Source organism: Pseudomonas nitroreducens, assembly GCF_024170165.1.
Classification (GTDB): Bacteria; Pseudomonadota; Gammaproteobacteria; order Pseudomonadales; family Pseudomonadaceae; genus Pseudomonas; species Pseudomonas nitroreducens_C.
This window is the reverse complement of sequence record NZ_JALJXP010000002.1, coordinates 447,985-501,723: the sequence shown is the minus strand read 5'-3', so window position 1 is coordinate 501,723 and position 53,739 is coordinate 447,985. Positions and strand designations below refer to the sequence as shown.

General features: G+C 66.2%; 59 protein-coding genes (2 of these 59 cut by a window edge). 33 read left to right on the top strand and 26 right to left on the bottom strand.

Going from position 1 to position 53,739, the window contains the following annotated elements:
* The 3 genes from J2T47_RS06655 to J2T47_RS06645 form a co-directional block, all read left to right on the top strand.
* Positions 1-979, top strand: the end of a protein-coding gene (locus J2T47_RS06655) for a molybdopterin oxidoreductase family protein (RefSeq protein ID WP_253443615.1). Its footprint begins 1,115 nt before the window's first position; only the last 979 of its 2,094 coding nucleotides appear in the window; the start codon falls outside the window, past its left edge; its stop codon occupies positions 977-979.
* 132 nt (positions 980-1,111) lie between these two features.
* Complete coding sequence (gene grxD, locus J2T47_RS06650) at positions 1,112-1,438, top strand: Grx4 family monothiol glutaredoxin (protein ID WP_017521010.1); 327 nt, start codon at positions 1,112-1,114, stop codon at positions 1,436-1,438.
* A gap of 63 nt (positions 1,439-1,501) precedes the next feature.
* Positions 1,502-2,665: an MFS transporter gene (locus J2T47_RS06645; RefSeq protein ID WP_253443613.1), complete on the top strand. Its 1,164-nt coding sequence runs from the start codon at positions 1,502-1,504 to the stop codon at positions 2,663-2,665.
* 62 nt (positions 2,666-2,727) lie between these two features.
* Here the strand turns inward: J2T47_RS06645 and bfrB are convergent, their stop codons facing one another.
* On the bottom strand, positions 2,728-3,204 hold the full coding sequence (gene bfrB, locus J2T47_RS06640) for a bacterioferritin BfrB (protein WP_017521012.1): 477 nt from the start codon (positions 3,202-3,204) through the stop codon (positions 2,728-2,730).
* A 219-nt stretch (positions 3,205-3,423) separates the two neighbouring features.
* Positions 3,424-3,639 (bottom strand): bacterioferritin-associated ferredoxin, encoded by a 216-nt coding sequence (locus tag J2T47_RS06635; RefSeq protein WP_253443611.1) that lies wholly within the window; start codon positions 3,637-3,639, stop codon positions 3,424-3,426.
* Positions 3,640-3,906: 267 nt separating this feature from the next.
* Here J2T47_RS06635 and J2T47_RS06630 point away from each other — a divergent pair, with 267 nt between their 5' ends.
* A complete protein-coding gene (locus J2T47_RS06630) occupies positions 3,907-4,509 on the top strand; it encodes a peroxiredoxin (protein ID WP_081517709.1) in 603 nt (200 codons plus the stop codon).
* Between the two features lie 60 nt (positions 4,510-4,569).
* On the opposite strand, the gene rnt is transcribed toward J2T47_RS06630, so the two are convergent.
* Both rnt and pyrC read right to left on the bottom strand, forming a co-directional pair.
* Positions 4,570-5,250 carry a ribonuclease T gene (gene rnt / locus J2T47_RS06625; protein ID WP_037011317.1) on the bottom strand — a complete coding sequence of 227 codons (681 nt, stop codon included), beginning with the start codon at positions 5,248-5,250 and terminating at the stop codon, positions 4,570-4,572.
* Positions 5,247-6,293, bottom strand: coding sequence for a dihydroorotase (gene pyrC, locus J2T47_RS06620; protein ID WP_138212518.1), 1,047 nt, complete (start codon positions 6,291-6,293; stop codon positions 5,247-5,249). The genes rnt and pyrC overlap by 4 nt, the downstream gene beginning before the upstream one ends.
* Positions 6,294-6,431: 138 nt before the next feature.
* Here pyrC and J2T47_RS06615 point away from each other — a divergent pair, with 138 nt between their 5' ends.
* From J2T47_RS06615 to ppnN, 4 genes are all read left to right on the top strand, one after another.
* On the top strand, positions 6,432-7,439 hold the full coding sequence (locus J2T47_RS06615; RefSeq protein ID WP_253443609.1) for a flagellar protein MotY: 1,008 nt from the start codon (positions 6,432-6,434) through the stop codon (positions 7,437-7,439).
* Positions 7,440-7,571: 132 nt separating this feature from the next.
* Positions 7,572-8,789, top strand: coding sequence for an argininosuccinate synthase (locus tag J2T47_RS06610; protein ID WP_253443607.1), 1,218 nt, complete (start codon positions 7,572-7,574; stop codon positions 8,787-8,789).
* A gap of 95 nt (positions 8,790-8,884) precedes the next feature.
* Positions 8,885-9,277 carry a lactoylglutathione lyase gene (gene gloA, locus J2T47_RS06605; RefSeq protein ID WP_253443605.1) on the top strand — a complete coding sequence of 131 codons (393 nt, stop codon included), beginning with the start codon at positions 8,885-8,887 and terminating at the stop codon, positions 9,275-9,277.
* A 298-nt stretch (positions 9,278-9,575) separates the two neighbouring features.
* Complete coding sequence (gene ppnN / locus J2T47_RS06600; protein ID WP_253443603.1) at positions 9,576-10,967, top strand: nucleotide 5'-monophosphate nucleosidase PpnN; 1,392 nt, start codon at positions 9,576-9,578, stop codon at positions 10,965-10,967.
* 122 nt (positions 10,968-11,089) lie between these two features.
* Here the strand turns inward: ppnN and J2T47_RS06595 are convergent, their stop codons facing one another.
* From J2T47_RS06595 to J2T47_RS06550, 10 genes are all read right to left on the bottom strand, one after another.
* Positions 11,090-11,272: a PA3496 family putative envelope integrity protein gene (locus J2T47_RS06595; protein ID WP_253443601.1), complete on the bottom strand. Its 183-nt coding sequence runs from the start codon at positions 11,270-11,272 to the stop codon at positions 11,090-11,092.
* Between the two features lie 107 nt (positions 11,273-11,379).
* Positions 11,380-12,018, bottom strand: a complete 639-nt coding sequence (nth, locus tag J2T47_RS06590; RefSeq protein ID WP_253443599.1) for an endonuclease III — start codon at positions 12,016-12,018, stop codon at positions 11,380-11,382.
* Positions 12,015-12,728 (bottom strand): electron transport complex subunit E, encoded by a 714-nt coding sequence (locus tag J2T47_RS06585; RefSeq protein WP_253443598.1) that lies wholly within the window; start codon positions 12,726-12,728, stop codon positions 12,015-12,017. The genes nth and J2T47_RS06585 overlap by 4 nt, the downstream gene beginning before the upstream one ends.
* Positions 12,721-13,356, bottom strand: a complete 636-nt coding sequence (gene rsxG, locus J2T47_RS06580; RefSeq protein ID WP_253443596.1) for an electron transport complex subunit RsxG — start codon at positions 13,354-13,356, stop codon at positions 12,721-12,723. Before rsxG ends, J2T47_RS06585 begins: the two co-directional genes overlap by 8 nt.
* A complete protein-coding gene (locus tag J2T47_RS06575; protein ID WP_253443593.1) occupies positions 13,353-14,393 on the bottom strand; it encodes an RnfABCDGE type electron transport complex subunit D in 1,041 nt (346 codons plus the stop codon). Before J2T47_RS06575 ends, rsxG begins: the two co-directional genes overlap by 4 nt.
* Positions 14,393-16,714: an electron transport complex subunit RsxC gene (rsxC, locus tag J2T47_RS06570; protein WP_253443592.1), complete on the bottom strand. Its 2,322-nt coding sequence runs from the start codon at positions 16,712-16,714 to the stop codon at positions 14,393-14,395. Before rsxC ends, J2T47_RS06575 begins: the two co-directional genes overlap by 1 nt.
* Positions 16,711-17,265 carry an electron transport complex subunit RsxB gene (rsxB, locus tag J2T47_RS06565; RefSeq protein ID WP_253443590.1) on the bottom strand — a complete coding sequence of 185 codons (555 nt, stop codon included), beginning with the start codon at positions 17,263-17,265 and terminating at the stop codon, positions 16,711-16,713. The genes rsxC and rsxB overlap by 4 nt, the downstream gene beginning before the upstream one ends.
* The gene (rsxA, locus tag J2T47_RS06560) at positions 17,262-17,846 is read right to left on the bottom strand and encodes an electron transport complex subunit RsxA (protein ID WP_253443588.1); all 585 of its coding nucleotides are present in this window, start codon (positions 17,844-17,846) and stop codon (positions 17,262-17,264) included. The genes rsxB and rsxA overlap by 4 nt, the downstream gene beginning before the upstream one ends.
* A 37-nt stretch (positions 17,847-17,883) precedes the next feature.
* Complete coding sequence (locus J2T47_RS06555) at positions 17,884-18,195, bottom strand: CcdB family protein (protein ID WP_253443586.1); 312 nt, start codon at positions 18,193-18,195, stop codon at positions 17,884-17,886.
* A complete protein-coding gene (locus J2T47_RS06550) occupies positions 18,195-18,440 on the bottom strand; it encodes a type II toxin-antitoxin system CcdA family antitoxin (RefSeq protein ID WP_253443584.1) in 246 nt (81 codons plus the stop codon). Before J2T47_RS06550 ends, J2T47_RS06555 begins: the two co-directional genes overlap by 1 nt.
* Before the next feature lie 148 nt (positions 18,441-18,588).
* Between J2T47_RS06550 and J2T47_RS06545 the strand changes: the two genes are divergently transcribed.
* A complete protein-coding gene (locus J2T47_RS06545) occupies positions 18,589-19,119 on the top strand; it encodes a hypothetical protein (protein WP_253443582.1) in 531 nt (176 codons plus the stop codon).
* Positions 19,120-19,148: 29 nt separating this feature from the next.
* Here the strand turns inward: J2T47_RS06545 and J2T47_RS06540 are convergent, their stop codons facing one another.
* Both J2T47_RS06540 and metG read right to left on the bottom strand, forming a co-directional pair.
* A complete protein-coding gene (locus J2T47_RS06540) occupies positions 19,149-19,946 on the bottom strand; it encodes a DUF4349 domain-containing protein (RefSeq protein WP_437180959.1) in 798 nt (265 codons plus the stop codon).
* 31 nt (positions 19,947-19,977) lie between these two features.
* Entirely contained in the window at positions 19,978-22,011 is a 2,034-nt protein-coding gene (gene metG, locus J2T47_RS06535) for a methionine--tRNA ligase (protein WP_253443578.1), read from the bottom strand.
* A 289-nt stretch (positions 22,012-22,300) separates the two neighbouring features.
* Between metG and apbC the strand changes: the two genes are divergently transcribed.
* Together apbC and J2T47_RS06525 are read left to right on the top strand one after the other, a co-directional pair.
* Positions 22,301-23,392: an iron-sulfur cluster carrier protein ApbC gene (gene apbC / locus J2T47_RS06530; RefSeq protein ID WP_253443570.1), complete on the top strand. Its 1,092-nt coding sequence runs from the start codon at positions 22,301-22,303 to the stop codon at positions 23,390-23,392.
* Between the two features lie 15 nt (positions 23,393-23,407).
* Positions 23,408-24,022, top strand: coding sequence for a hypothetical protein (locus J2T47_RS06525; RefSeq protein ID WP_253443568.1), 615 nt, complete (start codon positions 23,408-23,410; stop codon positions 24,020-24,022).
* Between the two features lie 4 nt (positions 24,023-24,026).
* Here the strand turns inward: J2T47_RS06525 and J2T47_RS06520 are convergent, their stop codons facing one another.
* Positions 24,027-24,524 (bottom strand): rod shape-determining protein, encoded by a 498-nt coding sequence (locus tag J2T47_RS06520; RefSeq protein WP_253443565.1) that lies wholly within the window; start codon positions 24,522-24,524, stop codon positions 24,027-24,029.
* 143 nt (positions 24,525-24,667) lie between these two features.
* Here J2T47_RS06520 and dcd point away from each other — a divergent pair, with 143 nt between their 5' ends.
* Together dcd and J2T47_RS06510 are read left to right on the top strand one after the other, a co-directional pair.
* Positions 24,668-25,234 (top strand): dCTP deaminase, encoded by a 567-nt coding sequence (dcd, locus tag J2T47_RS06515; protein WP_017521037.1) that lies wholly within the window; start codon positions 24,668-24,670, stop codon positions 25,232-25,234.
* 23 nt (positions 25,235-25,257) lie between these two features.
* Positions 25,258-25,848: a hypothetical protein gene (locus tag J2T47_RS06510; RefSeq protein WP_253443563.1), complete on the top strand. Its 591-nt coding sequence runs from the start codon at positions 25,258-25,260 to the stop codon at positions 25,846-25,848.
* On the opposite strand, the gene J2T47_RS06505 is transcribed toward J2T47_RS06510, so the two are convergent.
* The 4 genes from J2T47_RS06505 to J2T47_RS06490 all read right to left on the bottom strand — a co-directional run bounded on the left by J2T47_RS06505 (position 25,822) and on the right by J2T47_RS06490 (position 29,981).
* On the bottom strand, positions 25,822-26,379 hold the full coding sequence (locus J2T47_RS06505; protein WP_253443561.1) for an AAA family ATPase: 558 nt from the start codon (positions 26,377-26,379) through the stop codon (positions 25,822-25,824). The two genes, J2T47_RS06510 and J2T47_RS06505, sit on opposite strands and share 27 nt — an antisense overlap.
* A 197-nt stretch (positions 26,380-26,576) precedes the next feature.
* Positions 26,577-29,117, bottom strand: a complete 2,541-nt coding sequence (locus J2T47_RS06500; RefSeq protein ID WP_253443559.1) for a penicillin acylase family protein — start codon at positions 29,115-29,117, stop codon at positions 26,577-26,579.
* Between the two features lie 169 nt (positions 29,118-29,286).
* The gene (locus J2T47_RS06495; protein ID WP_045209858.1) at positions 29,287-29,487 is read right to left on the bottom strand and encodes an SEC-C metal-binding domain-containing protein; all 201 of its coding nucleotides are present in this window, start codon (positions 29,485-29,487) and stop codon (positions 29,287-29,289) included.
* An 8-nt stretch (positions 29,488-29,495) separates the two neighbouring features.
* Positions 29,496-29,981 carry an LEA type 2 family protein gene (locus J2T47_RS06490; protein ID WP_045209859.1) on the bottom strand — a complete coding sequence of 162 codons (486 nt, stop codon included), beginning with the start codon at positions 29,979-29,981 and terminating at the stop codon, positions 29,496-29,498.
* A 122-nt stretch (positions 29,982-30,103) separates the two neighbouring features.
* Between J2T47_RS06490 and J2T47_RS06485 the strand changes: the two genes are divergently transcribed.
* Positions 30,104-30,652, top strand: coding sequence for a hypothetical protein (locus J2T47_RS06485; RefSeq protein ID WP_253443557.1), 549 nt, complete (start codon positions 30,104-30,106; stop codon positions 30,650-30,652).
* Here J2T47_RS06485 and J2T47_RS06480 read toward each other — a convergent pair whose 3' ends face one another.
* The 3 genes from J2T47_RS06480 to J2T47_RS06470 form a co-directional block, all read right to left on the bottom strand.
* Positions 30,653-31,279: a trimeric intracellular cation channel family protein gene (locus J2T47_RS06480; protein ID WP_017521043.1), complete on the bottom strand. Its 627-nt coding sequence runs from the start codon at positions 31,277-31,279 to the stop codon at positions 30,653-30,655.
* Between the two features lie 123 nt (positions 31,280-31,402).
* Entirely contained in the window at positions 31,403-31,876 is a 474-nt protein-coding gene (locus J2T47_RS06475; RefSeq protein WP_253443555.1) for a YchJ family protein, read from the bottom strand.
* Between the two features lie 2 nt (positions 31,877-31,878).
* Positions 31,879-32,367 carry a DUF6231 family protein gene (locus J2T47_RS06470; protein ID WP_081517734.1) on the bottom strand — a complete coding sequence of 163 codons (489 nt, stop codon included), beginning with the start codon at positions 32,365-32,367 and terminating at the stop codon, positions 31,879-31,881.
* 140 nt (positions 32,368-32,507) lie between these two features.
* Between J2T47_RS06470 and J2T47_RS06465 the strand changes: the two genes are divergently transcribed.
* The 3 genes from J2T47_RS06465 (at position 32,508) to J2T47_RS06455 (ending at position 34,320) form a co-directional block, all read left to right on the top strand.
* Positions 32,508-33,140: an OmpA family protein gene (locus tag J2T47_RS06465; protein WP_081517735.1), complete on the top strand. Its 633-nt coding sequence runs from the start codon at positions 32,508-32,510 to the stop codon at positions 33,138-33,140.
* A 120-nt stretch (positions 33,141-33,260) separates the two neighbouring features.
* Complete coding sequence (locus J2T47_RS06460) at positions 33,261-33,563, top strand: DUF1145 domain-containing protein (protein WP_045209864.1); 303 nt, start codon at positions 33,261-33,263, stop codon at positions 33,561-33,563.
* A complete protein-coding gene (locus J2T47_RS06455) occupies positions 33,556-34,320 on the top strand; it encodes a collagen-like protein (protein WP_253443553.1) in 765 nt (254 codons plus the stop codon). The genes J2T47_RS06460 and J2T47_RS06455 overlap by 8 nt, the downstream gene beginning before the upstream one ends.
* 69 nt (positions 34,321-34,389) lie before the next feature.
* Here J2T47_RS06455 and J2T47_RS06450 read toward each other — a convergent pair whose 3' ends face one another.
* Entirely contained in the window at positions 34,390-34,854 is a 465-nt protein-coding gene (locus tag J2T47_RS06450; protein WP_253443550.1) for a CopD family protein, read from the bottom strand.
* A gap of 122 nt (positions 34,855-34,976) precedes the next feature.
* Between J2T47_RS06450 and dinG the strand changes: the two genes are divergently transcribed.
* The 6 genes from dinG (at position 34,977) to J2T47_RS06420 (ending at position 43,857) form a co-directional block, all read left to right on the top strand.
* Positions 34,977-37,121, top strand: a complete 2,145-nt coding sequence (gene dinG, locus J2T47_RS06445; protein WP_253443548.1) for an ATP-dependent DNA helicase DinG — start codon at positions 34,977-34,979, stop codon at positions 37,119-37,121.
* Positions 37,122-37,200: 79 nt separating this feature from the next.
* A complete protein-coding gene (locus tag J2T47_RS06440) occupies positions 37,201-39,480 on the top strand; it encodes a beta-galactosidase (protein WP_253443546.1) in 2,280 nt (759 codons plus the stop codon).
* Between the two features lie 116 nt (positions 39,481-39,596).
* Entirely contained in the window at positions 39,597-40,742 is a 1,146-nt protein-coding gene (locus J2T47_RS06435) for a serine hydrolase domain-containing protein (protein ID WP_253443544.1), read from the top strand.
* 244 nt (positions 40,743-40,986) lie between these two features.
* Entirely contained in the window at positions 40,987-41,799 is an 813-nt protein-coding gene (locus J2T47_RS06430) for an OmpA family protein (protein WP_253443542.1), read from the top strand.
* Positions 41,800-41,907: 108 nt separating this feature from the next.
* Entirely contained in the window at positions 41,908-42,555 is a 648-nt protein-coding gene (gene pdxH / locus J2T47_RS06425; RefSeq protein ID WP_253443540.1) for a pyridoxamine 5'-phosphate oxidase, read from the top strand.
* 162 nt (positions 42,556-42,717) lie between these two features.
* Positions 42,718-43,857, top strand: coding sequence for a glycerate kinase (locus tag J2T47_RS06420; RefSeq protein WP_253443538.1), 1,140 nt, complete (start codon positions 42,718-42,720; stop codon positions 43,855-43,857).
* Here J2T47_RS06420 and J2T47_RS06415 read toward each other — a convergent pair.
* Positions 43,842-44,078, bottom strand: coding sequence for a hypothetical protein (locus tag J2T47_RS06415; protein WP_253443536.1), 237 nt, complete (start codon positions 44,076-44,078; stop codon positions 43,842-43,844). The genes J2T47_RS06420 and J2T47_RS06415 overlap by 16 nt on opposite strands.
* A gap of 206 nt (positions 44,079-44,284) precedes the next feature.
* Here J2T47_RS06415 and J2T47_RS06410 point away from each other — a divergent pair, with 206 nt between their 5' ends.
* The 10 genes from J2T47_RS06410 to J2T47_RS06365 all read left to right on the top strand — a co-directional run.
* Positions 44,285-44,749: a glycine zipper 2TM domain-containing protein gene (locus J2T47_RS06410; RefSeq protein WP_045209875.1), complete on the top strand. Its 465-nt coding sequence runs from the start codon at positions 44,285-44,287 to the stop codon at positions 44,747-44,749.
* Between the two features lie 257 nt (positions 44,750-45,006).
* Positions 45,007-47,823 (top strand): monovalent cation/H+ antiporter subunit A, encoded by a 2,817-nt coding sequence (locus J2T47_RS06405; protein ID WP_253443534.1) that lies wholly within the window; start codon positions 45,007-45,009, stop codon positions 47,821-47,823.
* Entirely contained in the window at positions 47,823-48,155 is a 333-nt protein-coding gene (locus J2T47_RS06400) for a Na+/H+ antiporter subunit C (protein ID WP_045209877.1), read from the top strand. The genes J2T47_RS06405 and J2T47_RS06400 overlap by 1 nt, the downstream gene beginning before the upstream one ends.
* Complete coding sequence (locus J2T47_RS06395) at positions 48,152-49,648, top strand: monovalent cation/H+ antiporter subunit D (protein ID WP_253443533.1); 1,497 nt, start codon at positions 48,152-48,154, stop codon at positions 49,646-49,648. The genes J2T47_RS06400 and J2T47_RS06395 overlap by 4 nt, the downstream gene beginning before the upstream one ends.
* Positions 49,645-50,145, top strand: coding sequence for a Na+/H+ antiporter subunit E (locus J2T47_RS06390; protein WP_253443531.1), 501 nt, complete (start codon positions 49,645-49,647; stop codon positions 50,143-50,145). The genes J2T47_RS06395 and J2T47_RS06390 overlap by 4 nt, the downstream gene beginning before the upstream one ends.
* Complete coding sequence (locus J2T47_RS06385) at positions 50,130-50,399, top strand: K+/H+ antiporter subunit F (RefSeq protein WP_138520768.1); 270 nt, start codon at positions 50,130-50,132, stop codon at positions 50,397-50,399. The genes J2T47_RS06390 and J2T47_RS06385 overlap by 16 nt, the downstream gene beginning before the upstream one ends.
* Complete coding sequence (locus J2T47_RS06380) at positions 50,396-50,731, top strand: Na+/H+ antiporter subunit G (RefSeq protein ID WP_253443529.1); 336 nt, start codon at positions 50,396-50,398, stop codon at positions 50,729-50,731. The genes J2T47_RS06385 and J2T47_RS06380 overlap by 4 nt, the downstream gene beginning before the upstream one ends.
* Before the next feature lie 641 nt (positions 50,732-51,372).
* The gene (locus tag J2T47_RS06375; protein ID WP_253443527.1) at positions 51,373-52,278 is read left to right on the top strand and encodes a DMT family transporter; all 906 of its coding nucleotides are present in this window, start codon (positions 51,373-51,375) and stop codon (positions 52,276-52,278) included.
* 38 nt (positions 52,279-52,316) lie between these two features.
* Entirely contained in the window at positions 52,317-53,417 is a 1,101-nt protein-coding gene (locus tag J2T47_RS06370) for a PLP-dependent cysteine synthase family protein (protein ID WP_253443525.1), read from the top strand.
* Positions 53,418-53,433: 16 nt separating this feature from the next.
* Positions 53,434-53,739, top strand: the start of a protein-coding gene (locus J2T47_RS06365) for an aspartate/glutamate racemase family protein (RefSeq protein ID WP_253443523.1). 384 nt of this gene lie beyond the right edge of the window; only the first 306 of its 690 coding nucleotides appear in the window; the start codon lies at positions 53,434-53,436; the stop codon falls past the right edge of the window.

Below are 53,739 nucleotides of genomic sequence, written 5' to 3'. Positions count from 1 at the left end.
GCTGACCGAAGGGGAAGGGCAGGTGCGCGCGCTGGTGACGGTGGCCGGTAACCCGGTGCTGTCCACGCCCAATGGCCGTCGCCTGGAGCAGGCGCTGGATGGCCTGGAGTTCATGCTCAGCGTGGACCTGTACATCAACGAGACCACCCGCTACGCCGACCTGATCCTGCCGCCCACCGCGCCGCTGGAACATGATCACTACGACACCACCTTCAACGTCTTCGCGGTGCGCAACGTCACCCGCTTCAACGAGGCGATCCTGTCGAAACCCGAAGGCACGCTGCACGACTGGGAAATCTTCGTTGGCCTGGCCAAGGCCTACGCTGCGCGCCAGGGCACCGAGCTCAAACCGACCCTGGCGCCGGAGCAGATGATCGAGATGGGCCTGCGCTTCGGCCCCTACGGCGACGCCAGCGAGCACAAGCTCAACCTGGCGCGCCTGCGCGAGCACCCGCACGGGCTGGACCTGGGCCCGCTGCAACCGAACCTGGCGCCGCGGCTGAAGACCGCGAGCCGCAGCATCGAGGCCGCGCCGGAGATATTCCTCAACGACCTGCGCCGCTTCGCCGATACCCAGTCGCCCGCCATCGATCAATTGCTGCTGATCGGCCGTCGCCACGTGCGCAGCAACAACTCGTGGATGCACAATTATCACCGCCTGGTGAAGGGCAAGCCGCGCCACCAGTTGCTGATGCACCCGCAGGACCTGGCCACGCGCGGGCTGGTGGACGGGCAGAAAGTGCGGGTGCGCTCGCGGGTCGGCAGCATCGAGATCGAGGTGGCTGCCAGCGATGAAGTCATGGCCGGTGTGGTCAGCCTGCCCCACGGCTGGGGCCACGGGCGGCCGGGCGTGCAGCTGTCCATCGCCCGCGAGCAGGGCGGCGCCAGCGCCAATGACCTGACCGACGAGCGCCATCTGGATGCGCTCTCCGGCAACACCGCGCTCAACGGCGTGCCGGTGGAGGTCGAGGCGGCCTGACAAGCTGACGCACGTCACCTGCAAAGCCGAGCGTTGCACTCGGCTTTGCAGTACAATGCGCGGTACCGTGCCGGCCTGTGCCCCCAGAGGCGACTGCCGGGTCAGTGTCTGATAGTTAAGCCGAGGAAGTTCATGGATATCATCGATACCATCAAAGAGCAGATCTCCAGCAACCCTGTTCTGCTGTACATGAAGGGTTCGCCGAACGCTCCCCAGTGCGGTTTCTCGTCCCGCGCCGCGCAGGTGCTGATGGCTTGCGGCGAAAAATTCGCCTATGTCGACATCCTGCAGAACCCGGAAATCCGCGCCAACCTGCCCAAGTACGCCAACTGGCCGACCTTCCCGCAACTGTGGGTCGGTGGTGAACTGGTCGGCGGCAGCGACATCCTGGCCGAGATGTTCGAGAAGGGTGAGCTGCAACCGCTGATCAAGGACGCCGTGAGCAAGGCCAACGCCTGAGTCTTTCGTGCTGTCGCACAAAGCCCCGCCTTGGCGGGGCTTTGTTTTTGGGAAGAAATAAGAATGACTGAACAGACGCGGGCCAACGCCGCGCGCTGGGCGTGCGGATACTGCTTCGCCATGGGCGGGATGGTCCATGGCAGCGTGATGGGGCGGGTGCCGGCCCTCAAGAGCATGACCGGGGTGGACGAGCAGCAACTGGGCCAGGCGTTGCTGGGCGCAGGCTTCGGTGCGCTGCTGGCGTTCGCCTTCGCCGGCGCGCTGGTGCGCCGCTACGGCAGCCGTGCGATCACGGTGATTTCCGGGCTGGCGCTGATGGCGACCTTCCCGCTGCTGGGGCTGGCGCAGGACGTCTGGGTGCTTGCGGCGGGCTTCCTCGCCGTCGGCCTGACCTTCGCGACCATGGACGTGGCGATGAACACCCAGGCGGTGGAGGTCGAGCGGCGCCTGGGCCGCCCGTGCATCTCCAGCCTGCATGGCATGTACAGCCTGGGCGGTCTGGTCGGTGCCGTCGGCGCGGCGGCCTTCGCCGATCTCGCGCCGATCTGGCACTTCAGCCTGCTGGCGCTGATCGCCGTGGCGATCCTGCCGTTGTTTGCCCGTCATCTGTTCGAGGGCCGTCCGCAGCCCATGGAGGAGGAGGCGCCAGCCCAACGTGGCTGGCGCCTGCCGCCACCGGCGCTGATTGGGCTGGGGTTGTTGACCCTCTGTGCGTTCGTCTCCGAAGGGGCGGTCGCCGACTGGGGCGCCTTGCTGCTGCATCAGGTACTGGGCGCCTCCGAACGTCTGGCTGCACTGGGCTTCGCGGCATTCTCCGCGACCATGGTACTGGGCCGGTTGTTCGGTGACCGTCTGCGCGTGCGTTTCGCCGATGAGGCGCTGGTGCGCAACCTGGCACTGCTGGCCATCGCGGGCATGTTCCTGGCGCTGTTCAGCCCATGGGTTTACGGCGCGATTGCCGGTTTCGCCCTGGTGGGCGCAGGACTGTCGGTGGTGGTGCCGATCCTGATCGGCGCGGCAGGCAACCGGCCGGGCGTCGAGCCTTCGCGCGGCGTGGCGGCGGTGGCGTCGTTCGGCTATGGCGGCTTGCTGCTGGGCCCGCCGCTGATCGGTTTCCTCGCCGAGCACGTGGGCTTGCGCCTGTCGTTGCTGGTAGTGGTGGGGCTGTGCGCGGGGCTGGTGCTGAAGGCGTCACTGGTACGCCGCCCGCCGAAGGCGAACGCCTAGAAGGGAAGGGCACCGGCGTCCACAACTGCGCCGGTGCCTTTTTTCTATCAGTCGACTTTCTGTCAGTCGTCTTCGTGCATGTGCGACTGCAGGTAGTTTTCCAGGCCGACTTTCTGGATCAGGCCCAGCTGGGTTTCCAGGTAGTCGATGTGCTCTTCCTCGGACTCGAGGATGTCCTTGAGCAGGTCGCGGCTGACGTAGTCATGCACGCTTTCGCAATGCACGATGGCGTCGCGCAGGTCCTTGCAGGCCTTGAGCTCCAGGTTCAGGTCGCACTGCAGCATTTCCTGGGTGTTCTCGCCGATCAGCAGCTTGCCCAGATCCTGCAGGTTGGGCAGGCCTTCGAGGAACAGGATGCGTTCGATGAGCTTGTCGGCGTGCTTCATCTCATCGATGGACTCGTGGTACTCGTGCGCGCCGAGGCGCTTCAGGCCCCAGTCGTTCCACATGCGCGAGTGCAGGAAGTACTGGTTGATGGCGATCAGCTCGTTGCCGAGGATCTTGTTCAGATGCTGGATGACTTTCTTGTCGCCTTTCATGCCGGGGTCCTGCCGTGTGGAGTGGGAGAGATGAAATTCTCGCGCCCTTATAACCATCTGTCAAACATAAGTCCTTGAATTTGCTATAAAAAGGAATATGAATGCGAATGTTTTCATTCCGCAACTTGGCGCTAAACCACTGAATTTCGGGCATAAAAAAACCGGGCCAGGGCCCGGTTTCTTTGGGATTCTTGCTGAATAGACCAGCGGTCTTTTTTCTCAACCCGCCGCGTAGGCCAGGTTGTAGTTCATCGTCTGGGCGCTCTGCAGCTCGCCGAGGGTCTCGCGGACCACCTGTTTGGCCAGGCAGGCGCACTTGCCGCACTGGGTGCCAACGCCGGTGCACTCACGCACTTCACGGTAGTTGCAGGCGCCGTCGTAGATCGCATCGCGGATCTGGGTATCGGTAACACCGTTGCAGAGGCAGACGTACATGGTTGCACTACAGTCGCTGTGGGGTTGTTGGAAGCGATACTAATAATAATGAGAATGATTGTCAAAAGTTGCCGGAGTCTCATCCCGGCATCCCGATAAATGGTCAACCCGGTCACGGAGTCAGTGCCGAAGGTGCGTGGATGAAGGCCTTGCGCACCGGGTGTATGATGGCCGCCCCACTCGAGCGACAACCCCTCAAGCCCGGCAGTTTCGAACGGGCAGCGGGCTTTTCGCTCTCTAGCGCCTCACCATTTCCGGAGACAAGGAATGAGCGTACTCGTAGGTAAGAAAGCTCCCGATTTCAACGTGGCCGCCGTGCTGGGCACCGGCGAGATCGTCGACAGCTTCGTGCTGTCCGAAGCCATCAAGGGCAAGTACGGACTGGTGTTCTTCTACCCGCTGGACTTCACCTTCGTCTGCCCGTCCGAGCTGATCGCCCTGGACCACCGCATCCCGGACTTCCAGGCGCGCAACGTGGAAGTGATCGGCGTCTCCATCGACTCCCACTTCACCCACAACGCCTGGCGCAACACCCCGGTGGACAAGGGCGGCATCGGCCCGGTCAAGTACACCCTGGCCGCTGATATCACCCACGAGATCGCCAAGGCCTATGACGTCGAGTCCGAGGGCGGCGTGGCTTTCCGTGGCGCCTTCCTGATCGACCAGAACGGCGTGGTGCGTTCGCAGATCGTCAACGACCTGCCGCTGGGCCGCAACATGGACGAACTGCTGCGTCTGGTCGACGCCCTGCAGTTCACCGAGGAGCATGGCGAAGTCTGCCCGGCCAACTGGAAGAAGGGCGACAAGGGCATGACCGCCTCGCCCGAAGGCGTTGCCGCCTACCTGGCCGAGAATGCCGGCAAGCTGTAAGGCTGCTGGTGCATGAAAAAGCCCCGCAATCGCGGGGCTTTTTCATTCAGGACAGCGCGATCAGTGATCGTCTTCCATCCAGCCGCCGAATTCCTTCCAGCGGTTGACGATGCCGCAGAACAGCTCGGCGGTCTTCTCGGTGTCGTAGCGCGCCGAGTGGGCCTCGCGGTTGTCGAACTCGATGCCGGCGGTCTGGCAGGCCTTCGCCAGGACGGTCTGGCCGTAGGCGAGGCCTGCGAGGGTGGCGGTGTCGAAGCTGGAGAACGGGTGGAACGGGTTGCGCTTCACGCCGCTGCGGTTGACCGCGGCGTTGAGGAAGCCCAGGTCGAAGCTGCTGTTATGGCCGACCAGGATCGCCCGCTTGCAGCCGTTGGACTTCAGCGATTTGCGGATGCCACGGAAGATCTCGGTCAGCGCCTGCTCTTCCGGCACGGCCATGCGCAGCGGGTGGTCCAGCTTGATGCCGGTGAACTCCAGTGCCGCCTGTTCGATGTTGGCGCCTTCAAAGGGCTCCACACGGAAGAAGTAGGTGTGCTCGGGGAACAGGTAGCCGCTTTCGTCCATGCCGATGGTCACGGCGGCGATTTCCAGCAGGGCGTCGGTGCCGGCGTTGAAGCCACCGGTCTCGACGTCCACCACGACCGGCAGGTAGCCACGGAAGCGGCGCGCCATCGGGTGGCGCGGGCCAGGCGGGAAGGAGCCGTCGAGTTCTTCTTCGAAGATTTCGTTCTCGTCACTCATGCCTCGGTCTCCAGCAGGCGCCAGCGCAGTTTTTCACCGGCGCGCAGCGGGACCACGTCGAAGTCGCCGAACGGCAGCGAGGCCGGGGCTTCCCATTCTTCGCGGACCAGGGTGATGCGGTCGCTGTTGCGCGGCAGGCCGTAGAAGTCCGGGCCGTGGAGGCTGGCGAAGCCTTCCAGCTTGTCCAGCGCCTTGCGCTGTTCGAAGGCTTCGGCATACAGCTCGATGGCGGCGTAGGCGGTGTAGCAGCCGGCGCAACCGCAGGCGGCTTCCTTGGCGTGGCGCGCGTGGGGCGCCGAGTCGGTGCCGAGGAAGAACTTCGGGCTGCCACTGGTGGCGGCATCCAGCAGGGCTTCCTGATGGGTGTTGCGCTTGAGGATCGGCAGGCAATAGAAGTGCGGACGGATGCCGCCAACCAGCATGTGGTTGCGGTTATAGAGCAGGTGGTGCGCAGTGATGGTGGCGCCGACATTGGCCGGGGCGGCCTTGACGAAGGCGGCGGCATCGCCGGTGGTGATGTGCTCGAAGACCACCTTGAGGGTCGGGAAGCGCTCGACCACGCGGGTCAGGTGCTCGTCGATGAAGCGCTTCTCGCGGTCGAACACGTCGACCTCGGCGCGGGTCACCTCGCCGTGCACGAGCAGCGGCAGGCCGACTTCGGCCATGGCTTCGAGCACGTGGAAGATGTTGTCGACGCTGGTGACGCCGGAATCGGAGTTGGTGGTGGCGCCGGCCGGGTACAGCTTGGCGGCGTGCACGAAGCCGGAGGCCTTGGCGGCGCGGACTTCCTCGGCGCTGGTGCGGTCGGTGAGGTACAGCACCATCAGCGGCTCGAAGCGGCTGCCGGCCGGGCGGGCGGCCAGGATGCGCTGGCGGTAGGCGTCGGCTTCGGCGGCGTTGCGTACCGGCGGGACCAGGTTCGGCATGATGATGGCGCGGCCGAAGGTGCGGGCGGCGTCGCCGACGGTTTGCGCGAGAGCGGCGCCGTCGCGCAGGTGGATGTGCCAGTCGTCGGGGCGCAGGAGTGTCAGGCGGTCGGACATGCGGATTCCAGGGGTGCGGTTGCAGCGGGAAGAGGGTGAAATGCTACCGGAAAAGGCCGCCGCCGGCACTCGCTATCAAGTTTTGCCGAGGCCGACCGATAGAATCTGGGACGCCTCTTTATCTGTATGGAAGCCATCGTGCGCCAGCCCTCCCTTCTCCTGCTCGCTCTCTGTGCCAGCCTTCCGGCCTGGGGGCTGACCTTCCAGACGCGCATGGAAAGTGCGCAATGGACGGTGGCGGGCGATCAGTTCGAGTGCCGGCTGTCGCAGAGCGTGGCCGGTTTCGGCCTGGGTGAATTCGTCTGGCGCGCCGGCGAGCAGCCGACCTTCCGCCTCAAACCGCAGACCGGCTGGCTGGGTAGTGGTACGGCGACGCTGCTGGCGGCCGCGCCACCGTGGCGGCCGGGGCAGGGCGATCTGAACCTTGGCTCGGTGCGAGTCGGTTCGGGCGATGTGCCGTTCAGCAGCACCCAGCAGCAGGCCGGGCGCCTGCTCGGCGGGCTGCTGGAAGGCCGCGCGCCGGAGGTTCGCCACCGCACGCGCACCGGCGAGACCCTGCTGGTGCGGCTGATGCCGACGCGTTTCGCCGACGGGTATACGCAGTTCCAGGATTGTTCGACGAAGATGCTCCCGGTGAACTTCGACCAGGTGCGCCAGAGCCAGGTCGGCTTCCCGGACGGTGGTACCGAGGTCGACCCGCTGGGCCGCGCCAAGCTGGACATCATCCTGCAGTACATGAAGGCCGATCCGACGGTGAACCGCATCGAACTGGACGGCCACTCCGACAACAGCGGCAACCGCCTGGCCAATCGCGAGGCTTCGCGCCGCCGCGCCATCGCCGTGATGGAGTACCTCAAGGCCAATGGCGTGGCCGAGTCGCAGATCACCGTGCGCTTCTATGGCGAGCGCTATCCGCTGGTGAAGAACAATTCCGCCGCCAACCGCGCGAAGAACCGCCGGGTGACGGTGAACCTGTCCCGCGAGGCGGTGGTGGAACAGCCTCCCGCCGAAGCGCCCGCTCCTGCCGCCAGTGCTCCCAGCGCGCCGGCGCCCACTGCCAGTGCGCCCGCTCAGGCTGCGCCGACAGCGCCTGCCGCCAACGCTGCCAATCCCCCCGCCACGCCACCCGTGACACCCAAGGGCTGACCCGCGGCGTCGGGTCGCACCGACGATAGTATTTGTCGCTTTGTCGTCTAAAGCTGTCGCCCCTCTGTAAATTATTCCGAGCGGACAGTAGAATCGGTCCCTTTCGTGACAACCCCCGTGGAGTTGAGTGGCATGGCGGACGTGAAGAAGGTAGTCCTGGCGTATTCCGGTGGCCTGGACACCTCGGTAATTCTGAAGTGGCTGCAGGATACCTATAACTGCGAAGTGGTGACCTTCACCGCCGACCTGGGTCAGGGCGAAGAGGTTGAACCGGCCCGCGCCAAGGCCAAGCAGATGGGCGTGAAAGAGGTCTTCATCGAGGACCTGCGAGAAGAGTTCGTCCGCGACTTCGTCTTCCCGATGTTCCGTGCCAACACCGTTTACGAAGGCGAGTACCTGCTGGGTACTTCCATCGCCCGCCCGCTGATCGCCAAGCGCCTGATCGAGATCGCCAACGCCACCGGCGCTGATGCCATCTCCCACGGCGCCACCGGCAAGGGGAACGACCAGGTACGTTTCGAGCTGGGCGCCTACGCGCTGAAACCGGGCGTGAAGGTGATTGCACCCTGGCGTGAGTGGGACCTGCTGTCCCGCGAGAAGCTGATGGACTACGCCGAAGCGCACAACATCCCGATCGAGCGCCACGGCAAGAAGAAATCGCCGTACTCCATGGATGCCAACCTGCTGCACATCTCCTATGAAGGCGGTGTGCTGGAAGACACCTGGACCGAGCACGAAGAAGACATGTGGAAGTGGACCGTCTCCCCGGAGAAGGCCCCTGACACCGCCACCTACCTCGAGCTGACCTACCGCAAGGGCGACATCGTCGCCATCGACGGCAAGGACATGACTCCGGCCCAGGTCCTGACCGAGCTGAACCGCATCGGCGGCGCCAACGGCATCGGCCGTCTGGACATCGTCGAGAACCGTTACGTCGGCATGAAGTCCCGTGGCTGCTACGAGACCCCCGGCGGCACCATCATGCTCAAGGCGCACCGCGCCATCGAGTCGATCACCCTGGACCGCGAAGTCGCTCACCTGAAGGACGAGCTGATGCCGCGCTACGCCAAGCTGATCTACACCGGCTACTGGTGGAGCCCGGAGCGCGAAATGCTCCAGCAGATGATCGATGCCTCCCAGGAGCACGTGAACGGCGTCGTGCGCCTGAAGCTGTACAAGGGCAACGTCATCGTGGTCGGCCGCAAGTCCGACGACTCGCTGTTCGACGCCAACATCGCGACCTTCGAGGAAGACGGCGGCGCCTACAACCAGGCCGATGCCGCTGGCTTCATCAAGCTCAACGCGCTGCGCATGCGTATCGCCGCGAACAAGGGCCGCAAGCTGTTCTGATAAGCTTGCGTCTCCCGTGACAAGCAGACCCCGGCCACGAGCCGGGGTTTGTGTTTATAAGCCCGCCAACCGGGCACCTGATGAGGAAAGAACCGATGAGACTGCTGCACACCATGCTGCGCGTCGGCGACATGGACAAATCCATCGCCTTCTACACCGAAGTCCTGGGCATGACCCTGCTGCGCCGCAAGGACTACCCGGACGGCCAGTTCACCCTGGCTTTCGTCGGCTACGGCAACGAGGACGACAACAGCGTCATCGAGCTGACCTACAACTGGGACGTGGACCAGTACGAGCTGGGCACCGGCTACGGTCACATCGCCCTGGAAGTGGCCGACGTCTACAAGGCCTGCGAGGACATCCGCTCCCGCGGCGGCAAGATCACCCGCGAGCCGGGCCCGATGAAGCACGGCACCAGCATCCTGGCCTTCGTCGAAGACCCGGACGGCTACAAGATCGAGCTGCTGAGCCCGCAGCGCAAGGACTGATCCTTCGGCTGCCGCCGATGAGTCCCCGGAAAACCCCGCCCATGTGGCGGGGTTTTTCTTTTCCGCGGCGTCATCAGAAAGTCATCTCAGCGTTCATACTCAAGGGGCATCGACGTCGGACGCGTCGATTGCGGAAGCAGTTTCCGCCATTCGCTTGTCACAGTCAGAAGGAGCGCGCTGCGGGCCGGAGAATCCCCGCCGCGACGCCCCCGGCAATGACGGCCGAATGGACGGCCGCATCGATTTATCGGAAAGCCCCGCGCCAAGGCGCCCGGCTTCCATCGTCAAGGAATACAGCATGTCCCCAAGACCGGTAAACAACGCCTCGGTCAGCCCCAAGGGCAGCCTCGAAACCCTCTCCCAGCGTGAAGTCCACCAGCTCAGCGAAGCCGGCTCGGGCAGCACCTACAAGCTTTTCCGCCAGTGTGCCCTGGCCATCCTCAACACCGGCACACAGATCGACAACGCCAAGCACATCCTCGACGCCTACCGCGACTTCGAGCTGGAAATCCACCAGCAGGACCGCGGCGTGCGCCTGGAACTGTTCAATGCGCCGGCCGACGCCTTCGTCGACGGCGAGATGATCGCCAGCACCCGCGAGATGCTCTTCAGCGCCCTGCGCGACATCGTCTACACCCAGAATGCGCTGAACAGCCGGCGCTTCGGCCTGGACAGTTCGGCCGGCATCACCGACTACGTCTTCCACCTGCTGCGCAACGCCCGTGCCCTGCACGCTGGCGTCGAGCCGAAGATCGTCGTCTGCTGGGGCGGCCACTCCATCAGCACCAACGAGTACAAGTACACCAAGAAGGTCGGCCACGAGCTCGGCCTGCGCAGCCTCGACGTCTGCACCGGCTGCGGCCCGGGCGTGATGAAGGGCCCGATGAAGGGCGCCACCATCGGCCACGCCAAGCAGCGCATCACCGATGGCCGCTACCTGGGCCTGACCGAGCCGGGGATCATCGCCGCCGAGGCGCCGAACCCGATCGTCAACGAGCTGGTGATCCTGCCGGATATCGAGAAGCGCCTGGAGGCCTTCGTCCGCATCGGTCACGGCATCATCGTGTTCCCCGGCGGCGTCGGCACGGCGGAGGAGTTCCTCTACCTGCTGGGCATCCTCATGCACCCGGAGAACCAGGACATGCCTTTCCCCCTGGTGCTCACCGGCCCGCGCAGCGCGGCGGCCTACATCGAGCAGTTGCACGCCTTCGTCGGCGCGACCCTGGGCGCGGCAGCGCAGCAGCGCTACCGCATCATCATCGACGACCCGGCGGAAGTGGCGCGGGAAATGAGCCAGGGGCTGAAGCGGGTCAAGCAGTTCCGTCGCGAGCGCAACGACGCCTACCACTTCAACTGGCTGCTGAAGATCGACGAGGGTTTCCAGCGACCGTTCGAGCCGAGCCACGAGAACATGGCGAGCCTGGACCTGGGCCGCGACGTGCCGCCCCACGAGCTGGCGGCGAACCTGCGCCGGGCGTTCTCCGGCATCGTCGCCGGCAACGTGAAGGCTCATGGCATCCGCATGATCGAGGAGTTCGGGCCCTACGAGATCCATGGCGACGCGGCGATCATGGAACCGCTGGATGCGTTGCTGCAGGCCTTCGTCGAGCAGCACCGGATGAAGTTGCCGGGCGGCGCGGCTTACGAGCCGTGCTATCGGGTGGTGCAGCGCGCTGGCGTCGCAGTGTGATCCTGTAGGAGCGGGCCATGCCCGCGATCGCGCGCATGGCGCGCTCCTACAAGGAGCCAAAAACAAAAAGCCCCGCCAGAATGCGGGGCTTTTTCATGCAGGTATTTCGCTTAGGAGCAGGCTTACAGATCGAAATCGTAGTCGGACAGTTGGCGCTGCAGGCGACGTTCTTCCAGGTAGTTGTCGATGATGCGGCGCTTGGTCAGGTTGGTCTTGGCGACCTCTGCCGTGGCTTCGGCGCCGTCTTCGCTGTCGTCTGTGCTGACATCGTCCTCGAGTTCGAGGTCTTCTTTGTCGTTTGCCATTCGGTGCACTCCACAACACGGGGTGTGTTGGCGCCCCTTATATCGACAAAGGCGTAAGCGGTAAAAAAGATTTTTTCAATCAGCCTGAAGGAATTTTCCCATAACGCTCAATCGTCCGAAGTCTTGTGCTTGAACTCGCACAGGTCCTCGATCCGGCAGCTGCCGCACTGCGGCTTGCGCGCCTTGCAGACGTAGCGCCCATGCAGGATCAGCCAGTGGTGCGCATCCAGCAGGTATTCCCTGGGCACGAACTTGAGCAGTTTGCGCTCCACCTCCAGCACATTGCGCCCCGGCGCGATGTTGGTGCGGTTGGAGACGCGGAAGATGTGGGTGTCCACCGCCATCGCCGGCTGTCGGAAAGCCGTGTTGAGGACCACGTTGGCGGTCTTGCGGCCCACGCCCGGCAGGGCTTCGAGGTCTTCGCGGTTCTCCGGCACCTGGCCGCCGTGCTTCTCGATGAGGAGGCGGCAGGTCTCGATGGTGTTCTTCGCCTTGCTGTTATACAGGCCGATGGTCTTGATGTACTCCGACAGGCCTTCCACGCCCAGGGCGTAGATCGCCTCCGGGGTGTTGGCCACCGGGTAGAGCCTGGCAGTGGCCTTGTTCACCCCGACGTCGGTGGCCTGGGCGGAGAGCAGCACCGCGATCAGCAGCTCGAAGGGCGTGCTGTAGGCCAGTTCGGTTTCGGGGTTGGGATTGTCTTCCTTGAGTCGGCGGAAAATCTCCGCGCGCTTGGCGGCATTCATTCGATCACTCCGGTCACGCGGACGCGTTGGCGCTCGGTCGCGGGTGCGTCGCCCGCTGGCACCTTGGCGCGGTCCGCCAGGCTTTCATCAATACGGTTCTTCAGTGCAATCAGCAGGCCCAGCACCAGGAAGGCGCCGGGTGGCAGCACGGCCAGCAGCAGGCCCTGGTAGCCGGGGATCTGCAGTTTCCAACTGGCGGCGCCGGGGCCCAACAGCAGGTCCATGCCGGCCAGCAGCGTGCCATGGCCGAGCAGTTCGCGCAGGGTGCCGATGGCCAGCAGGACCAGGGCGAAACCCAGTCCCATCATCAGGCCATCGAAGGCCGAGCGCGCGACATTGTTGGTGCTGGCGAAGGCTTGCGCGCGGCCGAGGATCACGCAGTTGGTGGTGATCAGCGGCACGAAGATGCCCAGCACTTCGTACAGCTCGTAGCGCCAGGCCTGCATCAGCAGTTCGACGCAGGTGGTCAGAGTGGCGATGACCAGCAGGAAGGCCGGCAGGCGCACGGACTCGCTGAGCGTGCCGCGGATCAGCGATACGGCAATGCTGGAGCAGAACAGCACGAAGATCGTCGCCAGCCCCAGGCCGAGGGCATTGACCATGGAGCTGCTGGTGCCCAGCAGCGGGCACAGGCCGAGCAGTTGCATCAGGCCGGGATTGTTCTTCCACAGGCCCTGCAGGGCGATGTCGCGGTAGCCGGGATTACTCATGCGGGTCTCCCGAAGTGGCCGGGGCGAGCAGCTCTGTCTTGTGCGCGTCGAAGTACTGCAGAGCCAGGTGCGTGGCCTTGACCACCGCGCGCGGGGTCACGGTGGCGCCGGCGAACTGGTCGAACTGGCCGCCGTCCTTCTTCACCTGCCAGCCAGCCTCGGCCGGGTCGCTCAGGGAGCGGCCGTCGAAGCTGTGCAGCCAGTTGCTCTTGCCCAGCTCGATGCGGTCCCCCTGGCCGGGTGTCTCGTGGTGCGCCACGACTCGCACACCGAGCAGGCGACCTTGCGCAGTCACGCCCACCAGCAGCTGAATCGAACCGCCATAACCATCCCGCGCCACAGGCTGCAGCACGACCGCCGTGGTCTGCCCCTGAAGTCGGGCGATAAAGGCGGGCGACGGTTCGTCGCGGCCCAGCAGCTTGGGATCGAAGGCGCTGACTTCGTTCTCCAGCGGATGATTGTCGTAGCTGCCTTGGGGTAGCAGCGCCAGCAGCGCGCGACCACGCGCCTCGCGTTGGGCGGTGTCGATGCGCTGGGCAGTGAACTGGTGGACCGCGGTCACCACACCAGCGGCGATCACTGCGAGCAGGCCCAGCACCAGGGCGCTCTTCAGCACGGCGCGGTTCATCGGTCACCCGTCTTGAAGCCGCGCTCGGGCTTCTTGTGCCCGTAGGTGCGCGGGCGGGTGAAGTAGTCGAGGGTCGGCGCGGCGAGGTTCATCAGCAGCACGCCGAAGGCCAGGCCGTCGGGGTAGCCGCCCCAGGCGCGGATCACGTAGGTGAGCACGCCGACGCCGAGGCCGAACAGCAGCCGGCCGCGGTTGCTGGTGGCGCCGGACACCGGGTCGGTGACGATGAAGAAGGCGCCGAGCATGGTCGCGCCGCTGAACAGGTGCAGCAGCGGCGAGCCGTGGGAGTCGGAGCCGCTGCCGTTCCAGAACAGCAGGCTCATGACGAACAGGCCGCCGAGCAGGCCCACCGGCGCGTGCCAGGTGAACAGCTTGCGCCAGAGCAGGAACAGCCCGCCGGCCAGGAAGGCCAGGTTGACCAGTTCTACGCCGCGCCCGCCGACACTGCCGAAAGCGGGGGACTGCGCCAGCAGCTCGTCCATAGTCAGGCTGTGGTTGTTGCGCACCACGTCCAGCGCGGTGGCGCCGACCCAGGCGTCCGGCCCAAGGCTTGCGAAGCCGAATATCTGCCGCAGACCCTCGCCGAAGCCGAGCGCGCTGTCCGGCGCCGGCCACTGGCTCATCTGCTGCGGGAACGACACCAGCACCACCGCGTAGCCGACCATCGCCGGGTTGAACGGGTTCTGCCCGAGGCCGCCGTACAGGTGCTTGCCGAAGATCAGCGCGAACACCGTGGCGACTGCGCTCAGCCACCAGGGAGAGTAAGGCGGCAGGGCGAGGGCGAGCAGCACGGCGGTGACCAGTGCACTGCCGTCCTTGAGGAATAAGGCCACCGGGCGGTCGCGCAGCCGGAGCATCAGCGCCTCGGTGGAGAGGGCGAGCAGGCTGCACCACAGCAGGTTGAACAGGGTGCCGACGCCGTACAGGCCGATCAGCACCAGCGCACCCGGTGCGCAGGCGGCCAGCAGCGTCAGCATGACGCGCCGAGTGCGGTTGCTGCCTGTTGCGTGGGGCGAGCTGATGCGGGGCAGTTTCATCAAGGCGCCTCGCCGCTGGCATCGGCAACGGCGCGCTCAGCGGCTTGCAGGCGTTCGCGGGCGGTGGTCAGCACCGGTTCGCTGGCGCCTTCGCGTTCGCGTTTCTTCAGGTCGGCGCGGGCGTAGGCCAGTTCGGTCCTGGCGGCGCGCAGGGCATCGGTGATTGGGCGCTTGTCGGTGCGCACCAGGTCCGGCGGTGCCTTGCCGCTGGCGTCTTCGGCGGCGTGCAGGGCGGCTTCCGCAGCGGCCAGGGTCTGGCGGATCGCGGCCAGTTCTTCGGCCGAGGCACCTTCGCGTTCAGCCGCGCGCAGGGCATCGCGCTGGGCGATGTAGACCAGCTTGGCCTGGCGCAGGGCGAGCACGCCGTCGACGGGCTGCTCGGTTTTCGGTTCTGTCGGCATGGCGGTCCCCTGCAGTTCGTTGAGTTGGCGCTCGATACGTTCGACGTCCCCACGCAAGGAGACGAGGGTGGCGAGCTGCTCGTCGCTGGGCGATTCGCCGAAAGCTTTCTCGGATTTCTTCAGCTGCGCGCGGGCCATGGCGGCGTCGATCTTGGCTTTCTTCAAGGCGGCTTCGTTGGTGACAGGAACCGCCGTCGGTGCCGGCTCCGCACTGGCGCCTTGCACCTGGGCAGCCGCCAGCGCGGACTTCGCCTCTTCGGCGGCACTGCGCAGTTCGGCGACCTGGCTGCGCAACTGTTCGGTGTCGTGAGTGGCCAGTTGTTTCTCGGCCTTGTTCAGCGCGACCTGGGCCATGCTCGCCTCGATCTTCAGGCGCTTGAGCTGGTCGGGCGCGTTGCCCACGGCCTTCTCGGCCTTCACCCGCTCGATCACCGATTGCGCGGCCGGCACGCTGGTCGTTTCGACTGCTGGCTGGTCTTCCTGCACGCGCGCCGCGCGTTCCTGGCGAGCCAAACGGTCAGCGGCGCGTTGTTCTTCCTCGCGGCGCAGGCGCTCCTGGCGTTGCTCGAAGCGCAGGCGCCACTGCTCGGCCTTCAGCTGGCGCAGTTCCAGCTCGCGGATTTCGCCCTTGGAGGCGCGGTAGTACTGCACCAGCGGAATACTCGACGGGCAGACATAGGCGCAGGCGCCGCACTCGATGCAGTCGAACAGGTTGTGTGCCAGGAGCTGCTGGTGATCTTCGGCGAAGAAATACAGCTGCTGCGGCAGCAGGCTGGCAGGGCAGACCTGCGCGCAGTCGCCGCAGCGGATACAGGGCATCGCTGGCGCCGGTGCCGGCAGCTCTTCGCGGGTGGCGGCCAGCAGGCAGTTGGCGGACTTGATCAGCGGCACGTTCAGCGACGGCAGGCTGTCGCCCATCAGCGGGCCGCCGAGCAACAGGCGGTCGAGCTTGGCGCTGTCGAGGCCGGCGAACTCCAGCAGCTCGCTCACCGGCGTGCCGAACAGCGCTTCGACGTTGCACGGGCGCGCGAGGGCGGCGCCGGTCAGGGTGGTGATGCGCGAGATCAGCGGGCGCCCGCGCAACACGGCGTCGGCGACGGCGACGGCGGTGCCGACGTTCACGCAGAGCATGCCGATATCCGCCGGCAGCCCGCCGGAAGGCACTTCGCGGCCGGTGAGCAGCTGGATCAGCTGGCGCTCGCCGCCGGAGGGGTAGCGGGTCGGCACCGCTTGCAGGCGGATCGGTCGTTCACCGACGGCGGCCTGCACGGCGGCGATGGCCTCGGGTTTGTCGTCCTCGATGCCGAGCAGTACCTGCTGTGGCTGGAGGATGTGCATCAGCACTTCGATGCCTTGCACCAGTTCGGCGGCGCGCTCGCGCATCAGCAGGTCGTCGGCGCTGATGTAGGGCTCGCACTCGGCGCCGTTGATGATCAGAGTGTGCAGGTCGTCCCGGGCGCGGGAAGCCAGCTTGGCGGCGGTGGGGAAGCCGGCGCCGCCGAGGCCGGCGATACCTGCCTGGCGGATGCGTTGTAGAAGTTCAGTCCCGGAGAGGGACACATACTCGGACTCGGGTTTCAGCTCGGCCCATTCATCCGCGCCATCGCTGTCGATGACGATGGCGGGCGCCGACAGGCCGGAGCTGTGCGGATAGGGCTGCTCGCTGATCCCGATCACCGTGCCGGAAGTCGGCGCATGCAGCGCGGCGCTGATGGCGCTGCCGGCCTCGGCGATCAGTTGACCCTTGAGCACGTGCTGGCCGACATCGACACAGGGCACGGCGGGCTCGCCGATGTGCTGTTGCAGCGGCAGCACCAGCCGGCGCGGCAGCGGCGGCTGCTGGATCGGCATGGCGGTGGACTGCTGCTTGTTGGCCGGCAACGTCAGGCCGCCGGGGAAGTCCCAGACCTGCGCGTTCATGCCGCCCGCTCCCGGTCGGTGTGGATCAGCCGGCCCCGGGGCAACGGCCATTTCCAGTCGGCAACTCGCAGCGGCAGCTCGCGCATCTCGATGCAGTCCACCGGGCAGGGTTCCAGGCACAGGTCGCAGCCGGTGCACTCGTCGACTATCACCGTGTGCATCAGCTTGGCCGCGCCGACGATGGCGTCCACCGGGCAGGCGCGGATGCACTTGGTGCAGCCGATGCACTCGGCCTCGCGGATATAGGCGACGCGCAGCGGGGTTTCCTCGGCGGCATCCAACGGCAGCGCTTCGACGTCCAGCAGCTCGGCGAGGGCGGCGATGGTCGCAGCGCCGCCGGGCGGGCACTTGTTGATCGCATCGCCTTCGGCAATGGCCTGGGCGTAGGGCTTGCAGCCGGCATAGCCGCATTGGCCGCACTGGGTCTGCGGCAGCAGGTCGTTGATCCGCCCGGCGATGGATTCGTCCGCGATTTCCACCCGCGCCGCCACCAGGTGCAGCGCCACGGCGCCGCCTAGGCAGAACAGGACGATCAGCAGCGCCGTGATCATGGCTTGAGCAGTCCGCTGAAGCCCATGAACGCCAGGGACATCAGCCCGGCGGTGATCATGCCGATGGCCGCGCCCTGGAATGGCTTGGGCACGTCGGCGAGGGCGATGCGTTCGCGCAGGGCGGCGAACAGCACCAGTACCAGGGTGAAGCCCAGCCCGGCGCCGAAACCCTGCAAGGTGGATTGCAGGAAGCCGAACTCGGCCTTGCGCGCATTCAGCAGCACGACGCCCAGCACGATGCAGTTGGTGGTGATCAGCGGCAGGAAGATGTCCAGCGTGCGGGCCAGCAGCGGGCTGGTCTTCCGCACCAGCAGTTCGGTGAACTGCACGACGATCGCGATCACCAGGATGAAGCCGATGGTGCGCAGGAACTCCACGTCCAGCGGTTGCAGCACATAGCGTTGCAGGATGTAGCCCAGCGCCGAGGCGAGGGTGAGGACGAAAGTGGTCGCCAGGGCCAGCGCCAGCGCCGTCTCGATCTTGCGCGACACGCCCATGAACGGGCAGATGCCGAGGAACTGCACCAGCACGAAGTTGTTGACCAGGATGGCGCTGACCAGGATCAGGGCGAGTTCGGTCATGGCTGGCGACCCGTGCTCAGGCGTGGGCTGTTCATACTCAGATTCCGCTGATCAGCAGGTCGATGGCGGCGATGATCTCCAGGCGCAGGTGCGCCAGGCTGCCCACCGGCTCACCCAGTTCGCGGCGGGAGATGCCGGCCATCTGTGGCGTCAGTAGCAGGAGGCTCTCATCGCCCACGCGCACTTCCGGCATCAGCCGGTTGATGCCGGCCAGGCCCTTGGCGCGGCTGAGCGGGATCACCATGCGCGTGTTCAGCGAGGCCAGCAGGTCGCTCTGCACATCCAGCAGCAGCGGGATCGCCTTGCAGGTGCGCGGATTGGCGTTGCGGTAGAGGTCGAACTGCTTCATCAGAAGCTCCGCAGGCCGTCGCTGAACACGCCGGTTGCCTCGACATGCTGATTGTAGGTTTCGATGGCTGCGCGGTTCTGCTCCAGCCAGCGCTGGCCGAGGCGCTCCTTGACCACATCGGCCAGCGCCTCCTCCAGCACCGCCGAGAGGTTCACGTCCAGTTCACGGGCCTGTTTCAGCAGGTCGCTGTTGAGGCTCAGGTTGGTCGCCTTCTTCGGTGCTTGCGGGTCGTAGGTCGTGTGCATGGGCGCCTCCATGGTGGATGCGCATAGGTTATGCGCATTGCTCATCGGGAACAATCTTCCTGCGCCGTAAATCAGTTGCGGTGCCAGGGGTGGCGGGAGGAATATCGGCGGCTGCCGAACCCGATCGGTTCCCCTCACGGAAGTCGCGATGCGCAAACCCCTGTCCGGACACTTCACCGCCCTCTGCCTGTTGTTCTCCAGTGCCCTGGCTTCGGCCGCACCTTTCACCACGGCCGATCTGGTCAGTTGGCCGCGCATGGGGGTGGCCGACTTCGCTTGCCAACTGGAGCAGCGCACGGGCAAGGCCGACGCGCAGTTCAGCTGCGCCGCCAGCAAGAAGCTGAACAACTGGGGCGATGCCTGCCACGACACCGACCTCAGCTACGCCGGCCCGCAGTTGCCCGAGGCGCTGGTGCGTCAGCTCGATCCGCGAATCTCGGCGGTGGACCTGGACTGGGAGTACGGCCGCCTGCAATCGGTCAACGTCACCTTCGACAAGATCATGACCGCCGAGGAGGTGGCCGACATTTTCCCGGAAGTGAATCTGGATGACCCCACCTCCCGGGACAACCTGAGCAACGCCTCGCTGCAGGATTGCGCCGAAGACGCCTCCTGCCTCTACCTGGAAGGTTTCGAGCACCTGGGCGGGGGCGACGTGGACTGCGAGGACGCTCAGTAACGCCAGGGTGCACCTGGCGTCGAGGGACGTCAGACCTTGTTCGCGCTGCGCCGGCTTCCGAGCTTTCGCCACAGCCAGCGCAGGATCAGCCCGGCGATCAGCAGCACGACCAGCAGCGGCAGGCCGAAGGCGGCGACCTGGATGGCGTTGACGGTGCCGTCGGTGAGCTCGTCGAGCGAGTTGCCGAAGGCTGTGCCGATGCGCGACCAGCGACCGCTGGGCTGGTATTCGCTGGAGAAGTCCAGGGTCAGCAGGTTGGTGGCGATGCGGCGTTGCTGCTGGGCTGCGTCCTGACTGGCGGCATGCAGTTGCTGCTCGACCTCGGCGGTGGCCGTGGCGAGGGCCAGCAGGTCGCTGACGCTCATGTCCTTGCGGCCCTGGAACCCTTGCAGGGTCTGATACTCGCGCTCCAGCCGCTCACGCAGTTGCTGGTTGTCGCTGACCGCCTGGGCGAGGTCTTCGGCGCGGGTACTACGGCTTTGCAGTTGCCCGCCTTCGGCGGCCAGGGCGACGAGTTTTTCCACGCCGTCGGGGACGATGCGTACGACCAGGTGCGCGTTGCGCATTTGGCTGTCGCCGCTCTGCTCGATGGCGATCAGTTCGCACTGGCCGAAGCGGTCCTGGGTGCAGGCATCGCGGGAGGCGGCCAGTTGCGCGTCGATGCGCTTGCTGGCCAGGCGGATGCCGACCTGGTGTTCATAGGCAAGGAAGGAACCGGCTTTCGCCGCTTCCCCCTGGAAAGCGGCGCCGGAACCGGCGGCGTGCTCCGACGGAGCGCCGCAGCCGGCGAGGGTGGCGCTCAGGACGAGCGCTGCCCAGTGGTGCAGTTTCATCGTTGGCCTCCCTGCCGCTCGATGCTTACTTGACGCGCTGGCCGGGCTTGGCGCCGCTGTCGGGGCTCAGCAGGTAGATCTCTTCACCGCCAGGGCCGGCGGCCAGGACCATGCCTTCGGAGATGCCGAACTTCATCTTGCGCGGGGCCAGGTTGGCCACGTACAGGGTCAGGCGGCCTTCGAGCTTGCTCGGGTCCGGGTAGGCGCTCTTGATGCCGGAGAACACGTTGCGCTTCTCGTCGCCGATGTCCAGGGACAGGCGCAGCAGCTTGTCGGCGCCCTCGACGAACTCGCACTTCTCGATCAGCGCGATGCGCAGGTCGACGGCGGCGAAGGCGTCGAAGTTGATCTCCGCAGCCAGCGGGTCCTTGGTCAGCTCGCCGTTACCAGCGGGCTTATTGGCGGCGGCGAGGTCTTCCTTGGAGGCTTCGATCATGGCTTCGATTTTCGCAGGCTCGATACGGGTCATCAGCGGATTGAACGGGTTCAACTGGTGGTTGGCCAGCAGTTGCTCGTGATCGGCCCACTTCAGCGGGGCGACGTTGAGGAAGGCTTCGGCAGCTTCGGCCAGTTTCGGCAGCACCGGCTTCAAGAAGATCACCAGCTGACGGAACAGGTTTACGCCCAGGGCGCAGATGGCTTGGACTTCGTCCTGCTTGCCTTCCTGCTTGTTCAGCGACCACGGGGCCTTGTCGGCGATCCAGGCGTTGGCCTGGTCGGCCAGGGCCATGATCTCGCGCATGGCGCGGCCGAAGTCACGGGCTTCGTAGGCGGCGGCGATGCTCGGCGCAGCGTTCTGGAAGGCTTCGACCAGTTCCGGTGCAGGGTTGGCGTCCACCAGCAGGCCGTTGTTGCCCTTGTGGATGAAGCCGGCGCAACGGCTGGCGATGTTGACCACCTTGCCGACCAGGTCGGAGTTGACCTTCTGCACGAAGTCTTCGAGGTTCAGGTCGAGGTCATCGACGCCGCGGCCCAGCTTGGAGGCGTAGTAGTAGCGCAGGTATTCCGGGTCCAGGTGGTCCAGGTAGGTGCGCGCCTTGACGAAGGTGCCGCGGGACTTGGACATTTTCTGGCCGTTGACGGTCAGGTAGCCGTGCACGTTCACCGCGGTCGGCTTGCGGTAGCCGGCGCCCTGGAGCATGGCCGGCCAGAACAGCGCGTGGAAGTTGACGATGTCCTTGCCGATGAAGTGGTACAGCTCGGCCTCGGAGCCTTCTTTCCAGTAGGCGTCGAAGTCCAGCTCCGGGCGGCGCGCGCAGAGGTTCTTGAAGCTGGCCATGTAGCCGATCGGCGCGTCCAGCCAGACGTAGAAGTACTTGCCCGGCGCATCGGGAATCTCGAAGCCGAAGTAGGGCGCGTCGCGGGAGATGTCCCACTCCTGCAGGCCGGCATCCAGCCACTCGGCGAGCTTGTTGGCCACCGAGTCCTGCAGGGTGCCGCTGCGGGTCCACTGCTGCAGCATCTCCTGGAAGTCAGGCAGCTTGAAGAAGTAGTGCAGCGACTCCTTGAGCACCGGGGTGGCGCCGGAGATCGCCGATTTCGGGTCCTTCAGCTCGGTCGGGGCGTAGGTCGCGCCGCAGGCTTCGCAGTTGTCGCCGTACTGGTCGGCGGTGCCGCACTTCGGGCAGGTGCCCTTGATGAAGCGGTCGGCCAGGAACATCTGCTTTTCCGGGTCGAAGTACTGGGTCACCGGACGGGTCGCGATGTGGCCGGCCTCGCGCAGCTTCAGGTAGATGGCCGAGGACAGCTCGCGGTTCTCTTCCGAGTGGGTCGAGTGATAGTTGTCGAAGTTCACCTGGAAGTCGGCGAAGTCGGCCATGTGCTCGGCACGCACGCCGTCGATCAGTTGCTCGGAGGTGATCCCTTCGCGCTCGGCGCGCAGCATGATGGCCGAGCCGTGGGCATCGTCCGCGCACACGTACACCGCCTGGTTGCCACGCATCTTCTGGAAGCGTACCCAGATGTCGGTCTGGATGTACTCCAGCATATGACCCAGGTGGATCGAACCATTGGCGTAGGGCAGGGCGCTGGTGACGAGGATCTTGCGGGCTTCGGACATGATGATCGGCCGTTCCGGTTAAAACGAGGGAATCGGCAACTATATAGGGGCGGGGCGAAATTTTCATCCGTGGCCCGCTTGGCTGTAAGGGCTGATTCACCTTTGAGCATCAGGCGCTCGGGCTGTTCGCGAGCAAGCTCGCTCCTACAGTCCTGGCTCGCGCAAGGCTGCTCTTAGTAGGAGCGAGCTTGCTCGCGAACCTCGCCTACCCCCGATGATCCCGAGCAAGGCGGCGGCGAGAGGCGTACTATGCCCGCCTATTCTGCTCAGTCTTTCATCGGGAGTACCCATGGGCGCCAACCGAGCCACGGTGGAAAACCTTCTCCGCCAGATCAACGACCCTCACACCGGCCAGAACCTGCTGGACGCCGGCTACCTGCGCGAGCTGGACATCCAGGGCGGGCGCATTTCGCTGACCCTGGAGCTGGGCTACGCCGCCGGGCTGTTCAAGAACGGCCTGGCGCAGACCGTGCAGATGGCCCTGGAAGCGCTGGACGGCGTCGACTCGGCGCAGGTCAAGGTGGAAACCCACATCGCCGCGCACAAGGCCCAGGCCCAGGTGCCGGGCATGAGCAACGTCAAGAACATCATCGCCGTGGCCTCCGGCAAGGGCGGCGTGGGCAAGTCCACCACCGCCGCCAACCTCGCGCTGGCGCTGGCCCGTGAGGGCGCCAGGGTGGGCATCCTCGACGCCGACATCTATGGCCCGAGCCAGGGCATCATGTTCGGCATTCCCGAAGGCACCCGGCCGAAGATCCGCGAGCAGAAGTGGTTCATCCCGCTGGAAGCCCACGGCGTGGAGGTCATGTCCATGGCCTTCCTCACCGACGACAATACCCCGGTGGTGTGGCGCGGCCCGATGGTTTCCGGCGCGCTGCTGCAGCTGATCACCCAGACCGCCTGGAACGACCTGGATTACCTGGTCATCGACATGCCGCCGGGTACCGGCGACATCCAGCTGACCCTGGCGCAGAAAGTCCCGGTGGCCGGCTCGGTGATCGTCACCACCCCGCAGGACCTGGCCCTGCTCGACGCCAGGAAAGGCGTGGAGATGTTCCGCAAGGTCAACATCCCGGTGCTGGGCGTGGTCGAGAACATGGCCGTGCACATCTGCTCCAACTGCGGCCATGCCGAGCACCTGTTCGGCGAAGGCGGCGGCGAGAAGCTGGCGGCGCAATACGGCGTCGACCTGCTGGCGTCGCTGCCGCTGTCCATGGCCATCCGCATGCAGGCCGACGGTGGCAAGCCCACGGTGATCGCCGACCCGGAAAGCCAGCTGGCGATGATCTACCAGGAAATGGCCCGCTGCGTCGGCGCTCGCATCGCCCTGAGCGAGAAGGCCGCGCCGGACATGCCGAACATCTCCATCAGCGACGACTGATACCCGGGGACCGCCATGCGCAAGGATGCGAAACGCCCCGCCGGCTGGCTGCTGGCGGCGTGCCTGGGCCTCGCTGGTTCGCAGGCCTGGGGCGCCGACGAGGATTCAGCCGACTGGCAGGCCCAGTGCGTGATCGCCGGCCAGGCGGTGACCCTGGACTTCCGCTCCGCCTCGGGCGATGCCTTCGAGGACGACATGGCCGTGCAGGCGCGCCGGGCCGATGGCTCCAGCGTGCCGCTGCCACTACCTCCCGCCCTTTACCATGCCACCGGCCTGCTCGGCAGCCCGCAGAGCGCCTGCGACCCAGTGCCGCTGCTGGACCTGGGCAACGGCCTCGGCCTGTTGCTGGTGGTGCGCGACAACCGCCCCGGTCTGCCGGTGGTGGATGCGCTGCTGCTGGACCTTGCCACCCTTCAAGTGCTGGAAAAGCGCCTGGGCGACCCCGGTGCCGTGGAAGGCCTGCTGAAGACTGCCAGCCTGGTCGTGCGCCAATCCGCCGCAGGCGTCGATCTGCGCCTGGTGCGCGAGGCCGTGCCTGGCGCTGAGTGCGATTGCGCCGACGCCTATGCCGAGGACTGGCTGCGATTCTCGGTGGACCAGCGCAAGTTGCACACCGCCTGGTTGCCCTGAGAACTTACAGCGGCCACTCCGTACCACCGGTGCCGGAAGGAAACTGTCCGGAGCGTAGTTCGTCGAGGGTGAGCTCGCGTCCGGTCCAGACGCGCACCTTGCGTGCGCCGGCGCTGCGGCAGAGTTCGTAGAGACCACGGGACTCGACCTGGGTCAGTCCGCCTTCGAGGTGCTCCTGCGGATGCACGATCACCACTGGCTTGGCCATCAGCAGGGATCGGGGCATCAGGCGCCGGAACAGCAACTGCAAGGTCTTCTCGCCGATGGAAAAATTCGCCAGCAGAGACCGTGGGTGATCGAAGCCGTTGAGCACCTCGACACCCTCCTGGCCTTGCAGCTGCTGTGCCGCCTCGCCGGAGGCGAGGATCACGGGCTTGGCGTTTTCGTAGCGCAAGGCCAGTAGCGGTGGTTCGCCGAACACCTGGCCGGAAGGCAGCACTACACCGCTGACCCACTGACGGGAAATTTTCAGGTAGAGGGTGGGCAAAAAGTGATCAAGCATGCGGGCTCTTCCTTGAGTCAGTGCGGAGCAGGTTACGGAAATCCATCGAAGGCCGTCGACCATCCGGCCGCACCCTTTGCTGGAAATTGTGACGCCCGGTAAGATTCGCCTTCTTTTTTCAACCGCCGCACAGGACACCCGCCATGAGCATCAAATCGGACAAGTGGATTCGCCGCATGGCTCAGGAACACGGCATGATCGAGCCGTTCGTCGAGCGCCAGATTCGTGGTGCCGATGACAGCCGGGTGATTTCCTACGGTGTTTCCAGCTACGGCTACGACGTGCGCTGCGCCGCCGAATTCAAGGTGTTCACCAATATCCACTCGGCCGTGGTCGATCCGAAGAACTTCGACGAGAAGAGCTTCGTGGACATCAACAGCGACGTCTGCATCATCCCGCCGAACTCCTTCGCCCTGGCCCGCACCGTCGAGTACTTCCGCATCCCGCGCGACGTGCTGACCATCTGCCTGGGCAAGAGCACCTACGCGCGCTGCGGCATCATCGTCAACGTGACGCCGCTGGAGCCGGAGTGGGAAGGCCACGTGACCCTGGAATTCTCCAACACCACCAACCTGCCGGCGAAGATCTACGCCCACGAAGGCGTGGCGCAGATGCTGTTCCTGCAGTCGGATGAAGCCTGCGAAGTGTCCTACCGCGATCGCGGCGGCAAGTACCAGGGCCAGACCGGCGTCACCCTGCCCAAGGCCTGATTGCCGCCCAGAGAGAAACGGACATGACCTCGCAAGGATTGCGGGGCCTGCTTTGCGCCCTGTTGCTGGGCGCCAGCGGCCATCTGGCGGCAGCCGAACTCAACGTCACTCCTGGTGGCGAAGTGCTCGGCCTGCCGTCCAACGCTTCCCTGAACCAGTTCGTCGAACGCCTGGGCGAGCCCACGGCGCGCCTGCCCATGCGCGGCGGCGAGCAGGGCCTGCTCTACGGCAACGCCACGCTGCTGGTGTTCAAGAACCAGCGACTCACGCAGGTTCGTTGCTGGCTGCACAGCCGATTCACTCCTTCGCTGTTCCTCGGTTGGCTGGATCAGGTCGAGCCGGGCGGGGACCCACTGACCTTTGCCGTGGACGACACGCTGCACCTGGGCCAGGAGCGTGGTGCCGCGTCCGGCTGGCTCAATGGCCACGAAGGTGACGGTGACGAGCTGTCCGACGTTCGCCTGAGTGGCAACAGCGAAGTCTGGCTGGGCTATGGCAACTCCGACGATTACGGCATCCAGGGCGAGAGCCGTCAGGTCGTGGTGTCGCTCAGCGTGAGTATCCCCGAACCGCCTGCGGCCGCTGCCTCAATGGGCGTGATGAGCCGTCCCTAGGACTTCCAGCACGAAGGCCGCTCGTTCCTCCAGGCTCGCGAGCGGCAACGGCACGACGCGATACCCCAGCGCTTCGTACACCTCGGTCATCACCGCCGCGGTGCGCTGTGCTTCGGCAAAGTCCTGCCGGCGTTCGGCATCGTTGCAGTAGATGGCTTGCCATGCGGGCGCCAGGAACGCGGTCGGTCCGTAGCGCAGTGCCTGTGCGGCGCTTGCCAACTGGTCCGGAACCGGCAGATTGCAGAGTCGCGCGTACCCCAGCACATCCGGCAGGCCACGATCGAACAGCCACAGTCCACCTGCAGCGAGCGCCCGCTCGCGGGTCACCAGCGCATGCTCGAACATTGCCTGGCAGAAGGCCTCGCGGTCTGCCCAAGGCAGTGCATCACCGCCACGGGCCAGTTGCTCGCGGATGATCGCGCGGCCGCCTTCCGCGACGACGTTCAGGCCGTGATGCTGGTGCAGATGGTCGAGCAGGGTGCTCTTGCCGGCGCCGGGGCCGCCGGTGATGACGATGAGCGATTCGGACATGGCGATGACTCCTTAGGAAAGGATGCGAGGGAGTACCGGCCGGGGAAGGGTGTTGCGAAGGGAGGTGCAGCGGAAACGGAGCGGGGAAAAAAGAAAGGCACCCAGAGGGTGCCTGAATATGATCATGGAGTAAGTCGACAGATCTGATTCCGGGGCGGGAGCCAAGTTCCCGGTCCCCGGAAATATTTTTCAGATCATTACTTCTCCGGCACCAGCGTCAGGCGTTTCACGCCGTAGACCTTCTCCAGGTTCTGCGACTGGAAGGGGAAGCTCATGTAGTTGCCCTTCAGCCAGGCGTCGATGCCGTCGGCGTAGTGCGGGCTGGCCGGGTTGCCGGACTGGCCGCTGCTGTTGAGGCCGATCATCGGCTCGCTCTGGCCGAAGTCGACGACCAGGCGCATGGCCGGGATCAGCCAGGTGTTGAAGTCCTGGCCCCAGTGGTAGGCCGAGACGTTCAGCGTGCTGTGATCGCCGCCTGCCGGGTAGGGGCCGCGGTCCAGGTAGCCCTTGATCGCGCCGAGGCTGGCGCGCTCGCTGGCGCTGAGGTTGGGCGCCATCTTGGTGCTGTCGCTGACCCACTCGTAGGTGTGCAGCTTGCCCCACTGCCAGGCGTGGCGGTCGCTGCCCAGCTTCTGCTCGCAGAAGGCTGTGGCGGCTGCCAGGCTGCGGGCGAGGATCGCCGGCTTGTCTTCCTTCTGCGGGGTGCGCGTGTCATCCCAGAACGGGCTGTCGTCGCGGCCCAGCAGGTGGTCGGCCTGGGCCGAGTAGGAGAGGTTGGCGGTCTCGACGAAGGCCTTCCACGAGGGGCTGTCTTCCGGGCCGAGTTCGTCGAGGAAGATCTGTTTGCTGCTTTCCTGCAGGAAGGCCTCGTAGAGCGCGGCGTCGCCGGAGGTGGCGGAGAGCTTGCCGTCGAATGCCATGATCCGGTCCAGCGCTTCGCGGGCGCGGGCGCGCTGGTCGGCGGGCAGGGCGTCGATGGCCTTCTTCAGCGGCTGCGCCATGCCCGGGGCATCGAACATCGCCTGCAGCTTGCCGGCGAACGGCGTGGTCTGGTCGTACTGCATGGCGATCATGCTGCGGTAGTCGTGGCTCTTGCTGCCGCCGGCGAGCTGGGCGATGCGCTCGTAGCGCTCCGGGTAGTACCAGGAGCTGGACAGCTGCGCGCCGTAGCCGGGCTGCACGCTGCGGTGGTTGGCGGTGCCCAGCCAGCCCTGCGCGGGGTCCTGGTCGGACGGGTGCAGGATCGGGTCGGCGTAGCCGTCCCAGTCATAGCGACCATCCCAGCCGGGGGAGGGCAGCAGGCCGCGGCCTTCCTTGCGGTTGGGGAAGCGCCCGGTGACCTGCCAGCCGATGTGCTTCTCGTCGGCGAACACGATGTTCAGCGCCATCGCGCGCACGTCGCGGGTGGCGTCGAAGGCCTGTTCGACGTTCTTCGCGCGGGACAGGTCGAAGAAGGCGTCGAGGGTGCGGTCGGTCTCGCCCTGGATGCTCTGGTAGGCGATGCCGTAGCCGCTGGACAGCGGCAGCGGCTGCAGGTCGTGCTTGCGCTCGCCCAGCGCGCTGTTGAGCAGCGGGCCGTGACGGGTCTCGTAGATGACTTCGCGGACCGGGCTCCGGCCCTTGATGAAGAAGGTCTCGTTGCGCTCGATGGCGGGCTTCCACTGGCCGTCGGCGAGGTAGTAGAGCTTGCTGCCCTGGCGCTTCACCTGTTCGAGGAAGAGGTCCTGGTTGTCGCCCATGACCATGGTCATGCCCCAGGCCAGCTTGCCGTTGAAACCGGCGACCACGCCCGGCACGCCGGCGATGGAGACGCCCGCGGCGTTGTACTTGGGCGAGCGGATCTGCACGTAGTTCCACACCGATGGCATGGACAGCGGCAGGTGGGTGTCGTTGGCCAGGATGCTCTTGCCGCTGCGCGTGCGCTGCGGGGCGATGGCCCAGTTGTTGGAGGCGGCGACGCCCATCATCTGCAGCGCGGCGACCTGCCCGGCGGCGCGATCGAGGGCGTCGAGGCCGGCAATCCTGCCATCCAGGCGCAGGCCCTTGAGCTTCTCGGCTTCTTCGAAGGGCAGTGCTTCGTCCGGGTAGATCGGGGTCAGCCAGGGCAGTTTGTCGGCGCCGACCTTCTGCGCGAGCACCAGGGAGGCGATCTCTTCCTGCAGGTTCACCGCCAGGCCGAAGTTCAGCAGGCTGAAGACCAGTGCGGAGTCTTCCGGCTTCCAGTACTCGGGACGGTAGCCGGACTCGGCGAGGTCCATCGGCAGCTTGTCGCGGTAGCGGTACAGGTAGGCGTTGACGCCGCGCGCGTAGGTCTCGAAGAAGCGCTTGAGGCGCGGAGAGGAGCCGGCATAGAGCGCATCGGCGGCCTTCTTCAGGTTGACCGTGCGCATGAAACGGTCGGTCTCCAGGGCTCCGGGGCCGACCATCTCGGAAAGGCGTCCCTGGGCCATCAGGCGCAGGCCGACCATCTGGCTGATGCGGTCGCTGGCATGCACGTAGCCCAGGGTGAACAGCGCATCGTGGAAGGTGCTGGTCTCGATCAGCGGCATCCCCAGGGCGTTGCGGCGGATCGACACGTTGTCCGCCAGGCCCTTGATCGGCTGCACGCCGTAGGTCGGCGGCAGGCTGTCGGAATAGCGGTCGTTGAGCCAGCCCTGGCAGCCAGTGAGGCTGACAGCGGCGCTGAGGGTGGCGGCAAGGCCGAAGCTGGGAAGCCGGCGGAAGGCTCGCGGGGCCATGGGGATGTGCTCCTGCACAAAGAGGTCGCTTGAAGCGCGCTAAGGTAGTGAGCCGAGGATAGCTGTGCAAGCCATGCGCGGCGGGATTTTCAGCAGCTGTCGGATAGTCGGGCCGGACAGCAGAAGGCCCGCGCTGGGCGGGCCTTCTTTGCAGTGCTCGGGGCCTGGATCAGGCGCCGTGGCACTTCTTGTACTTGCTGCCGCTGCCGCAGGGGCAAGGATCGTTGCGGCCCACGTCCTTGAGCGGGTTACGCGCCGGCTCCTGGCTGTGGTTGCAGTGCGGGCCGTGCACGTGGCCATGATCATGGTGGTGGTCATGATCGTGGTCGTGGTTGCAGTTCGGACCGTGTACGTGGGGTTCCTGGCTCATGGTGACGCTCACTCGGGGATGAAATCGCCGGGAATTATCTCGCCATTGCGGGCGATGTGCACGCTCTGTCCGAACAGCAGGCCGGTCTTCACTTCACCGTCGAGGCGATAGCGGATCGGCTTGTCCGGGTCTTCCAGCAGCTTGACGATGTACTTCATGTGCCGCCACAGGTTGGTGGTCACCGGCACTTCGAAGGTTTCGTGGCCGTTGGCCGGCACTGTGAACCAGTTATTCGACTCGCCTTCGGCCAGGTCGATATCGTTCAGCTTGACCTTGTAGGCCAGGCCGCGAACCGGAAGGCTGAAGTCGTTCGGGTTGTCGATGCGGAAATGCAGGACGAATTCCTGCTCCAGCAAACGAGCTTTCACGACGTCGACTTTCTGCAGTTTCACGTCGGGTTGCTCGAAATTGCCTGACATCCAGCCGCAGCCGGAGACCAGGCTGAACAGCCAGAACAGGCTGAGAATTCTTATCATTTGCGCCTGATAATTCATGTCTACCCCTCAAGACGCCCCAGTGTACCAAGCACCTGCTCGGCCGCAAGTTGTTGTTACGTTAAAAGAAGCTGCACCATACTGGCCGAATGTAACCGGCGGGTTAACACAGGAGAGTGAAGATGAGCCGCTATGAGATTGCCTTCTCGGGGCAGACCGTCCCGGGTGCCCAGCTCGAAACGGTGAAAGCCAACCTGGCCAGGCTGTTCCAGGCCGACGCACAGCGCATCGAACTGCTGTTCTCCGGTCGCCGCATGGTGATCAAGAACAACCTCGATGCCGAGGCCGCGGAAAAGTACCGCAGTGTGATCGAGCGCGCCGGGGCTGTCGTCGAAGTGGTCGACATGGACGCGCAGATCGAAGAGATCGAGCTGGCTCCGCCGCCGCCCGCCGAGCCTGTCAGCGCACCGGTACAGCCGGCTGCGTCGCAGGGGCGCCTGAAGGTGGCGCCGCGTGACGAGTACATGGCCGCTTTCGCCGATGTGGATGCCCCGGACTTCGGCCTGGCGCCGGTGGGCACCGACCTGCAGGACGAGAAACCCGACGCCCAGGCGCCACGGGTGGATCTCAGTCAGTTCAGCGTCGCCCCGGTGGGCAGCGACATGGGCCAGGCCAAGCCTGAGCCGGCAGCGCCTGCGCCGGACACCAGTCACCTCAAGCTGCAGGACTGATCAGTCGCCCTGGTGCGGGTCGTCCTTGTAGACGAACTTGGGCATTTCCCAGCGGAAGCGGATCGCCAGCATGCGGAACAGGAAGCCGGCGAACAGGGTGATCAGCATGGCCTGCTCCTTGGGCAGGTCGATCTGCAGGCAGATCAGGTAGCACCAGGCGCTGGCGAAGGACACGCTGGCGTAGAGCTCGCGGCGGAAGATCAGTGGCACGTCGTTGCAGAAGATGTCCCGCAGGATGCCGCCGAATACCCCGGTGATCACCCCGCTCACGGCTGCGATCAGCAGGCTGTGGCCCATCTCCAGGCTGACCTGGCAACCGATCAGGGTGAAGGCCACCAGGCCCACGGCGTCCAGCGCCAGGAACATCGAGCGCAGGTGGCGCATCAACGGGGCGATGAACACGGTGAACAGCGCGGCGCCGGCCGTCAGTGCCAGGTACTCCGGATGGCGCACCCAGGTCAACGGGTAGTGGCCCAGCAGCATGTCGCGCACCGAACCGCCACCCAGGGCGGTGACGCAGGCCACCAGCACCACGCCGAACAGGTCCATGCTCCGCCGGCCGGCGGACAGCGCGCCGGTCATGGCTTCGGCGGTGATGGCGATGATGTAGAGAACGGTCAGCAGCATGGCGAGGTCCGGCAGCAGTAGCCGGTGCGACGAAATACCGCCGCCCCGGAAAAAAGCGCGGATTCTAGCCCAGACACCGATCGCCCCCAAGAGGGGCGGGTTCGCGCCGTGCTCGATCCTGTCCTACTCAATCCAGGGACCGCAGCATTTCTTCAGCTTGCCGCCGGCGCCGCAGGGGCACGGATCGTTGCGTCCCAGTTTCATCGGCACGGTGGGGTCGAGGAAGTACCAGCGTCCGTCGCGCTGGACGAATCCCGAACACTCGCGGTGGCTGTGTTCGCCGCCGGCATCGTGCCAGCGCGCAATGAAGGTCACCCGTGCATGTTCCGGCTGACCGCCGAGCACTTCATGACTCACGACCTCCAGGCCCAGCCAGGTGCTGCCCAGGCTCCAGGTACGGATGGCGTCGAGGTCCAGGCCCTGTTGCTGGGCGGGTAGCGTCGTGTCGCGCAGGTAATCCACCAGGCCCAGCGCATAGGCGCTGTAGCGCGAGCGCATCAGCGCCTCGGCGGTGGGCGCGGCGACGCCGGCATGGAAGCGCCCGCAGCACCCGGGCAACGGGCGGCCACTGCCGCAGGGGCAGGTCGGTTCGATCATGGTCACCACCAGTACTTGCCGAAATTTTCCGGGTTGGCCCAGAACTTCGCGTTGAGCCAGTCCGGGACCTGTTTGTATTCATGCAGATCGTAGGTGAACAGGGTGATCACCTGCTCGTCGCGCTGGAAGCGCTCGCTCGCCTGCATGGCCAGGGCGTAGAAGTCGGCGTCCTGCGCCTGGGCGGCGTCAAGGTCGACCAGCACCGCCACGCGGCTGCTGTTGAGGTTGCGGATGCCGCCCACCAGTTGCTGCGCTTCTCGGCGCGGCAGGTGTTCCAGGCAATCGGCCAGCAGTGCGAGGTCGTAGCGCTGGCCGGCCAGTTCCGCCGGCAGAGCGCCGGCGTCGGCGTGAAACAGTTCGCAATCCGGGTGCGCCGCGAGGAAGGCGTCCACCGCCGGAATCTGGCTGGCACCCACCAGCAGGAGACGCTGCGGCGCGTAGCGATCGAGCAGGGCGGCAAGGGCTTGTTGCGGCGTGCGTGTCGAAATCATGGGGCTCGTCGAAGGCGAAAAATAATGAACGAAGACTAGCGTGTGACACCCATATGGCCTAGTGCTGGCGCATTCTGTCAGTCACGTCTTTACTCGGTAATTGTCGGTCAAGACCCGATCATTAGAGGAGACATAACTTTATGAGCATCACAAGGACCGCTTTACCCCTGCTGCTGGTAAGCACGTTGCTCACCGGCTGCGCAGGGTTGCAGAAGTCCGATTGGCCAACCTGCGCCGTGGTTGGCGGTGTCGGCGGCGCCGGTCTGGGTTCCATCGAAAGCAGCGCCTGGGCTGGTTGGGGGGCCCTGATTGGTGGTGTGCTGGGTGCGTCCTACTGCTGGGTGCATGGCGCCGAAGAGCAAGTGGCCGAGGTTCCGCCGCCTGCACCGGCTCCTGAGCCTGCCCCGGCTCCGCTGCCCAAGGAAGAGACCATCGTGGTGCGTGACCTGCACTTCGCCTTCGACTCGTCGAAGATCGATGCGCAGGACAAGGACAAGCTCGACACCATCGCTACCCGCCTGAAAGGTGAGGCGGCGAGCACCGAGCTGAACATTGGCGGTCACACCGATAGCATCGGTACCGACGCCTACAACCAGAAACTGTCCGAACGCCGTGCCAATGCCGTGTCCAACTACCTGGTCGACTCTGGCGTACCTGCCAGCAGCATCAAGTCGGTCGTCGGTTATGGCGAGAGCCAGCCGGTTGCGGACAACAAGACCAAGGAAGGCCGCGCCGAGAACCGTCGCGTGGAAATCAAGATCACCCGCCAGTAAGTCCGGTGTGATCCGCGCAAAGGGGGCCCTCGTGGCCCCCTTTGTCATTCCCGGTTGCCACTGGCATCGGCCGGGGCAGAGGCGTATGTTCCCCGGCAAAGAAAAACACGGGGGCACTTCATGAAAGCGTTGTTGGGGCTGGGCAAGCTGATTGCCCTGTTGTTCTGGCTGGCGGTGCTGGCCAACCTGATCCAACCCTTCGCACATCCCTTCGCGCTGCTGCTCAATGCGGCGGGCGCGCTGATCCTGCTGATCCACATTCTCGAGGTGCTGGCGCTGCGCAAGCGCCTGCAGGGCCGTCCGCATCCGGGCATGGACCGCCTGCAGATACTGCTGTTCGGCGTCTTCCATTTCGCTACCCTGCCGCAGCCGGCAGCGGAACAACCGGCATCCGCAAAAGTAGAAGGAGATACCCATGCGTAAGTCGTTGCTTGGCCTGGCGCTGTTCGCCCCGCTGGCGTGTTCGGCCGCCGGCACTGTCTCGGTGGAGGCCAATACCGTGCTGCGCCTGCCGGTGAAGGGTGAGAGCCTGAGCCTGGACCGCATCAGCATCGGCCCGGAAGGCGCGTTGCTGATTCCGTCGCGGGTCAAGGAGCTGCGGATCGGCGAGCTGGACCTGGCGAAGAATGCGCGGATCGGCGTGTTCCCCGGCAACGATGCGCTGCAGATCGAGGTGCTGCACGGCAACCTCGCCGACGGCAGCGTGATCGCCGCGCAAGGCAGTTCCGGCAGCTTCGAGAAGCCTGCCAGCGGCGGCCGCAACCTGGTCCTGCGGTTACAGGACGTGGCGGTGGAAGACCTGCTGATCGACGTCCGTGGCGGCGTCGGTGCGCCGGGCTATGACGGGTTGGACGGCGGCAGCGCGCAGACTTCCGGTTGCCTGTGGGGCAGCGGCAAGGCTGCTGGCGACGGCCAGAACGGCGCCAATGGCCAGACCGGAGCTTCGGGCGGCGTGGTGCGCCTTGAGGTGCCGGAGCAGTTCGATGTCGCCAAAGTCCGCGTGCGCCTGGAAGGCGGCGCTGGCGGAGCCGGCGGCAAGCCCGGCAAGGCCGGCCCGCGCAGCAGCGAGAAAGGCTGCTGGTTCTATTCGGTGGCGGGCGAGAAACCCGGCGCGGAAGGCAGCGGCGGTGCGGAAGGGGCGAAAGGCAGCGAAGGTCGCCTGGACGTGAAGCGCTTCTGATGTCGACCTCATGAAAAAGCCCGCCTGATGAAAATCAGGCGGGCTTTTTTGTCCCGGCACAGTGGCGTCTTACCAGTGCGGACGGGCGGCGACGAAAGCCACCAGCGCCATGCCGATCAGCAGGTTCAGGCCCACGGTCTTGCGGAGCTTGCCCAGCGCGGCACCGCCGGCCGGCCAGTCCTCGGCGCCCACCGCACGACGCAGTTCCGGCAGCTGCAGCGCCTGGATGCGCAGGAACAGCGCGAGCATCGCCACGTACAGCCCCATCATCACCTGCACATAGCGCGGTGCGCCGGCCATGCCGTTGAAGCTCAGCTGCAGCATGCCCACGCCGGTCACCGGCAGCACGATCACCGCCGCCCACACCCAGCGGAAGAAGCGCGGGAACACCTCCAGCCACAGCTTCAGCCGGGGTGGGGCTTCCAGCGCAGCGACAGCGGCCGGGCGCAGGACCATCCAGGCGAAGAACATGCCGCCCACCCAGACCAGGGCGGCCAGGACGTGCAGGGCATAGACGAAGGCAAAGGGTGTCATTCGGACGATCTCCGCTGGCGATTGAAGTCAAGCGCGCTATCATAGCCGCCGATTCGAACCACTGAAAATTTATCCAGCATCCGGATGTGTCCACAAGGCACGCTCCGGGGCCCGGGAAGTCCATGCTCAGCACCGAACTCAAGGCCACGATCCAGGGCGCCTACTCGCGCTTCCTCGAGGCCAAGGAACTCAAGCCGCGCTACGGCCAGCGCCTGATGATCGCCGAAGTCGCCAAGGTCCTGGGGACCATTGCCAGCGACGAGGAAGGCCATCGCCTGGGCGATGCCGCCGTGGTTGCCGTGGAAGCAGGCACCGGCACCGGCAAGACCGTGGCCTACAGCCTCGCCGCGATCGCCTGTGCCAAGGCTGCCGGCAAGCGCCTGGTCGTCGCCACCGCCACTGTCGCCCTGCAGGAGCAGATCGTCCACAAGGACCTGCCCGACCTGCTGCGCAACTCCGGCCTGTCGTTCAGCTTCGCCCTGGCCAAGGGCCGCGGGCGCTACATGTGCCTGTCCAAGCTCGACCACCTGCTGCAGGAAGGCCAGGCGCAGAGCGCCACTGCGCAGCTGTTTGAGGAAGAAGGCTTCCGCATCGACGTGGACGAGACCTCCAGCAAGCTGTTCAACCAGATGATCGAGCGCCTGGCGGGCAACCGCTGGGACGGCGACCGCGACTCCTGGCCCGAGGCCATCGAGGACGCGCAGTGGGCGCAGGTCACCACCGACCACAGCCAGTGCACCAACCGCCATTGCCCGAACTTCCAGCAATGCGCCTTCTACAAGGCGCGCGAAGGCATGACCAAGGTCGACGTGATCGTCACCAACCATGACCTGGTGCTGGCCGACCTCGCCCTGGGCGGCGGCGCGATCCTGCCGGACCCGCGCGACACCCTCTACGTGTTCGACGAAGGCCACCACCTGCCGGACAAGGCCATCGGCCACTTCGCTCACTTCACCCGCCTGCGCGCCACCGCCGACTGGCTGGGCCAGGTGGAGAAGAACCTGACCAAGCTGCTGGCGCAGAACCCGCTGCCGGGTGACCTCGGTCGCCTGATCGAACAGGTGCCCGAGCTGGCCCGCGAGCTGCGCACGCACCAGCAGTTCATGTTCACCGCCTGCGAGGAAGTCGGCGACTTCCGCGCCGGCGAAGACATGGAAGGCCGCGAGCGGCCGCGCCATCGCTTCGAGGGCGGGGTGATCCCCGAGCACATCCGCGAGATGGGCATCGAGCTGAAGAAGGGCTTCTCCAGGCTCACCGACCTCTTCACCCGCCTCACCGAACTGCTCAAGGAAGCCATGGACGGGGAGGGCAGCGTCGGCATCGCCAGCCACCAGGCCGAAGAGTGGTACCCGCTGTTCGGCAGCCTGCTGTCCCGCGCCCAGGGCAACTGGGAGCTGTGGACTGCCTTCACCAGCGAGGACCCGGAAGACAGCCCGCCCATGGCGCGCTGGCTGACCCTCGCCGAGAGCGGCACCTTCTACGACATCGAGGCCAACGCGAGCCCGATCCTGGCTGCCGAGACCCTGCGCCGCAACTTGTGGAACGTGGCCTACGGCGTGCTGGTGACCTCCGCGACCCTCACCGCGCTGGGCACCTTCGACCGCTATCGGATGCGCGCCGGCCTGCCGCGCGCGGCCGTCACCGCCGTGGTGCCGAGCCCGTTCCATCATGCCGACGCCGGGGTGTTGCGCGTGCCCGACCTCAGGGCCGACCCGCGCGATGCCGCTGCCCATACCGCGGCGATCATCCGTGAACTGCCGGAAATCGTCGAAGGTTCGCGCGGTTCGCTGATCCTGTTCTCTTCGCGCAAGCAGATGCAGGAAGTCTTCGACGGCCTGGACCGCGACTGGCGCAAGCGCGTGCTGATCCAGGGCAACCTGTCCAAGCAGGAAACCCTCAACAAGCACCGCTCGCGGGTCGACGACGGCGAGCCGAGCGTGCTGTTCGGCCTGGCCAGCTTCTCAGAAGGGGTGGACCTGCCTGGCGCCTATTGCGAGCACGTGGTGATCGCCAAGATTCCCTTCGCCGTACCGGACGATCCCGTGGAAGCGGCGCTGTCGGAGTGGATCGAGGCGCGCGGCGGCAATCCCTTCATGGAGATCGCCGTGCCCGACGCCTCGCTGCGCCTGGTGCAGGCCTGTGGCCGTCTGCTGCGCACCGAGCAGGACCGCGGCACCATTACCCTGCTGGACCGCCGTGTGGTGACGCAGCGCTACGGCAAGGCCATTCTTAACGCGCTGCCGCCGTTCCGCCGCGAAATTCAGTGAGGGCGCGGGAGCTGGCTCCCGTGCTGGCTGTCAAACGAACGCCCGCCGTCCGGCGGGCGTGCTGCAAGGATTCGAATCCATGACATCGATGCGTTGGCATCTGCCTCTGCTGCTCAGCCTGGCCATCGCCAGCGCTCCGGCCTGGTCGGCCGGCGGCAATGAAACCCTGTTCAATTTCGTCAAGCCGATGGCCGTGGTCAGCGTGACCACGCAGAACGCCGACCTGCCCAGCTCCACCGCCGAGGCCACGCCTGAAGGCGAAATCCTCCGCCGGGTGAATTTCAACCCCGCGCCACAACCGAGCCTGCGCCTGGCGCCGTCCAGCGGCAGTTGGGACTGGTCCCAGGCCGACAGCGTCAGCCTGCGCATCCAGAACGCCATGGACTGGGCCATCACCCTGGAGGTGGAAATCGAAGGCGTCGTCGGCGCCCCCGGCCTGCGCGCGAGCATCGCCTTGCCGCCGGGCCCGGCGCAGACCCTGGTGATCCCGCTGCGCGCCATCGCCCCGGAAGACTTCGGCATGCGTGCCGGCGTGCCGATGCCCGTCACCCAGGATGGCCAGCGCCTGCTGCTGGCGAGCAAGGTCACGGGTGAGCTGAACCGCAGCCAGGTGGGCGCGGTGAAGCTGTTCCTCACCTCGCCCAAGGCGGCGCAGGACATCCTCGTCGGTCGCTTCGGCACCCGCGCTGGCAACGAGGAGTACCACAAGGCCTACACCGGCATCGTCGACGGTTTCGGCCAGTCCACTCACAGCGACTGGCCGGAGAAGGTGAAGAGCCCCGAGCAACTGGCCAGCGCCTGGAAAGCCGAAGGCGAGCAACTGAAGAAATGGCAGCCCGCTCCCGGCCGCGACGCCTTTGGCGGCCTGCTGGACGGCCCGGCGTTCGAGGGCACTGGCTTCTTCCGCACCGAAAAGCGCAACGGCCGCTGGTGGTTGGTGACGCCGGAAGGGCATTCGTTCTGGTCCATGGGCGTCAACGCAGTGAACGCCGACAGCAGCCAGACCTACGTGGAAGGTCGCGAGTACATGTTCGCCAGCCTGCCGAAAGAGGACGAGCCACTGGCCGCCTTCTATGGTCAGCGTGATGACCGCAGTGGCGTCGGCGCCCAGCAGGGCCGCGCGTTCGGCAACGGCCGCTGGTTCGACTTCTACGCCGCCAACCGCTTCCGCGCCGATGGCGGCCTGAGCGCTGACGCCGCTGCGGCCGCCTGGCGCGAGCGCACCGTTCGGCGCCTCGGTTCCTGGGGCTTCAACACCCTCGGCGACTGGAGCGATCCGGCCTTCGCCGACGAACCGCGCCTGCCCTACAGCGTGCCGCTGTCCATCAGCGGTGACTACGCCACGGTCAGCACCGGCTATGACTGGTGGGGCGCCATGCCCGACCCGTTCGACCCGCGCTTCGCCATGGCTGCCGAACGCGCCATCGCCATTGCCGCCCGCGACCACCGCGAGGACGCCTGGCTGCTGGGTTACTACGCCGACAACGAACTGGCCTGGGCCGGCCGTGGCGACGATGACCAGGCGCACTTCGCCCTGGCCTTCGGCACGCTCAAGCTGTCCACCGACAGCCCGGCCAAGCGCGCTTTCATCAAGCAGCTCAAGGACAAGTACGAGGATCACGAACAGCTCGCCGAAGCCTGGGGCGTGCAGCTGGGCTCCTGGGAAGACCTCGACGCGCCGGGCTACCAGGCACCGCTCCCGAGCGAGGCGCACCCGGCCATTGCCCAGGACTACAGCGCCTTCCTGCGCCTGTACGCCGACCAGTACTTCAAGACCCTGAAGGACTCGCTGCAGTGGCACGCGCCGAACCACCTGCTGCTCGGCCCGCGCTTCGCCGTCAGCACGCCGGAAGCACTGGCCTCCTGTGCGCAGTATTGCGACATCCTCAGCTTCAACCTCTACGTGCCGCTGCCCGAGCAGGGCTTCGACGCCAACTACGTGAAGAGCCTGGACAAACCGGTGCTGATCACCGAGTTCCACTTCGGCTCCCGCGACCGCGGGCCGTTCTGGGGTGGCGTCGCCGAGGTGTACAACGAGCAGCAGCGCGGCGAGGCGTACCAGCGCTTCCTCGCCGAAGCGGCCAAGCAGCCGAACATCGTCGGTGCGCACTGGTTCCAGTACCTCGACCAGCCGGTGACCGGCCGCCTGCTCGATGGCGAGAACGGCCACATCGGCCTGGTCGGCATCACCGACCTGCCATTCACCGGCTTCGTCGACGCGGTGCGCAAGGCCAACCAGCAGACGCTCAAAGGCATCGACGAACTGGCCCGCGCCGCCGCCAAGGTGGCGCCGGAGCCGCAGCCCAAGCCCACGCCTGCCAGCGATGACAGTGACGATGAGGAACAGGCGTCGCAGTGATGGCGTGGCGATGATCCGACATTCGTGAGACCACACCCTGCCTTTGGCAGGGTTCCCAGGGGCGGAGCGCGCTGAAAGAATGGCGCCTTCGCCCCTGTGCATTTCCGGAGCTTGAGATGACCCTGAACGGCCACTGTGATCCGCGCTTCACCCCCGTTGCCGATGCCTTCAGCGCGCTGTTCGAAGACCCGCAGGAACGCGGCGCGGCGCTGTGCATCCAGCTTGGCGGGGAAACCGTGGTCGATCTCTGGGCCGGCAGCGCGGGCAAGGAACCGGGCCAGGACTGGCAGGCCGACACGCTGCTCAACCTGTTCTCCTGCACCAAGACCTTCGCCGCCGTCGCCGCGCTGCAATTGGTGGGCGAGGGCCGCCTGGAGCTCGACGCGCCGGTCGCGCGCTACTGGCCGGAGTTCGAGCAGGCCGGCAAGCAGGCCATCACCGTGCGCCAGCTTCTCTGCCATCGCGCTGGGCTGCCGGCGATCCGCCAGCCGCTGGCGCCCGAAGCGCTGTATGACTGGTCGAGCATGACCGCCGCACTAGCCGCCGAAACGCCCTGGTGGACGCCGGGCGCCGAACACGGCTACGCCCCCATCACCTACGGCTGGCTGATCGGCGAACTGATCCGCCGTGTCGACGGCCGCGAGCCGGGCGCCGCCATCATCGCGCGCACCGCCGAACCGCTGGGGCTGGATTTCCATATCGGCCTGGATGACGCCGAATTCCACCGCGTCGCGCACATTGCCCGGGGCAAGGGCAATCTGGGGGACGCCGCCGCACAACGCCTGCTGCGGACCATGATGACCGACGCTGCTGCGCTTTCCACCCGCGCCTTCACCAATCCGCCATCGGTGCTCACCAGTACCAACAAGCCGGAATGGCGGCGCATGTCGCAGCCGGCGGCCAACGGCCATGGCAATGCACGTTCGCTGGCCGGCTTCTACAGCGGTCTGCTGCAGGGCAAATTGCTGGACGAGGCCCTGCTGGCCGAGCTCACCCGCGAGCATGCCGTTGGCGAGGATCGAACTTTATTGACCTGTACGCGTTTCGGGCTGGGTTGCATGCTTGACCAACCGAACGTGGCCAACGCCACCTACGGCCTTGGCCCGCAGGCCTTCGGGCATCCGGGAGCCGGTGGCTCCATCGGCTTTGCCGACCCCGAGCGCGAGCTGGCCCTGGGCTTCGTCGTCAACACCCTCGGTCCCTATGTACTGATGGACCCGCGCGCCCAGCGCCTGGCCCGCCTCGCCGGCGACTGCCTGTAACGACGAGCGGGAGGAACCTTCCTCCCGCCGCGCCTTCTTAAGGTCGTCCGCAATTGCCGTCGCGCTGGCCGCGACGGCCTTCCCCTGCGCACAGCTATGCGCCGCTCGTCAGTTCGGGATTAAAATCTCGTTCCAACTGAGTAAGTTATGTACAACTCTTAAGCTGATTGCTGAAGTCAGGGTGCCGCTGCCTGCCAGCTGCACCCGGCCTCTCTTCATGTTCCGACTTTATGGAATCGCTCCCATGAACCTGCTGCTCTCGAATTCGCTGAAAGTCTCCACCCTTGCGCTGTGCGTCGGTCTTTCCGCCTGCAGCCAGTTCCAATCCCAGGATCAGGCCAAGGACCCGGCGAAGACCTCCGAAAGCGCCGCTGCTGCGGCCAAGCCGGGCACCGGCCACTGGTGGTGGCCCTTCGCTGGTGACGAGGCAGTGACCGCTGCAGCTCCGGCGCCCGAGAAACAGCCGGTGGAAGCGGCCAAGGTCGCCGATGCCGGCAGCAAGCAGCCCGGTGGTCACTGGTGGTGGCCGTTCGGCGTGAGCGAGAGCAAACCGGGCGCCGACAAGGCCGGCAAGCCGCAGAGCGTCCAGGTCAGCAAGGAGTGGCTGGACCAGCACGAACAGTCCCTGCGCGCCGCCGTTGCAGGCAGCAAGTTCACCGTCGAGCGCCGCGAGAATGCCCTGGTGCTGATCGCGCCGGTGGAAGGCTCCTTCAACCCCAAGCGTCCTGAACTGCTGTTGCCGATTACCCTGGCGCCGCTGGGCAACGTCGCGAAGATGCTGCAGAACGATCCGGAAAGCGGCGTGCTGGTGCTGGGTCACAGCGACAGCTCGGGCGACAAGGCGACCAACGAAAAGGTCAGCCTGCAGCGCGCCCAGGCGGTGTCCTCGATCTTCCGCCTGAGCGGCCTGGGTGCCGACCGCCTGCGCCTGAAAGGCGTCGGCTCCAGCCTGCCGCGCGCCGACAACGCCAGCGCCGAAGGCCGCGCGCTGAACCGTCGCGTCGAAGTGCTGGTAACCCAGCGCACCAGCCTGCTGGCGCTCGCCCAGGCCAAGTGATCCGGCGTGCGTAAAGCGTCATTCCAGCCGGAATGACGCTTGTCGTGGATCAAGCGCGAAGGCGTAACTCTGGATAAGCTTAAGGACTTCTTCTGCAGGAGATTTCCGATGGCCCAGACCCTGGCCGATATGCGCCGCGAATACACCCGTGACGGACTGACCGAGACCCAGGCGCCCGCCGAACCGTTCAGCCTGTTCAACCAGTGGTTCGAGGACGCGGTGAAGACCGAGCAACTGCCGGTCGAACCCAACGCGATGATGCTCGCCACCGTGGACGCCGACGGCCAGCCGCACTGCCGCGTGCTCCTGCTCAAGGGCCTCGACGAGCGCGGCTTCACCTTCTTCAGCAACTACGAAAGCGCCAAGGGCCAGCAGCTCGGGGAAAACCCGCGCGCGGCCATGACCTTCTTCTGGCCGGCGCTGGAACGCCAGGTGCGCATCGAGGGGCGGGTGGAGAAGGTCTCCAGCGAAGAGTCCGCGGCCTACTACCGTGTGCGCCCGCTGGGCAGCCGCCTGGGTGCCTGGGCTTCGCCGCAGAGCCGGGTGATCGATGGCCGTGGCGAGCTGGAGCAGCTGCTCGCCGAGACCGAACAACGTTTCGCCGACACGGCACCGACCTGCCCGGATTTCTGGGGTGGCTTCCGCCTGCTGCCAAGCCGCATCGAGTTCTGGCAGGGCCGCCCGAGCCGCCTGCATGATCGCCTCAACTACCGCAACGAAAATGGCGCCTGGGTGCGCGAGCGTCTGGCGCCCTGAACCTGTTTCGAAGGTGAGCTTGGCGTAGGAGCGGGCTTCGTCCGCGATGGATTCCGTCGCGAATCAGACCAATCGCGGACGAAGTCCGCTCCTGCGCACGTCGGGAAAACCGCGCTGCGGTGTAGGATGCCCTGCATCCTCCCGTACAACGGACCTGACCCCATGAAAGTCGTCATCGCTCCCGATTCCTTCAAGGAAAGCCTCAGCGCCCCCGAGGTCGCCGCGGCTATTTCCCGTGGCTGGCTGCGTGCGCGGCCTGGCGATGAGACCCTGCTGCGGCCCATGGCCGACGGCGGCGAAGGCACCGTGGAGGCAGTGCTTGCAGCACGGCCGGGCGAGCGTCGTGAGCTGGACGTCTGCGGCCCGCTGGAACAACCGGTGAAAGCCCACTGGGGCTGGCTGGATGACGCCACGGCAGTGATCGAGATGGCGGCCGCCAGCGGCCTGCATTGGGTCCCGGAGGAGCAACGCGACGCCACCCGCACCACCAGCCGTGGCACCGGAGAACTGATCCGCGAAGCACTGGATGCGGGGGCGAAGAAGATCGTCATCGGCCTGGGCGGCAGTGCCACCAATGACGGCGGCTTGGGCTTGCTGCAGGCGCTGGGGGTCAGTTTCCTCGATGGCCAGGGCGAGGAGCTGGGCGCCGGTGGCGCGCGGCTCGCAGCACTGGCGCGCATCGACCTGTCGAACCTCGACCCGCGACTGGGGGCAGTCGAGGTCGAAGTAGCCGCCGACGTGAACAATCCCCTTTGCGGCCCCCGCGGCGCCTCAGCGGTCTTCGGTCCGCAGAAGGGCGCCAACCCGGAGCAGGTGCAGCAACTGGATGCCGCACTCGAACGCTTCGCCGAAGTCGCGGCGCTGGCCCTCGGGCAGGACCACAGCCTGTTCCCCGGCGTCGGTGCTGCGGGTGGTCTGGGATTCGCCTGCCGGGCTTTCCTCAAGGCGCGCTTCCGTCCGGGTATCGAGCTGATTGCCGAGCTGTCGGAACTGGAGGCGGGGTTGGCCGGCGCGTCGCTGGTCATCACCGGGGAAGGCCGGCTGGACGGCCAGAGCCTGCACGGCAAGACGCCGGTGGGCGTGGCCCATGTCGCCCGCAGCGCGGGCGTGCCGGTGATTGCGCTGGCGGGCAGCGTCGGCGAAGGGCTGGCCGAGTTGCGTGATGCGGGGATCGAAGCGGCGTTCAGCCTGGCACCGGGACCTATCACCCTGGCCGATGCCTGCGCCCGGGCGGCGCAGGAACTGGAAAACCGCGCCGAAGCGCTGGCGCGCTTCTGGTCGCTGGCTCAGGCCGCGCGGTAGTCGTCGGCGGCGCGCTGCAGCCATTGGGGCAGGTCGCGACGCTTCACCTTCTCGCGCTTGGCATCGGCCAGGCGCTGCAACAGATAGGTACGTTTTTGCGGATCATCGCCGGCCAGCGACAGCGCCAGGTCGCGGTCCATCCAGCGGCGGATGCGCCAGTAGATCCACCAGTGGAAATACAGGCCGGCGGCGGTGGTGACGACGATGATGAAATAGTCCATGTGGGGATCCGAGTGTGGCGCTTCTGCTGCGGGCACCAGCCTAAACGATCCCCTGGCAGGAAAAACTGAGCCACGGCAGGCGTTTTCGGCGGATTTGGCACAAACTGTACGAAAGCTGAATCGAGATCAGCATGTTTCATGACCTGGCGTGACAGGCGGGCTGCCGTCGGAGTCTAATAGCCGTAGCCCTACTCGGAGGTTCCCTAATGCGTAAAACTGCCCTGATCGCCGTGACTTTCGCGGCCCTGGCCATGACCCTCGGTGGCTGCCAGTCCAGCCTGACCGGCGACACCTACACCCGTGAAGAAGCACGTACCGTACAGAACGTTCGCATGGGTACCATCCAGGCCCTGCGTCCGGTGAAGATCGAAGGCACCAAGACTCCCATCGGCTCCGTTGCCGGCGCCGCCGTTGGCGGTATCGGCGGCAGCGCCATCGGTGGCGGCAAGGGCAGCTATGTCACTGCCATCATCGGCGCCGTGGCCGGCGGCCTGCTCGGCGCAGCCACCGAAGAAGGCCTGACCCGCACCCAGGGCGTGGAAATCACCGTCCGCGAAGACGATGGCAGCACCCGTGCCTACGTCCAGCAGGTCGACGAAGGTGCCGTGTTCCGTGTCGGCGAGCGCGTGCGCATCCTGACCGTCAACGGTACCAGCCGCGTCGCTCACTGACCGGCTACGGCTGCCTGCCCGTGGCAGCCAGCGAAACCCAGCGCGCGACAGTCGACCCGACTGTCGCGCGCTATCGTTTGGGGGATAGGAAAACTCGTCGCGGGCCACTGCGGGCGCGGCACAAGCTTGCAATTTCGTAATAATTCAATCCATGACGCGTAATCGATAGATATGGATAATCGTCGCCTTTGCAAGCCGGCCGCCTTCGCGCGGTGGTGCCTGTCTGAACGCCGTCCGGCGGTGAAAAGGAGTGGGTCATGACGTTGGCGCTGATCATCGCGCTGCCTTTCTTCGGGGTATTGCTGCCGCTGCTGGCCGAGCGTTTCGGCCGTACCGCCTGCTCCGCCGCCACGGGCCTGGTGCCGCTCGCCGGGTTGATCCTGCTGCTGGGCCAGCGTTCGGTGCTCGGCGGCGATCCGCAGGTTCAGCGCCTGGAGTGGCTGCCGGAACTGGGCCTGAACCTCAGCCTGCGCCTGGACGGCCTGGGCTTCCTGTTCGCCCTGTTGATCCTCGGCATCGGCCTGCTGGTGATCCTCTACGCCCGCTATTACCTGTCCGAGAAGGAGCCCGCCGGGCGCTTCTTCGCCTTCCTGCTGCTGTTCATGGGCGCCATGCTCGGCGTGGTGCTGAGCGAAAACCTGCTGCTGATGCTGGTGTTCTGGGAGCTGACCAGCCTTTCGTCGTTCCTGCTGATCGGCTTCTGGGGGCATCGCTCGGACGCGCGCAAGGGCGCGCGCATGTCCCTGGCGGTCACCGGTGGCGGCGGCCTGGCGCTGCTGGCCGGCATTCTGTTGATCGGCCATGTGGTCGGCAGCTTCGAGCTCTCCACGGTGCTCGGTGCCCGCGAGGTGCTGCAGGCCAGCCCGCTGTTCCCGCTGGCGCTGTGCCTGGTGCTGCTGGGCGTGTTCACCAAGTCCGCGCAGTTCCCCTTCCATTTCTGGCTGCCCCACGCGATGGCGGCGCCGACGCCGGTGTCGGCCTATCTGCATTCGGCGACCATGGTGAAGGCCGGTGTGTTCCTGCTGGCACGCCTGTACCCGCTGCTGTCGGGTAACGACCTGTGGTTCTACCTGGTCAGCCTGACTGGCCTGGCGACCCTGCTGATGGGCGCCTTCATGGCGTTGTTCCAGAACGACCTCAAGGGCCTGCTGGCCTACTCGACCATCAGCCACCTGGGCCTGATCACCTTGCTGTTCGGCCTGGATTCGCCGATGGCCAACGTCGCGGCGATCTTCCACATCATCAATCACGCGACCTTCAAGGCCTCGCTGTTCATGGCCGCCGGGATCATCGACCACGAGACCGGCAGCCGCGACATGCGCCGCATCAACGGCATGTGGAAGTACATGCCGCACACCGCCGTACTGGCGATGGTGGCGTCGGCGTCGATGGCCGGCGTGCCGCTGCTCAACGGTTTCCTGAGCAAGGAGATGTTCTTCGGCGAGACCCTGGCGCAGAACATGATGGGCAGCTTCAACTGGCTGATCCCGGCGCTGGCGACCGTCGGCGCGCTGTTCTCGGTGAGCTACTCGGTGCGCTTCATTCACGACGTGTTCTTCAACGGCGAGCCGATCAACCTGCCCAATCCGCATCCCCACGAGCCGCCGCGCTACATGAAGGTGCCGGTGGAAATCCTCGTGCTGATCTGCCTGCTGGTGGGCGTCATGCCGGGGGTCATCGTCGGCCCGCTGCTGGCCGGCGCCGCCGCGTCGAGCCTGAATGGCGTGCTGCCGGAATACAGCCTGGCGATCTGGCACGGCTTCAACGCGCCGCTGGCGATGAGCTTCGTGGCCACGGCCGGCGGCGTGCTGCTGTATGTGCTGCGCAAGCCGCTGTTCGACTGGTACGCGGGGCTGCCGGCGATGGACGCCAAGCGGGTGTTCGAGCAGCAGGTGCAGCGCGTGGTGTGCTTCGCCTCGCGCGTGACCGATTACCTGGAGAACGGCTCGCTGCAGCGCTACGCCATGCTGCTGGTGCTCTCTGCCGTGGTGGTGGTGTTCGCCGGCCTGGCGCCGCTGCCCGCCATCGAAGGTGATCGCGCGCAGACGCCGCTGGACGGCATCACCGCGCTGGGCCTGGTCCTGCTGGCCATCGCCGGGCCGCTCACCGTCTGGTTCCACCGCCAGCGCCTGACCGCGCTGGTGATCCTCAGCATCGCCGGGCTGCTGGTGGCGTTGGCCTTCGCCCGCTTCGCCGCACCGGACCTCGCGTTGACGCAACTGTCGGTGGAAGTGGTGACCATGGTCCTGCTGATGCTGGCGCTGTACTACCTGCCGGCGCGCACGCCGAAGAGCTCCAGCAGCCTGCGCCGCCTGCGCGACTTCGTGATCGCCATCGGTGCCGGGGTGATGGTCACGCTGTTGGCCTATGCCGTGCTCACCCGTCCCTACGACAGCATCGCCGGTTACTACCTGGAGAACAGCGTCTCCGGTGGCGGCGGGCACAACGTGGTGAACGTGATCCTGGTGGACTTCCGTGGCTTCGATACCCTCGGTGAGATCACCGTGCTGGCGATCGCCGCGGTGGGCATCTTCGCGCTGCTCGATGGCCTGCGCCTGCTGCGCCGCGAAACTGACGACGAAGGCCATACCTGGGCCAGGGACCGTTTCCCGCCGATCCTCGCCACGCTGTCGCGCCTGCTGCTGCCGCTGGCGCTGCTGGTCTCGGTGTTCATCTTCCTGCGCGGGCACAACCTGCCGGGCGGCGGTTTCATTGCCGGGCTGATCACTTCGGTGGCGCTGATCCTCCAGTACATCGCCTGCGGCAGCCGCTGGGTGAGCACCCGCCTGCCGCTGGACTACAGCCGCCTCGCCGGCCTCGGCGTGCTGATCGCCGGGCTGACCGGGCTGGGCGCCTGGTTCTTCGGCTTCCCGTTCCTCACCTCGGCGTTCGGCCACTTCCACATTCCGCTGGTGGGCGAGATCGAACTGGCCACGGCCATGCTCTTCGACCTGGGCGTGTACTTCACCGTGGTCGGCGCGACGCTGTTGATCCTCTCGGGCCTCGGTTCGGTCACTGCACCGCCCCCCTCGCTAGAGCTGAGAGAGCCGCTGCTGTCCAAGGAGGCACCCTGATGGAAGCGCTGTTCGCCATCGCCCTCGGTCTGCTGACCGCCAGCGGCGTCTACCTGCTGCTGCGTGCGCGCACCTTCCCGGTGGTGCTGGGGCTGACCCTGCTGTCCTACGCGGTCAACCTGTTCCTCTTCGCCATGGGCCGGCTGGCCGGCGACCCGGCGGTAATCGGCCAGGTCGCCAACGCCGGGGATCCGATCCCCCAGGCGCTGGTACTGACGGCCATCGTCATCGGCTTCGCCATGACCGCCTTCGTCATCGTGCTGGCCTTGCGAGGGCTGGCGGATACCGGTGGTGATCACGTCGATGGTGGAGAAGGAGAGGAAAGCCGATGAACCACTGGCTGATTCTTCCGGTCCTGCTGCCGCTGTTCGCCGGGTGTGCACTGTTGCTCGTGGGCGAGCGCTTGCAGCGCGGCCTGTCGCTGCTCGCCACCCTGGCGCTGCTGCCGCTTTCCGCCGTATTGCTGCAACAGGCCGACAGCGGTGTGGTGCAGTTCTACGCGCTGGGCAACTGGCAGCCGCCATTCGGCATCATCCTGGTGCTGGACCGTCTCAGCGCGCTGATGATCGCTGCCACCGCGCTGCTCGCCAGCCTGTCGCTGATCTACGCGGTGCGTGGGGATGACCGGCGCGGCAAACGCTTCCATGCGCTGTTCCAGTTCCAGTTGCTCGGTCTGAACGGGGCGTTCCTCACCGGAGACCTGTTCAACCTCTTCGTGTTCTTCGAGATCCTGCTGATCGCCTCCTACGCGCTGCTGCTGCATGGCGGCGGGGCAGGGCGGGTGCGTGCGGGTGTGCATTACGTGGTGCTCAATCTCGTCGGCTCGGCGTTCTTCCTCCTTGCGGTGGGCACGCTCTATGGCATCACCGGCACCCTGAACATGGCGCACATGGCCGAGCGCGTGGCCCAGCTGAGCGCCGAGCAGGCACCGCTGGTGCGCGCGGCGGCGTTGCTGCTGCTGGTGGTGTTCGGCCTGAAGGCGGCGCTGCTGCCGCTGTACTTCTGGCTGCCCAAAGCCTATGCCGAGGCCAGCGCGCCGGTAGCGGCGTTGTTCTCGATCATGACCAAGGTGGGCATCTACTCGATCCTGCGGGTCTACACGCTGATCTTCGGCGAGCAGGCCGGCGAGCTGGCGAACCTCGCGCAGGCCTGGCTGTGGCCGCTGGCGCTGGCCGGCATAGTCGCCGGTGCGCTGGGGGCGCTGGCGGCGACCACGCTGCAAGGCCTGCTGTCCTACCTGGTGGTGGTCTCCGCCGGCACGCTGCTGGCGGCCATCGCGCTGGGCACGCCGGAGGCGCTGTCCGCCGCGCTCTACTACCTGCTGCACAGCATCTGGGTGGCCGGCGGGCTGTTCCTGCTGGCTGACCTGATTGCCCGTCAGCGTGGCGAAAAAGGCGGCCGACTGGTACAGGGCCCGGCGCTGCTGCAACCGCACCTGCTGGGTGGCGCGTTCTTCTTCGGCGCCATCGCCGTGGCAGGATTGCCGCCGCTGCCGGGCTTCCTCGGCAAGCTGATGTTGCTGCGCTCGGTGAGTGGCGGCAGCGAGGCCATCGCGTTGTGGAGCGTGGTGCTGGTCAGCGGGCTGGTCACCATCGTCGCGCTGAGCCGCGCCGGCAGCACGCTGTTCTGGCGCACCGGCCTGAGCGTGCTGGGCAGCGCCAATCGCGAGCCGGTGAAGATGCTCGCGTGCTTCGGCCTGCTGGCCAGCGCACCGCTGATGGTGGTCGCCGCGCGGCCGCTGATCACTTATGCACAGGCCACGGCCGTGCAGCTGCTGGATGCCGGGCTCTACCGCCAGGCGATCCTCCTGGGAGGTGGCGCATGATCCGGCGCATCCTTCCGCACCCGCTGCTCAGCGGTGTGCTGCTGCTGAGCTGGCTGCTGCTGGTCAACGACTTCTCCCTCGGCCACTGGCTGCTCGGCGCGTTCCTCGGCCTGAGCATCCCGCTGCTGTGCCGCAACCTGCTGCTGGCCGCGCCGCGCATCCAGCGGCCGGGCCTGCTGCTGCGCTTCATCGGCCTGGTGCTCTACGACATAGTCGTGGCCAACCTGCAGGTGGCGAAACTGGTGCTGGGGCCGAAGGCGAACCTGCAACCGGGCTTCGTCGAGATTCCCCTGGAGCTGACCGATGACCTGGCCATCAGCATCCTCGCCAGCGTCATCACCCTGACCCCGGGCACCTGTTCCGCCGACCTCTCCGCGGACCGCCGTACGCTGCTGGTGCATGGCATCGACGTGCCGGACCCGCAGGCGCTGGTGGCGGACATCAAGGCGCGCTACGAGGCGCCGCTGAAGGAGGTGTTCGCATGCTCGGCATCGTGATCCCGATCTGCCTGGCTTTGCTGGGCATTGCCGTGCTGCTCACCGTGGCGCGGCTGATTCGCGGGCCGTCGGTGGCGGACCGCATCCTCGCGCTGGACACCCTGTCGGTGGAGGCCATCGCGCTGATCGTGCTGTTCGGCATCTGGAAGGGCAGCGGCCTGTACTTCGAGGCGGCGCTGCTGATCGCGGTGATGGGCTTCGTCAGCACCGTGGCGCTGTGCAAGTTCCTGCTGCGCGGAGACATCATCGAATGAATGGCGAAATGATCGTGGAAGCGCTGGTCTGCCTGCTGCTGCTGGCGGGCAGCCTGTTTGCGCTGCTTGGCGCCATCGGCCTGTACCGGCTGCCGGACTTCTATACGCGGCTGCACGCGCCGACCAAGGCTTCGACCCTGGGCGTGGGCGGTGTGGTGCTGGCGTCGCTGCTGTACTTCAGCACCCGTGGCGAGGGTGTCAGCCTGCATGAAATCCTGATCACTGTGTTCCTCTTCATCACCGCGCCGGTCAGTGCGCACTTGCTGGCCAAGGCGGCGATGCAGCAGCGGGTGCCGGTGGAGCGGGGGACCAAGGGTAAGCCCTGGGACTGATTTTTAGCCTTGTTTGTGCTGCTTCTGGATTGGGTGGTCCGCGTCGCTTCTACGTGCGCGTGGACTTCTGGTTTCGCCCCCTCGGGCGAGTCACTTCTTCCAAACGCCGAAGAAGTAACCAAGAAGGCTTGCCCCGGACATCCGGTTTTTCGCTTAGGCGAAAAATTCCCTCGTTGAATTGAAGTTTCAGGGGCACGCCGCGAAGGGCCATCCCTGGCCCAACGCGGCTCTCGCGACATCCAGGTCGCTCAACCCCTGAAACTCCAATTCAACGAGGCCTCCTGAACGGGGCAGTCGGCGTGCGCGGGTGTTTTTCTGGAAGCCTTTCAGAGCCAGGGCGGGGGCTCTTCGTAGGACCGAGGGGGACGCCTAGTCCTTGCTCGCGAACCGCCCAACAGCGGATTTCCCATGTAGGAGCGGGCCATGCCCGCGAACCGTCGGCAGGGCCGACGCTTCAGGTGGTGGCTCGACGTCACCGGGAGTGCCGAAATCAACCTGCAGGGGCGCGCTATGCGCGAGATCGCGAGCAAGCTCGCTCCTACAAAATACCTCCAGCCCATACAGTTTCCCCTCTGTTCTGTACCTGTCGGCCCATACCGGGCGCCTCCTATACTCCGGGAACCTTTTGACTGGAGCGTCCCGTGCAGCAATCCCGGCCGTTCGCCCTCGCGTGCCTGGTGCTGGCCATGGCGCTGTGGGGCAGTTCCTTCATCGCGCTGAAGTTCGCCTTCCAGGAAATGCCGGCCATGTGGGTGATCTTCGCCCGTATGGCGCTGGGCAGCCTGATCTTCCTCGTCGCCTGGCGCTGGCGCGGGCGCATCGACTATCGCCCCGGCGACTGGAAGTGGCTGCTGGCGCTGGCCGCCTGCGAGCCCTGCCTGTACTTCATCTTCGAGTCCCTGGCGCTGCAGCAGACCAGCGCTGCCCAGGCCGGGATGATCACCGCGCTGCTGCCGCTGCTGGTGGCGGTCGGCGCGTTCTTCCTGCTGCATGAGAAGATCGCGCGCAACACCTGGCTGGGCTTCGCCCTGGCGGTGCTCGGCTCGCTCTGGCTGACCCTGGCCAGCGAGCCGGACCGCCACGCGCCGAACCCGCTGCTGGGCAATTTCTACGAACTGGTGGCGATGCTCTGCGCCACCGGCTACACCCTGTTGCTCAAGCACCTGTCGGCGCGCTATTCGCCCTTCATCCTGACGGCCATGCAGGCGTTCATCGGCTCGCTGTTCTTCCTGCCGCTGGCGCTGGCGACCTCCGGTCTGCCGGCGGCGCCCGGCCCGACCGGCTGGTTCGCCCTGGTCTACCTGGGCAGTGTGGTCACCGTCGGCGCCTATGGCCTGTACAACTTCGGCGTCAGCCGCCTGCCGGCGAGCCAGGCGACCGGCTTCATCAACCTGATCCCGGTGTTCACCCTGATCTTCGCCGCGCTGCTGCTCGGTGAAGTGCTCAGCGGCCAGCAGGCTCTGGCCGCCGGGCTGGTATTCATCGGCGTCGCCCTCAGCCAGTGGCGCAGCGCGCCACCCACATCGCCGGCCGGTGTGCTGGACTGAACCCATTGAACCGCTTGCCCTGCCAGGAGAACGACACGATGGCCACCCAGGAACGCAACTGGACCCGCGAGGCGATCCGTATCATCGAAGCGGATTTCCAGCGCAGCGCCGATACCCACCTGATCCCCCTGGACATGCCCGGCCTGCCGGGCGTGGACCTGTACTTCAAGGACGAGTCGAGCCACCCCACCGGCAGCCTCAAGCACCGCCTGGCGCGCTCGCTGTTCCTCTATGCCCTGTGCAACGGCTGGTTGAAGCCAGGCGCGCCGGTGATCGAAGCGTCCAGCGGCTCGACGGCGATCTCCGAGGCCTACTTCGCCCGGCTGCTCGGTCTGCCGTTCATTGCCGTGGTGCCGGCCAGCACCTCGAAGGAGAAGATTGCGCAGATCGCCTTCTACGGCGGCCAGGCGCATCTGGTCGATGACCCGACGCAGATCTACGCCGAGTCCGAGCGCCTGGCCAAGGAAACCGGCGGCCACTTCATGGACCAGTTCACCTACGCCGAGCGCGCCACTGACTGGAGGGCGAACAACAACATCGCCGAGTCGATCTTCCAGCAGATGCGCCATGAGCGCTTCCCCGAGCCGGCCTGGCTGGTCTCCAGCCCCGGCACTGGCGGCACCCTGGCGACCCTGGGACGCTTTGCCCGCTACCGCCGGCATGACACCCGAGTGCTCTGCGCCGACGCCGAACGCTCGGTGTTCTTCGAGTCCTACAAGACCGGTGACCGCGACCTGACCCTGAGCTACGGCTCGCGCATCGAAGGCATCGGCCGCCCGCGTGTGGAAGCGTCCTTCCTGCCCAACGTGCTTGACGCCTGCTGCAAGGTGCCGGACGAGCTGTCGCTGGCGGCCATGCATTACCTGGCCCGGCGCCTGGGACGGCATGTCGGCGGCTCCAGCGGCACCAACCTGATTGGCGCACTGCTGGTGGCGCGGCAGATGGTGGCGCGGCGCGAGAGCGGCTCGGTGGTGGCGATCCTCTGCGACAGCGGCGAGCGCTACGAGACGACCTACTACAACCCGTTGTGGCTGATTTCCCAGGGCTTCGACCTCGATCCGCTGATCGAGGCCGTGCGCCAGTGCGCCGAGCACGGCGCGGCGCTGCCCGGCGATCTGCCCTGCATCGGACTGGACTGACCCCACGGAGGGACGTATGAAAACCATCGGCCTGATCGGCGGCATGAGCTGGGAGTCGACCATTCCCTATTACCGGCAGATCAACGAACGCATCAAGGAACGCCTGGGCGGCCTGCACTCGGCGAAGGTCGCGCTGTACAGCGTGGACTTCCATGAGATCGAGCGCCTGCAACATGCCGGCGACTGGGACGCCGCCGGCCGTGTGCTGGCTGACGCGGCCCGTTCGCTGAAGGCGGCGGGTGCGGATTTCCTCGTGCTCTGCACCAACACCATGCACAAGGTGGCGCCGGCCATCGAGGCGGCGGTGGATATCCCGCTGCTG

Excerpts from the sequence above, each read along its gene's own strand:
- J2T47_RS06500 (WP_253443559.1), bottom strand. The coding sequence starts at position 29,117 with ATGGCCCCGCGAGCCTTCCGCCGGCTTCCCAGCTTCGGCCTTGCCGCC.
- J2T47_RS06435 (WP_253443544.1), top strand. The coding sequence starts at position 39,597 with ATGACCCTGAACGGCCACTGTGATCCGCGCTTCACCCCCGTTGCCGAT.
- J2T47_RS06465 (WP_081517735.1), top strand. The coding sequence starts at position 32,508 with ATGAGCATCACAAGGACCGCTTTACCCCTGCTGCTGGTAAGCACGTTG.
- J2T47_RS06400 (WP_045209877.1), top strand. The coding sequence starts at position 47,823 with ATGGAAGCGCTGTTCGCCATCGCCCTCGGTCTGCTGACCGCCAGCGGC.
- pdxH (WP_253443540.1), top strand. The coding sequence starts at position 41,908 with ATGGCCCAGACCCTGGCCGATATGCGCCGCGAATACACCCGTGACGGA.
- J2T47_RS06395 (WP_253443533.1), top strand. The coding sequence starts at position 48,152 with ATGAACCACTGGCTGATTCTTCCGGTCCTGCTGCCGCTGTTCGCCGGG.
- metG (WP_253443578.1), bottom strand. The coding sequence starts at position 22,011 with ATGTCCGAAGCCCGCAAGATCCTCGTCACCAGCGCCCTGCCCTACGCC.
- J2T47_RS06505 (WP_253443561.1), bottom strand. The coding sequence starts at position 26,379 with ATGTCCGAATCGCTCATCGTCATCACCGGCGGCCCCGGCGCCGGCAAG.
- J2T47_RS06460 (WP_045209864.1), top strand. The coding sequence starts at position 33,261 with ATGAAAGCGTTGTTGGGGCTGGGCAAGCTGATTGCCCTGTTGTTCTGG.
- J2T47_RS06555 (WP_253443586.1), bottom strand. The coding sequence starts at position 18,195 with ATGAAGCAGTTCGACCTCTACCGCAACGCCAATCCGCGCACCTGCAAG.
- J2T47_RS06645 (WP_253443613.1), top strand. The coding sequence starts at position 1,502 with ATGACTGAACAGACGCGGGCCAACGCCGCGCGCTGGGCGTGCGGATAC.
- J2T47_RS06440 (WP_253443546.1), top strand. The coding sequence starts at position 37,201 with ATGACATCGATGCGTTGGCATCTGCCTCTGCTGCTCAGCCTGGCCATC.
- J2T47_RS06475 (WP_253443555.1), bottom strand. The coding sequence starts at position 31,876 with ATGATCGAACCGACCTGCCCCTGCGGCAGTGGCCGCCCGTTGCCCGGG.
- J2T47_RS06585 (WP_253443598.1), bottom strand. The coding sequence starts at position 12,728 with ATGAGTAATCCCGGCTACCGCGACATCGCCCTGCAGGGCCTGTGGAAG.
- J2T47_RS06575 (WP_253443593.1), bottom strand. The coding sequence starts at position 14,393 with ATGAAACTGCCCCGCATCAGCTCGCCCCACGCAACAGGCAGCAACCGC.
- pyrC (WP_138212518.1), bottom strand. The coding sequence starts at position 6,293 with ATGTCCGACCGCCTGACACTCCTGCGCCCCGACGACTGGCACATCCAC.
- dinG (WP_253443548.1), top strand. The coding sequence starts at position 34,977 with ATGCTCAGCACCGAACTCAAGGCCACGATCCAGGGCGCCTACTCGCGC.
- J2T47_RS06550 (WP_253443584.1), bottom strand. The coding sequence starts at position 18,440 with ATGCACACGACCTACGACCCGCAAGCACCGAAGAAGGCGACCAACCTG.
- J2T47_RS06390 (WP_253443531.1), top strand. The coding sequence starts at position 49,645 with ATGATCCGGCGCATCCTTCCGCACCCGCTGCTCAGCGGTGTGCTGCTG.
- rsxA (WP_253443588.1), bottom strand. The coding sequence starts at position 17,846 with ATGACCGAACTCGCCCTGATCCTGGTCAGCGCCATCCTGGTCAACAAC.
- bfrB (WP_017521012.1), bottom strand. The coding sequence starts at position 3,204 with ATGAAAGGCGACAAGAAAGTCATCCAGCATCTGAACAAGATCCTCGGC.
- J2T47_RS06430 (WP_253443542.1), top strand. The coding sequence starts at position 40,987 with ATGAACCTGCTGCTCTCGAATTCGCTGAAAGTCTCCACCCTTGCGCTG.
- J2T47_RS06450 (WP_253443550.1), bottom strand. The coding sequence starts at position 34,854 with ATGACACCCTTTGCCTTCGTCTATGCCCTGCACGTCCTGGCCGCCCTG.
- grxD (WP_017521010.1), top strand. The coding sequence starts at position 1,112 with ATGGATATCATCGATACCATCAAAGAGCAGATCTCCAGCAACCCTGTT.
- rnt (WP_037011317.1), bottom strand. The coding sequence starts at position 5,250 with ATGAGTGACGAGAACGAAATCTTCGAAGAAGAACTCGACGGCTCCTTC.
- J2T47_RS06630 (WP_081517709.1), top strand. The coding sequence starts at position 3,907 with ATGAGCGTACTCGTAGGTAAGAAAGCTCCCGATTTCAACGTGGCCGCC.
- J2T47_RS06410 (WP_045209875.1), top strand. The coding sequence starts at position 44,285 with ATGCGTAAAACTGCCCTGATCGCCGTGACTTTCGCGGCCCTGGCCATG.
- J2T47_RS06545 (WP_253443582.1), top strand. The coding sequence starts at position 18,589 with ATGCGCAAACCCCTGTCCGGACACTTCACCGCCCTCTGCCTGTTGTTC.
- J2T47_RS06385 (WP_138520768.1), top strand. The coding sequence starts at position 50,130 with ATGCTCGGCATCGTGATCCCGATCTGCCTGGCTTTGCTGGGCATTGCC.
- J2T47_RS06490 (WP_045209859.1), bottom strand. The coding sequence starts at position 29,981 with ATGAATTATCAGGCGCAAATGATAAGAATTCTCAGCCTGTTCTGGCTG.
- J2T47_RS06415 (WP_253443536.1), bottom strand. The coding sequence starts at position 44,078 with ATGGACTATTTCATCATCGTCGTCACCACCGCCGCCGGCCTGTATTTC.
- J2T47_RS06510 (WP_253443563.1), top strand. The coding sequence starts at position 25,258 with ATGACCTCGCAAGGATTGCGGGGCCTGCTTTGCGCCCTGTTGCTGGGC.
- ppnN (WP_253443603.1), top strand. The coding sequence starts at position 9,576 with ATGTCCCCAAGACCGGTAAACAACGCCTCGGTCAGCCCCAAGGGCAGC.
- J2T47_RS06595 (WP_253443601.1), bottom strand. The coding sequence starts at position 11,272 with ATGGCAAACGACAAAGAAGACCTCGAACTCGAGGACGATGTCAGCACA.
- apbC (WP_253443570.1), top strand. The coding sequence starts at position 22,301 with ATGGGCGCCAACCGAGCCACGGTGGAAAACCTTCTCCGCCAGATCAAC.
- J2T47_RS06635 (WP_253443611.1), bottom strand. The coding sequence starts at position 3,639 with ATGTACGTCTGCCTCTGCAACGGTGTTACCGATACCCAGATCCGCGAT.
- J2T47_RS06610 (WP_253443607.1), top strand. The coding sequence starts at position 7,572 with ATGGCGGACGTGAAGAAGGTAGTCCTGGCGTATTCCGGTGGCCTGGAC.
- J2T47_RS06405 (WP_253443534.1), top strand. The coding sequence starts at position 45,007 with ATGACGTTGGCGCTGATCATCGCGCTGCCTTTCTTCGGGGTATTGCTG.
- J2T47_RS06525 (WP_253443568.1), top strand. The coding sequence starts at position 23,408 with ATGCGCAAGGATGCGAAACGCCCCGCCGGCTGGCTGCTGGCGGCGTGC.
- gloA (WP_253443605.1), top strand. The coding sequence starts at position 8,885 with ATGAGACTGCTGCACACCATGCTGCGCGTCGGCGACATGGACAAATCC.
- nth (WP_253443599.1), bottom strand. The coding sequence starts at position 12,018 with ATGAATGCCGCCAAGCGCGCGGAGATTTTCCGCCGACTCAAGGAAGAC.
- J2T47_RS06520 (WP_253443565.1), bottom strand. The coding sequence starts at position 24,524 with ATGCTTGATCACTTTTTGCCCACCCTCTACCTGAAAATTTCCCGTCAG.
- J2T47_RS06370 (WP_253443525.1), top strand. The coding sequence starts at position 52,317 with ATGGCCACCCAGGAACGCAACTGGACCCGCGAGGCGATCCGTATCATC.
- J2T47_RS06470 (WP_081517734.1), bottom strand. The coding sequence starts at position 32,367 with ATGATTTCGACACGCACGCCGCAACAAGCCCTTGCCGCCCTGCTCGAT.
- J2T47_RS06485 (WP_253443557.1), top strand. The coding sequence starts at position 30,104 with ATGAGCCGCTATGAGATTGCCTTCTCGGGGCAGACCGTCCCGGGTGCC.
- J2T47_RS06420 (WP_253443538.1), top strand. The coding sequence starts at position 42,718 with ATGAAAGTCGTCATCGCTCCCGATTCCTTCAAGGAAAGCCTCAGCGCC.
- rsxC (WP_253443592.1), bottom strand. The coding sequence starts at position 16,714 with ATGAACGCGCAGGTCTGGGACTTCCCCGGCGGCCTGACGTTGCCGGCC.
- J2T47_RS06495 (WP_045209858.1), bottom strand. The coding sequence starts at position 29,487 with ATGAGCCAGGAACCCCACGTACACGGTCCGAACTGCAACCACGACCAC.
- J2T47_RS06455 (WP_253443553.1), top strand. The coding sequence starts at position 33,556 with ATGCGTAAGTCGTTGCTTGGCCTGGCGCTGTTCGCCCCGCTGGCGTGT.
- rsxB (WP_253443590.1), bottom strand. The coding sequence starts at position 17,265 with ATGATCACGGCGCTGCTGATCGTCCTGTTCTGCCTAGGCGGCGCCGTG.
- J2T47_RS06380 (WP_253443529.1), top strand. The coding sequence starts at position 50,396 with ATGAATGGCGAAATGATCGTGGAAGCGCTGGTCTGCCTGCTGCTGCTG.
- rsxG (WP_253443596.1), bottom strand. The coding sequence starts at position 13,356 with ATGAACCGCGCCGTGCTGAAGAGCGCCCTGGTGCTGGGCCTGCTCGCA.
- dcd (WP_017521037.1), top strand. The coding sequence starts at position 24,668 with ATGAGCATCAAATCGGACAAGTGGATTCGCCGCATGGCTCAGGAACAC.
- J2T47_RS06480 (WP_017521043.1), bottom strand. The coding sequence starts at position 31,279 with ATGCTGCTGACCGTTCTCTACATCATCGCCATCACCGCCGAAGCCATG.